Here is a 57,671-nt window from a genome sequence, read left to right on the forward strand (position 1 = left end):
TTGAACTTGTGGATCCGGATCTTCGGACCCTTGGTCTGCTCGACGACCTTGCCGGTGACCGAGACCTTCGCCAGAGCGTCGGCGTCCGTGGTGACGTCGCCACCGTCCACAAAAAGGACTGCGGGGAAGGTGTGCTCGGTACCCGGCTCGCCTTCGAGCTTCTCGACCTCGACGACGTCGCCGACGGCCACCTTGTACTGCTTGCCGCCAGTCTTGACGATCGCGTACGCCGACACGGAAGTCTCCTGCTTACTCGACAACGGGTGGGGGCTTGCGTGACCGGCCCACCGGATCTCTCTCGGTGGTCCATGTTCCGCGCAAGGTGCCCGCCGCTAAGTGGCGGGCCGTTCTACAGGTTACGGGGGGCTCCCCGGTGCGATCACACCGGGGTGCCCCTCGGTGTTCACTAGCTCTTTTCCGACGCCTTGACCGGGGGACCGGCCGGCCGTGAGGCCGTCCGTCGCGGACGACGGCGGGTGGTGGAGCGACCGGCCGGGGCCGGGACGTCCACCTCGGGTTCGGTCTCCTCCTGAGCCGCCGGAACCTCGGGCTCGGAAACCTCTTCCGTCACAACGGTCTCAGGAGTCACCGGAACCTCGGAGGCTTCGGGCTCCGGGCTCGATTCCCGGACTGCAGCGACCTCTTCTTCGCGCGCGGCCGGAGCCTCGTCGTCCGGAGTCGTCACCGGTTCACCGGCGAGCTCGGTCGCGGGCGCCTCGGCCACCGGCTCGGAAACCGGCTCAGCGGCCGCCTCGGCCGCCTGCTCGACGGTCGCCTCGGTAATGGGCTCCGAAGCTTCCTTCGCCGGCTCAGCAGCCTGCGGGGCGTGGCCGTTGAGCGCGGCGCCTTCGACGTTCTCGGTGACTTCGTGCGGGTGCTCGCCCTTGGCGGCTTTGGCGGCGTTGGCGACGGCGTGGACCGCCGAAACCACCGACTCGCGCTGGCCGGAAGCCGGCGGAGCCTCGGTCTTGGCCGCCACGGGCTCGTTCTGGCCCTGGTCTTCGCCCTTGTTCCGGCCGCGAGACCGGCGGGAGCCCTGCTCCTTGCCGCCCCCACCACTGCCACCACTGCCACTGCCGCCACCGTGGCTGTGACCGTTGCCACCGCCACCGCCACCGCCACCGGTGCGCTGCGGTTCGGTCGAGACGACCACGCCGCGGCCCTTGCAGTGCTCACACGGCGTCGAGAACGCCTCGAGCAGCCCGGTGCCGATCTTCTTGCGGGTCATCTGCACCAGGCCGAGGGAGGTGACCTCGGCGACCTGGTGCCGGGTGCGGTCGCGCCCGAGGCATTCGGTCAGGCGGCGCAGCACCAGCTCACGGTTGGATTCGAGCACCATGTCGATGAAGTCGATGACGATGATGCCGCCGATGTCCCGGAGCCGGAGCTGGCGGACGATCTCCTCCGCCGACTCCAGGTTGTTCCTGGTCACCGTCTCCTCGAGGTTTCCACCCGATCCGGTGAACTTGCCGGTGTTGACGTCGATGACCGTCATCGCTTCGGTGCGGTCGATGACCAGGTAGCCACCCGAGGGCAGCCAGACCTTGCGGTCCAGCGCCTTGGTGATCTGCTCGTCGATCCGGTGGTCGGAGAAGGCCGAACCGGTGCCCGTGTACCGCTTGACCCGGTCGGCCAGGTCCGGCGCCACGTGCTGCACGTAGTCGTAGATGGTGTCCCAGGCCTTGTCGCCCTGGATCTCCAGCTTCGCGAAGTCCTCGGTGAACAGGTCGCGCACGACCTTGACCAGCAGGTCCGGCTCTTCGTAGAGCATGACCGGGGCGCTGTTCTTCTTGCCGCCGTTGCCGGCTTCGGCCTTCTCCTTGATGACGTCCCACTGCGCCTTGAGGCGGCGGACGTCGCGGTCCAGCTCTTCCTCGACGATGCCCTCGGACGCGGTGCGGATGATCACACCGGCGTCCTCGGGGACGATGCGCTTGAGGATGTCCTTCAGGCGGCGGCGCTCGTTCTCCGGGAGCTTCCGCGAGATGCCGGTGGCACCGCCCGCGGGCACGTAGACCAGGAAGCGGCCGGGCAGCGAGATCTGCGTGGTCAGCCGGGCGCCCTTGTGCCCGACCGGGTCCTTGGTGACCTGGACCAGCACGGAGTCACCGGTGGAGAGCGCCTGCTCGATTTTGCGGGCCTTGCCCTCGAGCCCGGCGGCGTCCCAGTCGACCTCACCGGCGTAGAGCACGGCGTTGCGGCCGCGGCCGATGTCGATGAAGGCGGCCTCCATCGACGGCAGCACGTTCTGCACGCGGCCCAGGTAGACGTTGCCGACGATCGAGCCGGTGCCCGACGACGTCACGAAGTGCTCGCACAGGACGCCGTCCTCGAGCACGCCGATCTGCGTGGACTCGCCCTTCTCGGCGACGACCATGGTGCGCTCGACCGACTCGCGGCGGGCGAGGAACTCGGCCTCGGACAGGATCGGCGCGCGGCGGCGGCCCGCCTCGCGGCCGTCCCGGCGGCGCTGGCGCTTGGCCTCGAGCCGGGTCGAGCCGCGCACGCTGCGGACCTCGTCCCGCGCGGGACGCTCGGTCTCGGCGGCCTTGGCCTGGCGCACGTGGACGACCGTGTTGGGCGGGTCGTCGCTGGTGGACTCGGCGTTGTCGTCGTCCCCGCCCTTGCGGCGGCGGCGGCGACGGCGGCGCTTGCTGCCGTTGTCGGAATCGGCGTCGTTGTCCGAATCGGACTCCGCCGAATCAGCCTCGGCCGACGCCTCTTCGGCGGTCTCGGACTCGGCCTCGTCGGCGTCCTTCTCGTTCTTGTCGCTCCGGTCCTTCCCCCGCGGCTGACGGCCGCGAGGAGGCTCGGGCTGCTCGTCTTCGTTCTCGGACTCGGCCGAGTTCTCGTCGCCGCCCTTGCCGCGGCCACGGCCACGGCGCCCGCGACGGCGGCGGCGACGGCCGTTGGCGTCGTCACCGTCGTCGTCACCGTCCTGGTGATCGGCCTGCTCGGCCGGTGTCTCGTCCTCGTCGGCGACGGTCTCTTCGGTCGGGGTGAAGGCCGGTTCCGGCTTGCGGACGGGCTTCGCCGCGACCGGCTCCGGCGGCAGGAACACCGGCGACGGCGCCGCGAACACCGGAACGTGCACGGCGGCCTTCGACGGCCTGGTCGACCGCTGCGGCTGCTCCGGGGTCACCGGGGCGGCCAGCGCGGGCGGGACACGCTTCGAAGGTGCCTCCTCCTGCGGGACGGGCTCCGGCTTGACCTCGGGCTTCGCTTCGGCCTTGACCTCGGGCTCGGAAGCCTTCGGCGTCTTGACAGGAGCTGTCTCGACAGGAGCCTCGGCGACCGCGGCCGCTTCGGTGGTCTCGGGCTCGTCTCCGCCGGTGAGGGCCTCGGCGAGCTTGATGGCCACATCGCGGGTGACGCTGGACTGCGCGCTGCGGACGGTCTCGCCGAGCTCACCGAGCTTGGCCATCAGTTCACGGCTGTTGGATCCCAGGAGCTTCGCCAGGGCGTGCACCCGGATCCGGGGAGGCAGTTCGGCCAGCTGGCCTGCGATGGGTGTGGCGGTATTCCCGCCGGTGACGGCGGGTGTGTCCGCGTTCGACATATATCTCCTCCGCCCCCGGGCGCGTCGGCTGGCTCACACCGGCTCGACGCGGCCGCGCAGGGGCCCCTTTCTGTTCGTTCCGCCGTGGTGGTCACCAGCAGCGGGAATCCTTGCCCGGCACCGCGACGGCGCCGGGATTGTCCGGGCGCCGCGTACGGCTGAAGGTCTGCTCGGCGGAGCGCTGGCCACGTTCGCGACATCGGGCCGCCCGCCACGTCGTCGAGCCGCATGCAGCGGCGACGCGTGTGGAGGATGTGCAGCACACCACCGGGCCACGGGACCGCGAGCACCACCTCTCACGTGTGCCCGTCGGCCAGCGGCCAACGCGAGTATCCCACACCCCGGCCCCACTCCGGTGTACTCGGTGCCACAGACCTGACTCCCGGGCGCGCCGCGACCACCGGCCGAGCGAACTTCGCGGGAGAGCTTGTCGACCCGGCCGAGGGTGGCTAGCGTGCCGCTCGGGGGTACCGAAGTCCAGCCCAGGCCGCGGTGCCCTCGTTGTCCCCCTGTTCTCCGGTGGGAGGTCCGGTGTCCCTGCTGGGACGGTCCCTGCGAGCAGCCGTGTGCGCCTTCGTGGTGCTCTGCGGCTCGGTCGCCGCTGTCTCGACGGCGGACGCGGAGCCATCGTGCCATCCCCAAGGACGGGCGCTGCGCTACGTCGTCGCCTTCGACAGGGGCACCACCGAAGCCGAGGCCAGGACCGCCATCGCCGACGGCTGCGGCAGCACGACGATCTACTACCCGCAGATCGCGGTGGCCGTCGCGACCTCGGCCGACCGGGACTTCGCCGAACTGGTCCGGCCCGCCGCCGCGTTCAGCGCGCAGGCGGAACGGCTGGCGGTGCAGCGGGCCAACGGCACCCCGTCGGCCAAGGCCGCACCCGCTCGCGCCGGACTCGAACCGACGGATCCGGCGAAAGTGGACACGGCCGACCGCACCGGCGAGCAGTGGGACATGCGCGAGATCGGGGCCGACAAGGCCAGGGTGATCGAACGGGGCAGCAGCGACGTCGTCGTCGGCGTCCTCGACTCCGGTGTCGACGCCGCCCACCCCGACCTGACGACCGCGCTCGACCCCGGCAAGTCGGCGGGCTGCCTGACCGGCGTGCCCGACCGGAACTGGACCGCGACGACGTCGGTGCACGGCACCCACGTGGCCGGGATCATCGCCGCGGCCGACGACGGCAAGGGCGTCACCGGGGTGGCGCCCGGGGTGCGGATCGCCTCGGTGAAGGTGATCGACGACCGCGGGTACGCCGACCCCGAGGCCGCCGTCTGCGGACTGATGTGGGCCGTTTCACAGCGCATGGCCGTGACGAACAGCAGCTACTTCGTCGATCCGTGGTCGCTCTCGTGCGCCCACGACGACAAGCGGGGCGTGGTGAACGAGGTCATGGCCCGCGCCGTCGAGTACGCGACCTCGGCGGGCACGCTCAACGTCGCCGCGGCGACCAACGAGGCCGTCGAGCTCGCGCCGTCGGCGCGCTCGGGTGCCCGGACCCAGGCCGAAGGCTGCCAGGCGCTGCCCGCCGGCCTGCGGGACGTCGTCGCGGTGTCGTCCGTGAGCGCGGAGCGGGTCAAGGCCGGCTACAGCTCGTACGGACTCGGAGTGATCGCCGTGACCGCGCCCGGCGGCGAGGCCGGGCGATGCGTGCTCTCGACCGTTCCCGGCGGATACGCGCCGCTGTGCGGGACGTCGATGGCGGCGCCGCACGTCGCCGGTGTCGCGGCCCTGCTCGCTTCGGAACACCCCGGCTACGGCGCCCGCCAGCTGAAACGGACGCTGGACGCGCAGGCGGCTCCGATCGCGTGCCCCGCCGACTACGACCTCACCGGCGACGGCTCGCAGGACGCGTACTGCACCGGGTACGCGGGCTTCAACGGCTTCTACGGACACGGCATGGTCGACGCGCTGGCCGCCGTGGCGCCCCGGCAGCCGGGCGCGAACGCGGCCCGGTGAGCTTCGGCGTCCCGCGTTCAGTCCTCTGAATGCGGGACGAGGTCAGCGCAGCAGGAGCTTGCCGAACCGCCGCGACGCCCCGTAGATGCCGATGACCGCCAGCGCCAGCAGGTACGCCACGTTCCCGACCATGCTCCACGACAGCACGCCGACCGAGAGGCCGCGCATCAGCTCGATGCCGTGGTACAGCGGGAAGATCCGCACGATCCACTGGATCGCCTCGGGGTAGACCGACAGCGGGTAGAAGGTCGTAGAGAACAGGAACAGCGGCATCAGCACGAGGTTGATGTAGTCGAACTGGGACACCGACCGCAGGAAGGTCACCAGCACGATGCCGACGGCGGAGAACGCCATCGCGATCAGCAGCGCCGCCGGGATCATCAGCACGGCCCACCAGGACCCGGGCAGCCCCATCGCGGTCATCACGCCGAGGAAGGTCACCGAGTAGATCCCGCCGCGCAGCACCGACCAGCCGACCTCGCCGAGCGCGATGTCCAGCGGCCCGATCGGGGTGGCGAGCATGGCGTCGTACAGCTTCGCGTACTTCAGCTTGAAGAACAGGTTGTACGTCGAGTCCAGGATCGCGCCGTTCATCGCCGACGCCGCGAGCAGACCGGGCGCGACGAAGGCGACGTACGTCATCGTCTGGCCGCCGGGGCCGACGACCTCGCCGACGAGTTTGCCGAAGCCCAGCTGGAAGGCCATCAGGTAGAACAGCGGCTCGAAGGCGCCGGACACGAACAGCATCCAGACGTGCGAGTACGTCAGGAACGTGCGTTCCAGCACCGCCTTCGAACGGCCGCTGTACATCGACGGCGGCAGGACGCGCAGCAGCACCCCGCGCCGCGGATCCCCCGTGATCACAGCCATTTCAGACCACCAGCCGTCGGTAGAAGTACTTGTGCGCCAGCGCCCAGCCCGCACCGGCCAGCACCACCAGGAAGGCGAGGTGCCCCAGCGTGGCGAGCGGTCCGACGGTGCCGAGGCTGACCGCCCTGGCGGCCTCGTTTCCGTGCCACAGCGGGGAAATCCAGGCGATCCACCGCAGTGGCACCGGCAGTTCGGCGATCGGGAAGAACGTTCCGGAGAACAACGTCATCGGGATCAGGACGAACCTGAACACCAGGCCGAACCGGGCTCCCTCGTCGTACGTCGTCGCGGCCAGCGCCATCATCGGGGTGCCGCAGGCGATGCCGGTGAGCGTCCCGATCAGGATGACCGCGAGCACGCCGAAACTCGTCCACGAGCCGAACAGGGCGGCGATCACGGCGTAGATCGACCCCGCCAGGGTGAGCCGGATCCCCACCCAGATGATCTGGCTGCCGAGCACCTGTCCCGGGGTGATCGGGGACGCGGTGACGGCCACGTAGCTCTGCTGCCATTTGAACCCGGACAGCACCGGGTAACTCGACTCCCCCACCGCCAGCTGCGCGCCGCCGGCGACGAGCAGCGCGGGCGCGACGTACTCGAGGTACGAGAACCCGCCCGTCGCGGCGCCCGCCTGCACCTGCGAGCCGAAGCCGAGCCCCATCGCGGCCAGGAACAGCACCGGCTGCAGGCCCGTCGAGTACAACGTCGACAGCCAGTACCGGCGGTACCACATCCAGTACCCCTCGACCCGCAGCCAGGCGCCGAGCCAGGTCGACACCACGCGGCCCGTGGAGGCCTTCGTCTCCGCTGTGGTCATCAGTCCACCAGCGTCCGGCCGGTGAGGCGGAGGAAGACGTCCTCCAGCGAACTCCGGCGGACCAGGCTCGACAGCGGCCGCAGCCCGCGCGCGTGCGCCTGTTCGAGGGTGGCCTCGCCGGTCATCGTGTAGAGCAGGACACGGTCCGGCAGCACCTCGACGCGTTCGGCGAGGCCCTCGATCTGCTTCGCGGCCGACTCCTGCTCGCCGTTCGGGAAGCGCAGTTCCACGACCTCGCGGGTGGAGTACCGGCTGATCAGGTCGGCGGGCGAGCCTTCGGCGGCGATGCGGCCGTTGTCCATCACGACCAGTCTGTCGCAGAGCTGCTCGGCCTCGTCCATGTAGTGCGTGGTGATGATCAGCGTGGTGCCGCCCGCCTTGAGCCGGAACAGCCTGTCCCACAACAGGTGGCGGGCCTGCGGATCCAGCCCCGTCGTCGGCTCGTCGAGCAGGAGCAGCTCCGGGTCGTTGACCAGGGAGCGCGCGATGGTCAGCCGCCGCTTCATCCCACCGGAGAGCGAATCGACCTCCGCGTCCGCCCGGTCGGTGAGCTGGGCGAACTCCATCAGCTCGTCGGCCTTGCTCCGCACGTGCGAGCGCGAGAGCCCGAAGTAGCGGCCGTAGATCTGCAGGTTCTGCCGGACGGTGAGCTCGGTGTCCAGGTTGTCCTGCTGCGGCACCACCCCGAGCCGGGCGCGGATCTTCGGCCCCTCGACGTCCGGATCCATGCCGAGGACCCGCAGGTCGCCGTCGCTGCGGGGGGACACGCTCGCGATCATCCGCATGGTGGAGGACTTGCCCGCACCGTTGGGCCCGAGGAAGCCGAACGCCTCCCCCGGGCGGACCTCGACGTCGATCCCGCGTACGGCCTCGAAGTCGCCGAAACGCTTGACCAACGCCTTCGCCTGCACCATCGCCGGTCCGTGCTCTGCATCACCCACGGTTGGCACCCTAGGACCTGCTACCGACAAAATTCGACCGGTTTAACCGCGCCCTTGTTGGACGGTCGCGGCTCGTCGATACTCACCGACCATGAGTCTCAAGCCCAGAATCGCCCTGTTGTCCGTTTTTGTCAGCGCCGGGCTCCTGGTGGCGCCCGCCGCGCAGGCAGCCGAGACCGCCGGGACCACTGTGGACGGTCGGACCGTCGACCCGCGTCCCTCCACCGCCAAGCTCGCCTTCGAGCTGCACAAACTCGCCCTGCTCAGCCACGGGAAGATCCGCGTGGACAAGATCGGCCGCAGCAACGAGGGCCGTCCGGTGTGGGCGGCCAGGGTCGGCCACGGCAAGACCCGGATCCAGTACGTCACCCAGCAGCACGGCGACGAGCCGCTCGGCACGCCCGCCGCGCTCGAGTTCCTGCGCCAGGTCGGCGTCGGGCACAGCCCGTGGGCGCAGAAGCTGCTCTCGAAGGTGACCGTCGACATCGTCGTGCGCGCCAACCCCGACGGGAACGAGCGCGACTGGCGCTACAACTACGACCCGGACGCCACTCCCGAATACGGCGAGAAGGGCAAGGGCTACGACATCAACCGGTACCACGACCCGGCTGTCGCGCCCAAGGACAACCCGGCCACCGAAGCGGGCCTGATCCAGCGGCGGAACGCGTCGTTCGAGCCGGACATCATGGTCGACTACCACATGCAGGGCCGGTACAAGGATGCCAACGGTAGGGAGATCACCGCGTCGACGCTGTGGCCGACGAACGCGGGCGTGAAACAGTCCGATGTGGACTTCGCGAAGCAGATCGCGGTCGTGGTGCAGCGGTCGATCGACGGCAACGGCGGCTATGTGTCGCAGTACCCCGGCGGTGACTACCAGGGCATCGCGCGCAACGGGTACGGGCTGCTCGGCAACGGCAGCGTGCTGATCGAGCTGAGCCTCATCCCGGAGCGGGAGCAGGCGCAGATCCAGGACGCGCTGGCGTCGATGCTCGCGATCGCGAAGACCGCGGCCGACGGTTCGGTGCGGAAGGTGGACCCGGCCAAGGCCGACGCGATCCCGCCGCGGGGTCCGGCGCTGCCGGGCACGGTCGAAGAGGCGCACGAAGCCGCTTGAGGGACGCTATGAAAGTCCCCTTCATTGCAAATTTTGCAATGAAGGGGACTTTCATAGCACTACCGGACGGTGATCGAGAGGATCTTCGCCACCCCGTTGACGGTGACCGAAAGGTTCGCCACTCCCGGCCGCAGCGCGGTCAGCACCCCGGTCGCCGGGTCGAAGGACGCGACGTCCCACGGCATCGCGGGCAGGAAGCCGTCGGCGACGTGTGTGCCCCAGCCGCCCTTCCAGTCCGCGCTGACCGGGTACGAAACCGGCACCTGACGCGCTCCCTGCGTCACCGCGGCCCGGATGTCCGCCTTCTCCCCGCGCGCCAGCGACGAGGGCCCGGACAGCGTCAGCGCGTCGACGTTCGGCCGCGTCTCGAACCGCACCGGCTGTGCCTTGTCCCCCGGCTCGAACCGGACCATCGTCCAGCCGACGAAACCGCCGTCACCGGGGGCCGCGGCGGGTGACTTCCCGGAGTTGCCGTTCACCAGGTACGGCACGCCGTCCGCGCGCGACAGGTTGAAGACGCCCGCGTGCGAAGCGATCGCGGCCGCCTGCTTGCCCGACTCGCGTTCGAAGGCGGTCAGCCAGCCGGTCAGCATGGCGGCCTCCTTGCGGTCGGCCAGTTGCGAGTTCCCGGTGGGACTCGGGTCCTTGACCGGATGATGCATCGCGACGGCCACGCCGCGGATCCGCCGGTCGGCCTTCGCGCCGTCGAGCGCCTCGCGCAGCATCCGGATCTGGTCGAACCCGCCCGCGCGCAGCGAACCGCGCGAGGAGTCCATCAGCACCAGCCGGATCCCGGCGACGTCGACGACGCGATGGGTCTCGCCGAACGCCGCCTGGAACTCGGCGAGCCCGTGCCCACCGTCGGCCTCGTGGTTGCCGGGCACGTAGTACCAGGGTGTCTTGCCGACGAGTTCCTGATCGATGATCGAACGGGCCAGCACGAAGTCGGCCGCCGTGCCGCGGTCGACGAAGTCGCCGTTGATCAGCACGAGATCCGGTTTCGCCGCCACCGCCTCGCGCAGCGCGCGCCGGGCCTGGGCGACCAGCGGCCCGTTCGGCTCGTCGGCGGTGAACTGCGCGTCGCTGACCACGGCGATCCGCAGCCCGCCGGTCGCGGTGCCGTCGGTGATCAACGCCGGGTCACGCGGCGCCGGGTCGGTGGGGACGGCGGCCGCGGGCGCGACCTCGAAGGTGAGGTCGTCGAAGACCAGCCGTCCCTCGTACTGCTGATCCGGGACGTTCTCGACGGCGTAGAACTTCGTCAGCCGCTGCCCGTCGGGGAGACCGGCCGGGATCGCCGCGCGGACGTAGCGCCAGCCCGTCCAGTCGACGCTCAGCGTCAAGTCCACAATGGACGGAACGTTGGCGGCGTCGCGGAGTTCGGCCCGCAGCCAGGCCCCCTTCGCGTCACCGTTGACCCACAGGCCGACACGCTGGGTGCCGGGCGGCAGCGTGATCGGCGCCGCCGAGTTGACGTAGGCCGCACGCGTGGCGTTGGTGCCGTTCAGCCGGTAGTCCAGCGCGAGACCGCGTCCGCCGTCACGGCCCGCCGCCTCGGAAAGCGCGGCGCCGACGACAGCCGGGAAAACGCTGGCGCTCCAGCCCGCCGGGCCGTCCAGCGACGCCACCACACGGGATTCCGTGCCGACGGACGCCGCCAGATGCGTCACCTTCCCACCCGCCGTGGCGGTGATCGCCGAAGCGCCCGAGGCCTTCAACGCGGTCACCGCGAATCCGTCGCCGGACGGCTCGATCCGCACCACGGCGGGGTCGTAGTCGAGTTTGACGTCGTCGGGCTCGATCCACGTGCCGTAGCCGTCGGCGTCGTAGCCGAGGACCTTGAACGTGCTCTTCGCGCCTTCGCCGGACAACGCGACCTGCTCGGTGCTGGTGCCCAGCCGGACGGGTGAACCGAGGACGTTCAACGTGGCCTTGCCCAGGACGCCGCCGCGCTTCGCGTAGACCTCGACGTCCGCGGGCGCGTCGGGCCGGAACCGGTCGGCGTGCGCGGTGAAGACACCGTTGGTCACGGTGCCGCGGAAGGGATTCGTGCTGACCCACTGGGCGGAGACCGTGACGGCGGCCCCGGTCTCGTCGTGCGCGCCGGCGGTGAGTTTCCGCGTCAGCCCGGAAAGCACGCGAGTCGCGTCGGCGGTGTCCTGTGCGGGACGGGGCGAGAAGCCGGTCAGGCGACCGCTGCCGGGCACGGTGGTGACGCCGATCCCGTTGGGCACCAAGCGTTCCCCGCCGTCCGACGGCGAGTTGCGCACGAGCGGCGCCTTCTCGCCTTCCTCGCGGGCGAGCATGGTCGACGAGCCGCCGCCGTCGAGGTTGATGGCGTCGTCCGCGCCGAGCGACTTCAGGTGGCGCGCGAGTTCCAGTTCCGTCATGCCGCGGCTGTCGGCCTGCCGCCCGTCGACCGTGGCGAGCCACATCTTCGTGCCGTCGGCGGAGAACCCGACCGCCGTCCGCGGGTGCATGGCGACGTTGTCGACCGGCTGGATCGCGCCGTCGCGCAGCAGGACGACGTTCCCGCCGATCGAGACGGACAGCTTGCCCGCGTCGCTCTTCGGCGCGTAGGCGACACCGACCCGGTCACCGGTCTTCAAGCCGGACAACGCGTCCACGCCGCCGTCACGGGCGAGCAGGACCGTCACGCCCGCGGCGATCGGGCCGTCCGCGGGCTGCGGCCGCACCTGCGTGACAACACCGTCCCGGAGCTCGATCTCGACGACGCGCCGGGCGCCCGCGACCGAAGTCCGCCGCGACGACGCGCCCCACAGCGGCGTGTAGACGCCGATCGCGTCACCGCCCAGCACCGGGCTGTTGAAGTTCGACGCGGGCACGATCTTGCCGTCGGGCAAGGTGATCGACGCGTCGAGGAACACCTCCGCGAGGCGTGCCTTGCCTTCCTCGGTGATCGACGCGGTCAGGTTGTGGCCGCGCGCGGGCGCCGTCTGGAGTTTCCCGGCGTCGACGCCGACGCCGATCGGCGCGCCGGTGGCGTTGATGTCGAAGAAGTCGCCGTTGACCCCGGCGACCGCGCCGGACCTGGCGACCTGCTGCGAAAGCGGCGTCCGCGCGGAAACCGTGCCAGGGCTGAGGTACGCCGGTTTGAGGGTCTTGCTGGTGAGGTCGACGGCGAGGGTGTCGCCGCGGATCCAGCCCGCCGGGTCGTACCGGTCGAACTCGGTGAGGCTCAGGCCCGGTGCCACGCGCGAAGTCGCGCTGGTGGTGACGAGACCGTCGTCGGGCGCGGCCACGGCGTACGCGGACGGGCCCTCCTTCGCCGAGGAGGCCGCGGGGGCGGCTTCGACGGGCGCCGGACCGAGCGGAGCGGTCAGCGGATCGGCGTGCACCGGCGCGGCGATCAGCGAAACCGGCAGCAGGGCAGCGAGCAGCAACAGGCGTGATTTTCTCACGAATTACCCCACGATCGAGTGACAGGCGGCTCCGCCCAGCACAGCGGACGCGAGCCGCCAGGAGAAGACCCCGAGGTGAACGTGAACCGAACGGCGTAGGGCGCCGAAGCTCAGGGAGTGAAAGGCCCGGCGAGGAAGGTCTCGGCGGCCGCGACGTCACCGGTGATCTCGAGGCCCGACTCGGCGAGACCGACCCGTTGCCACAGCAGCAGATCGAGCCCTTCCGCGGGACCTTCGACGACAGCGCCCGCCGCTTCGGCGGGGTCGGCCTGTCGCGAGCCGGGAACGTCGTCTTCGCCCGGCGGTGTGATCAACCAGGCGTGTCCGGTGTCGGACGTCTTCAGCAGCAACGGAACGGTGACCACCGGCGGGGTGTGCCAGCGCTTCACCTTCGGCAGCATGCCGACGAGGACCTCGTCCGCGCCGTCGGCGGCGACGGACGGGTCGAGGGTGTACGGGGTTCCGGCCGCGCGGTGCGCGTCGAGCAGGTGCACCGCGGTCTCGTGGACCTGGCGGCGGAACCAGAAGGCCTTGATCTTGGCGGCGGCGGTGAAGTTCCAGGCGCGGTCTTCCGGGGAGGCCGCGCTCAGGGCCTCGATCAGGCCGTCGGCGCATTCGCGGTACCAGGCGGTGAGGTCCGCATCCGGTTCGACTTCGAAGATCTGCGGGGCAGGCTCACCGGTCCGGGCGATCTCCGTCGCCCAGCGATGGACGTTGCCGAGGTGGACGACCAGGTCACGCAGGCTCCAGTCGCCGCAGCACGGCACCGGCGAGGCGTGGTCACCGGTGCTCGCGACCTCCGCGAAACCGGCGGTGAGTTCCCGCAGCCGTGCCAGGTACTCGTCCGGTGTCATCGCCACTCCCCCAGATCCGTGGGTGACGCGGTCTTCCCGCGTCACCCACGAGTGTGTCAGACCTCGGGGAACCAGAGCTTGAGCTCGCGCTCGGCCGACTCCGGGGAGTCCGAGCCGTGCACCAGGTTGTACTGGGTCTCCAGCGCGAAGTCGCCGCGCAGGGTGCCCGGGGTGGCCTTCTCGACCGGGTCGGTGCCGCCGGCGAGCTGGCGGAAGGCGGCGATGGCGCGGGGGCCCTCGACGGCGAGCGCGACCAGCGGGCCCGAGGTGATGAACTCGAGGAGGTCGCCGAAGAACGGGCGCTCCTTGTGCTCGGCGTAGTGCTCCTCGGCGACCGAGCGCTCGACGGTGCGCAGTTCGAGGGCGACGAGCTTCAGGCCTTTGCGCTCGATGCGCGAGATGACCTCGCCGACGAGGCCGCGCGCGACGCCATCGGGCTTGACGAGGACCAGCGTGCGTTCAGTCACGGCGGTATTTCTCCTTGGGTGGGTTTCGTGCTATTCGCCCGGAGCCTACTGGGTGCTTCGCCGCTCACTTCACGTCGGACCAGGGAAGGGCTTCGATGCGCTCGAGATGCTCCTCGCCCCACTCGCCGAGCGCGGCCATCGCGGTGTTGAGGGACTCCCCGAACGCGGTCAGCGAATACTCGACCTTCGGCGGAACCTGGTGATACACCTCGCGATGCAGCAGTCCGGTGGACTCCATCTCGCGCAGTTGCAGGATCAGCACCCGTTCGCTGATTCCGGGCACCGCGCGCCGCAGTTCCCCGAAGCGCAGCGGCCCGTCCTGGAGCGCGAACAGGACGAGCCCTTTCCATTTGCCGCCCATGACGGCGATCGCGGCGTCGAGGCCGCAGGTGAACGTGCGGTTCTTGGTCATCGTCACACATACCTTTTTGTCAGTACCCGGCAAAATTGTAGGTACTTGAAGGAATGTACGTGAAGCCCCAGCATGAAGTCATCCCGAAGATTTCCCTTGACTGGAGCGAAAAATGGCGAAGACCCCGGTGACCGTCGTCGGACTCGGTTCGATGGGCTCGGCCCTGGCGGGCGCGTTCCTCGCCGCCGGGCACCCGACCACCGTGTGGAACAGGACGGCCACGAAGGCCGATCCCCTTGTCGCGCAGGGAGCCCTCAAGGCCGCGACGGCCGAAGAAGCGGTGCAGGCGAGCCCGCTGATCATCGCCTGCCTGACCACCTATGAGGACACTGTCGCGGCCTTGGAAACCGCCACCCTGACCGGACGCGCCTTGGTCACGCTGAACAGCGGCTCACCGGCGGGAGCGCGGCGGATGGCGGGCTGGGCGGCGGGCAAGGGCGCGCGGTTCCTCGACGGCGCGGTCAAGAACGTGCCGTCGGCCGTCGGCGCGCCGGACACGCTGCTGTACTACGGCGGCGACAAGTCCGTCTTCGACGAACACGGGGACACACTGCGGGTGCTGGGTGGCGACACCGTCCACCTCGGCGAGGAGACCGACCTCGCGGCGCTGTACGAAACGGCCGTCGGCGGCACCCTGTTGCCCGCGCTGGTCGGGTTCTTCCAGGGTGCCGCCTTGCTGCGGTCACGCGGCCTCGAAGCCGAGACGCTCCTGCCGTACGCCACCAAATGGTTCGAGATGATCATCTCGGTGCTTCCGATGTACACCAAGGAAATCGACAGCGGCGACTACTCCGCTCCCGCCGCCTCGGTGGACATCTTCCACGCCGGTGCCGCCGCCGACCTCGAACTGGCCGAGGAGGGCGTCGACGTCGGCTGGCAGCTTCCGCTGCACGACCTCGTGCGGCGGGCCGCCGAGGCCGGGCACGGCGACCGCAGCATCGCGGTCCTGACGGAGTTGCTCAGCGTTGGGGCTGCAGGGTCTTCCTCCACAGCGAAGCGCCCGTAGCGTCGCGCAGATCGACGGTGAGCGTGCCGCTGCGGCCGTCGATGTTCACCTCTCCGAAGTGCTGGAACCCATCCGCGGGCGAGGTGTTCGCCGCGGGCGGGGCGTGCACGAACACCGCTTCCGGCCCGAAGGTCGGGTCGAGCGTGTTCGGGCCGAACGCGCCGGCGTTGAGCGGACCGGAGACGAACTCCCAGAACGGGTCGAAATCGGTGAAGGAAGCGCGATCCGGCGAGTAGTGGTGCGCCGCGGTGTAGTGCACGTCGGCGGTCAGCCAGACGACGTTGCGCACGCGGCGCCGCGCGATTTCCCGCAGCACCCAGGCGAGCTCGGTCTCGCGGCCGCCGGGCGCGCCGGGCAGGCCGTTCGCGACGCCCTCGATGTCCTTGCCGTCCGGGACGGTGAGGCCGATCGGGAGGTCGGCCTGGACGATCTTCCAGGTGGCGGTGCTGCGGTCGAGCGCGTCGACGAGCCAGCGCGCCTGGCGGTCGCCGAGGATCCGGCCCGGCTTGGTCTGGTCCGCGGTGTTGGCGTCCTTGTAGGTCCGCATGTCCAGCACGAACACCTCGGCGCGCGAACCGTGCCGGAAGTTGCGGTAGACGCGGCCGTCGACGGCCTGGCGGCGGTCGATCGGATGCCATTCGTGGAACGCCTGGAACGCGCGGCCGGCAAGGACGTCGACGCGCTTCTCCGTGTACTCGGGACGGTCGTTGAGGATCTCCCCCGGGTACCAGTTGTTCACGACTTCGTGGTCGTCCCACTGGACGTACGCGGGCACGTTCGCGGTGAAGCGCTTGAGGTTGTCGTCGAGGAGGTTGTAGGCGAACTGGCCGCGGTACTCGTCGAGCGTCTCGGCGACCTTCGACTTCTCCGGGGTGACGATGTTGCGCCAGACCCGCCCGCCGGGCAGCGCGACGGTCTCGGTGAGCGGCGCGTCGGCGTATACCGTGTCGCCGCAGTGCAGGAACAGATCCGGACGACGGTCGGCCATCGCGCGGTAGATCGTCATGCCGCCGCGTTCGGGGTTGATGCCCCAGTTCTGCCCTGCGACGTCACCGGACCACACCAGGCGGACGTCGGAGCGGCCGAGCGGCGCGGTGGCGAACCGGCCGGTGACGGCCTCGCTGCAGGTACGGCCGTCGAGGGATTCGGCGGTCACGCGGTAGTGGACCTCGGTCCCCGGCAGCAGACCGGCGACGCGGACCTTGCCGGTCCCGCCGGTCTCCGGGCTCATCACCGGACCGCGCACGCGGCGCGCGTGGCGGAACGAGGGGTCCCTGGAGACCTCCACGATCAGTCGCGAAGGCCGGTCGGCGCGCGACCAGACGATGCCGGAGCCGGTGGTGACGTCACCGGACTGGACACCGTGGGTGAGCACCGGGCGGCCGCCGCGGATCAGCGGGACGGCGTTCGCGGTCGCGGTTCCGGGGAGGAGCAGTCCGCCCGCGACGGCCCCGGCGCCGGTGAGACCGGCTTTGAGCAGCGTGCGGCGATTGTGGTGGGAAGCGGTCATGGCGCGGTTCTATCCCGCGGCCACGGCCGGTGGGCCAACGGCGGTTTGCGCGGCGGTGAACGAGTGGGCGGTATTTCTGCCTCCACCGATCGGCCGCTGCTTCCCCGGTGTCCCCGCAGGTAGCTTCGATCACGGGGATGATCGATCCGGAGGGGGAACGATGCGAAGAATCCAACGTGGCTTCGTGCTGCTCACAGCGGCTTTGGCGACGTCGAGTCTGATGACGGGGGTCTCGTCGGCGGACGAGCTGGGCCGGTCGCGGGCGGTGATCAGCTACACCGAGTTCGGGATCCCGCACATCGCGGCCAAGGACTTCGACGGGCTCGGCTACGGCTACGGTTTCGCCGCGGCCAAGGACAACGTCTGCGAACTCGCCAACACCTATCTGACGGTGTCCGCGCGGCGCTCCGCGTACCTCGGGGCGGGCGGCCAGGGCAATCCGGCGATGAGCGAGGCGAAGACGAACCTCGACAGCGACCTGCATTTCCAGCGGATCAACGACTCGGGCGTCGTCGAACGCCTCGTCGCCCAGCCCGCGCCGCACGGCCCGCGGACGGAGGTTCGGGAACTGGTTTCCGGCTACGTCGAGGGCTACAACGCGTATCTGAAGCAGACCGGCGCCGACCGCATCACCGATCCGGTCTGCCGCGGCGCGGACTGGGTCCGGCCCATCACCGAACTCGACTTCTACCGGCACTTCTACGCCGTCGCCTCGGTGGCGGGGCAGGGCCTGCTCGCCTCCGATCTCGCCAGGACCCAGCCGCCGTCCGCGAAGGACGCTCCGGCCGCGAGCCCGGACTCGGCGCCGCGGATCGCCGACGGGTTCCGCAAAGCCATGAAGACGGGCGAGCTCGGCAGCAACGGCATCGCGATCGGGGGCGACGGGACACGCTCCGGCGGCGGCCTGCTGCTCGGGAACCCGCACTACCCGTGGCAGGGCGGGCGCCGGTTCTGGCAGTCGCAACTGACCATTCCCGGCCGGTTCGACGTCGCGGGCGGAAGCCTGCTGGGCATCCCGCTGCCGCAGATCGGGCACACCGCCGACGTCGCGTGGACGCATACGGTGTCGACCGCGATCACCTTCGGCCTCTTCGAGGTGCCGCTGACTCCGGGCGACCCGACCACCTATCTGGTCGACGGCAAACCGGAGAAGATGACCGCGCGTGAGGTGAAGGTCGAGGTCCGCGAACCGAATGGCGAGCGACGGCTGGTCGGCCGCACGTTCTACGGAACGCGCTACGGCCAGGTGATCGGGTCCGCCTTCGGGGTACCCACGCCGTGGACGGCGAAGTCCGCGCACGCGCTGCGGGACGGGAACGCGGGCAACCTGCGCGGCCTCAACACCTGGTTCGAACTGAGCAAATCACACAGCACCAAGGAAGTCGCCGAGGCGCTCGCCCGGACCCAGGGCGTCCCGTGGGTCAACACGATCGCCGCCGACCGGGCCGGTAACGCGCTCTACACGGACATCCAGGTCGTCCCGCACGTCACCGACGAACGGGCCACGACCTGCGGGACCCCGCTCGGCCGAGCGTTGTTCCCCGGCACCGGATTGTCCATTTTGGATGGCTCGAAGTCCTCGTGCAACTGGGGAAGCGACCCCGGCTCCCTCGAACCGGGCCTGTTCGCGCCGTCCCGGCTGCCGGTGCAGCAACGCCGCGACTACGAGCTGAACGCCAACGACAGCGCCTGGCTCGCCAACGCGCGCGCCCCGATCGCCCCGCTCCCCCGGATCGTCGGCACGACCGGGACGCAGCGGTCGGACCGGACGCGGGAAGCGCTGATCTCCGCCGAAGAAGGCTTGGCAGGCAAGGACTTCACGCCGTCGTCCATGAAGGACCTGCTGTACCGGGACCGAAGCCGGACCGCCGAACTCGCGGCCGCCGACACGGCGACGATGTGCGCGGCCTTCCCCGGCGGACAGGCACCGTCCGCGTCAGGCCCGGTGCCCGTCGGGAACGCGTGCGTCACCCTTGCGGCGTGGGACCACACTTTCCGGCTCGACAGCCGCGGCGCGCTGTTCTTCCAGCGGTTCGCGGAGCGGCTCGGCAGGCTGCGCAACATCTGGCAAGTCCCCTTCGATCCGAACCAGCCGGTCACGACGCCCAATACTCTCGCGGTCGGAAATCCTTCCGTGCAGAGCGCTTTCGGTGACACACTCGCGGAATTCCGCGACGGCGGCCTCCCCGTCGACGGCAGGCTCGGCGACAACCAGGCCGTGACGCGGGCCGGGCAGCGGATCCCGATCCACGGCGGACCGGGCGGCCTCGGCGTGCTGAACGTGATCACGTCGCTGTGGGACCCGGCGAGAGGCAACCACGAGGTCGTGCACGGATCCAGTTTCGTGCAGGTGGTCGGCTTCAGCGGCAAGGCGTGCCCGGACGTCTCGACGATCCAGACCTACTCACAGTCGACCGACGTCACTTCGCCGCATTTCGCCGACCAGACACGGTTGTACTCCAGCGGCGGCTGGGTGCGCGGGCGGTTCTGCGGGGCGGATATCGCGAGGTCACCGGAGCTTCGGGTCGTGCGACTGCGGTAGGCGTTGGGCGGGCCCCGCTTTGGGGTTAGTCAGCTGAGTGACGTCGTGCCGGTTCCCGCCGGTCAGATCGACCGCCAGCGGGACACCGGTGCCGTCGCGATCACCTTAAGCGGTTCCGGGGTCGGGTGAGGCTGGTCCGATGGTCCGTGAAGGCCTCCTTCCCTACTTTGAGGGTAGGGAAGGAGGCCTTCACGTCCTTTCACTTTGGGCTTATCGGGAATGCGAACTGCCTTCATTACACCTTTAGGTAGAGCCGCTTTCCGCTCGAATGTGTGTTCGATTCTTTGGTATCATGGCGGGGTGTCCAGCCAACGAATCCTCGAACCGCCACAGGAGCTGTGGCGTGCCGGTGCGCGCGAACTCGCGCACGGCGTGGTCGAGCGGTTGTCGGTGGCACGCCAAGCCCTGGCGGAGATCGGGCACTACCTGGTGGAGATCGAATCCCGCGGCCCGATGGAACTGTACGGACACGGCTCCACCGCGGGCTGGTACGCCGAAACCGCCCGCATCACGCCGAAGGAAGCACGCAAGACGACGGAGACTCAGGAATCGACCTCGACCAGGGGACGCGGCGGCTCGAACAAACCCGCGCGGTCACCCGGAGAACGCTACTGAGCCTGCTGCTGACTCGGGAGCGTTCCGGCCGCCATCCGCCTCGCCACATCCCGGCGCAGCCACAGCAGCCACAGCCAGAACCCGAGGAAGATCACCCCGAGGATCGCCACGGCGGGCAGCGCCACGAAGAACGCGATCAGCGCGACCTGCAGGACCAGTACCGCGGGCACCGCCCAGGGCTTCTTCAGGAAACCGCACAGCACGATCAGCGCGATCGCGATCGCGATCGTCGACCAGCCGGTGACCGAACCGACGCCGCCGCCGAGTTTCGCCACCACCGGCAGCGCGAGCGCGACGGTGATGCCCTCCATGATCAGGGAACCGGCCATCACGCCCCGGAAGGACTTCATCGGGTCCTTGGCCGGCGGTTTCGGGGTCTCGTCGGTCACGCCGGCTCCTTACCGAACAGGGTCCTGGCTTCGCCCGCGGTGACGACCGAGCCGGTGACCAGCACGCCGCCGCCCGCCAGGGGTTCCTCGGGGTCGTCGCTCTGCTCGACGAGGCCGATGGCCGTCTCGATCGCGGAGTCCAGGCTCGCTTCGGCCACGACGCGGTCTTCACCGAAGATCGAGATGGCGATGTCGTTGAGTTCGTCGAGCGGCATCGCGCGCGGGGACGAGTTCTTGGTGACGACGATCTCGGAGACGACCGGTTCCAGGGCGTCCAGGATGCCGCGAGCGTCCTTCTCCGCCATGACGCCGACGACGGCGACGAGACGGCGGAAGGCGAACTCTTCGGCGACGGTGGTGGCGAGCGCCTTCGCGCCGTGCGGGTTGTGGGCGGCGTCGAGCAGCACTGTCGGGGCGGCGCGGACGCGTTCCAGCCTGCCGGGGGTCTCGACCTCGGCGAAAGCCTCACGGACCGCTTCGACGACCAGTTGCCTGTCCTTGCCCGCGCCGAAGAAGGCTTCGACGGCGGCCAGCGCGAGCGCGGCGTTGGCCGCCTGGTGCGCGCCGTGCAGCGGCAGGAAGATCTCGTCGTAGACGCCGCCGAGGCCCTGCAGCTTCAGCATCTGCCCGCCGACGGCGATCTCGCGCTCCAGCACGCCGAACTCACTGCCCGCGCGGGCGACGCTCGCGTCGACCTCGACGGCGCGTTCCAGCAGGATCTTCTGGACTTCGGGGTCCTGATCGGCGATGACCGCGACACTGCCGGGCTTGATGATCCCGGCCTTCTCTACCGCGGCCTTGGCCGGATCGCCGCCGAAGTACTCGACGTGGTCGACGCCGATCGGCGTGATGACGGCGACGTCGCCGTCCACGACGTTCGTGGCGTCCCAGGAGCCACCGAGGCCGGTTTCGACGACCGCGGCCTCGACGGGCGCGTCGGCGAAGGCCGCGAACGCCATCCCGGTGAGCACCTCGAACTTGCTCATCGGCACCGCGTCGGGCCCGCCCGCGTTGTCGACCATGGTCACGTAGGGCGCGACGTCGCGGTACAGGTCGACGTACGCGGCGGCGGAGATGGGGATCCCGTCCAGCGCGATCCGCTCGGTGACCAGCTGCAGGTGGGGGCTCGTGTACCGGCCGACGCGCAGGCCCATCCGGGTCAGCAGCGCGTCGATCATCCGCGTGGTCGAGCCCTTGCCGTTGGTCCCGGCGACGTGCACCACCGGATAGCCGCGGTGCGGTTCGCCCATGAGGTTGACCAGGGCCGCGATCCGGGCCAGTGACGGCTCGATCTTGGTCTCGGGCCAGCGCAGGTTCAGCTCGGCCTCGACCGCGAGCAGTTCGCGGCGTGCCTGCTGCCCGTTGGGGTCGGCCGGGGCGAGGTCGTCGCCCTGATCGTCCAGTTCGTGCAGTTCCAGGTCCTCCGGGGCGGCCAGGTCCGGCACGGGTCCGAGCGCGAGGTTGTCCCCCAGCTGCCCGATACCACCGATCCCACCGCCCGCGCCGCCGCCCGCCTGGTACGCGGCGTCGGGGGCGTCCAGATCCGGGTCGGTGTCGTCGGACGGATCGTGGGCGCGTGCCCCCAATTCGTCGACGCCGGCGAAACTGTCCAGATCTGCCAGGTCCGGGGATTCTGCGAACTCTTCAGAATCCCGGCCGTCACCTCGCGGCACGAACTCTCCTCTTAGCGTTACTCCCTGTCGGAGCGAGTCTACGTGCGGCTTTTGCTGGCACTCTCGACGCATGGGGTTCAACCACAACGACCACTACCACCCGCTGCTGCTCGACCAGCTGCCGCCAGGTCCGGGGGTGGCGCTGGAGGTGGGCTGCGGCAGCGGGCGGTTCGCCAGGCGGCTCGCGGCGACCGGGATGCACGTCGAGGCGATCGACCGGTCCGGGCCGATGGTCGACCTCGCCCGCGCCGCCGGTTCACCGGGTCCCGGCACGATCTCCTACCGGCAGGCCGACGTCTCCACCGAGAAGCTGCCGGGAGAGGCGTACGACTTCATCTCCTGCCTCGCGTCACTCCACCATGTCCCGTTCGAAACGGTCACGAAGCTGCGGGACGCGCTGGTCCCCGGCGGGGTGCTGGCCGTGCTCGGCCTCGGCAAGCCCAGTACGCCTTCCGACTACGCCCGCGCTCTCGTCGCCTCGCCGGTCAATGCGCTGGCCAGGGTGGTCGTTTACGCGGGCGAGCGGCTCAACGGCGGGATCGATCCGCTGCCGGCCGCGCCGATCAAGGAGACGTTTCCGCCGATGAACCGGATCCGGCGCGACGCGGCCCGGCTGCTGCCGGGGAGCAAGGTGCGGAATCTGCTCTTCTTCCGCTACCTCCTGGTCTATCGCAGGCCGGAAGACGATCACCCGATGTGACACCCCAAGCGGGTGAAGCTCGCGCCCGACCACCCGATCGGCGGCGCCGACCGGGGCGGATCCGGTTCATTTTTGAGGGGCCAACCAGTCCGGAGATCGGGGTCCTCATGCGCTTCAGACGCGTCCTGTTCGCGGCCGTCTCGACCGTCGTCCTGCTGATCGCCTCCACCACGGCGGCCACCGCCGCCGAGCGGTCCTACCGGAATTACGTCGCGCTGGGTGATTCCTACACGTCCGGACCGCTCATCCCGCTCCCCCGCCTCGACCCGCTGTTCTGCGGGAAGTCGACGCAGAACTACCCGTCGATCCTCGCCGCGGCGCTACGGGTCCGCTCCTCCACCGACATCAGCTGCGGCGGTGCGGACACCACCAACATGACCCAGTCGCAGAGCGTGTTCCTCGGCAGCAATCCGCCGCAGTTCAGCGCCCTGCGCGCGAACACCGACCTGGTCACCGTCGGCATCGGCGGCAACGACTACGGCGTCTTCGGCGCGCTGGTCGGCACCTGCCCGTCACTGCGCGCGAGCGATCCCACCGGGAACCCCTGCCAGGACAAGTTCACCGTCGGCGGTGTCGACACCATGAAGGCCAAGATCGCCGACACAGGCAAGAACGTCGAGAAGGTGCTGGCCGGGATCCACGCCCGCTCGCCGCGCGCCGACGTGCTCGTCATCGGCTACCCGCGGATCGCGCCGGAATCCGGCTACTGCCCGAAGATCCTGCCCTTCGCCGAGGGTGACTACGCGTGGCTCAACAGCGTCGAGAAGGCGCTGAACTCGGCGATCGAGAAGGCGGTCACCAAGGACGGCAAAGCGTCCTTTGTGGACACATTCGGCCCGTCAGCCGGGCACGACGCCTGCGCGCCGAACGGGGCCGCGTGGATCAACGGGCAGCACACGAAACTGCTCGCCGCGGCGGCGTACCACCCCTATCGCACCGGGATGGCGGGCGTGGCCGGAGTGATCCTCCGCCACCTCCGCTGAGCCCTCCCTGGATGCTATGAAGGGGACTTTCATTGCAAAATTCGCAATGAAAGTCCCCTTCATAGCATTGGTCAGGAGGCGGGAAGCGTCGCCAACCGGGCGTTGATGCGCTCGATGTCGGCCACCGCGGTCTCCTTGCGGGCCCGGATCTTGCCGATCACCGGCTCCGGTGCCTTGTCGATGAAGGCCTGGTTGCCGAGTTTGGCCTCGGCCTGCGCCAGTTCCTTCTCCGCCACACCGAGGTCCTTCTGCAGGCGCTTGCGCTCCGCGGCGACGTCGATCGTGCCGGACAGGTCCAGTTCGACGGTGACGACACCGGCCGACAGCCCGACTTCCAGCGACGCGCTCGGCGCGAAGCCGTCCTCGGGCGCGGTGAGCCGGACGAGCGAGCGGATCGGCTCGTCGTGCCCGGTGATCTCGGCGAAGCCGTCGCCGGACAGCCGCGCGGCCACCTTCTGGCTGGGCTTGAGGCCCTGGTCCGCGCGGAACCGGCGGACCTCGGTGACCAGCTTCTGCACGTCGGCGATCCGCTTGTCCGCCACGGCGTCGGCGTACGAGGCGTCGGCCGCCGGCCACGGGGCGATCACCAGCGACTCGCGGCCGGTCAGCGCCGTCCACAGCTTCTCGGTGATGAACGGGATGAACGGGTGCAGCAGCTTCAGCACCGTGTCGAACACGTGCCCGAGCACCGCGCGCGTCGCCGTCACGCGGGCCTCGTCGCCCTGGAAGACCTGGACCTTCGACAGCTCCAGGTACCAGTCGCACAGCTCGGTCCAGGTGAACTGGTAGAGCGTGTCGGTGGCCTTGGCGAACTGGTAGTCCGCCAGGTAGCCGGTGACCTCGTCGACGACGTTGCCGAGCCTGCCGAGGATCCAGCGGTCGGCCTCGGTGAGTTCGGCGGCGGGCGGCAGCGGGGCGTTCGCGTCCGCGCCGTTCATCATGGCGAACTTGGTGGCGTTCCAGAGCTTCGTGGTGAAGTTCCGGGAGCCCGCGACCCACTCCTCGCCGATCGGCACGTCGGTGCCCGGGTTGGCCCCACGGGTGAGGGTGAAGCGCAGCGCGTCGGTGCCGTAGCGGTCCATCCACTCGATGGGGTCGACGCCGTTGCCCGCCGTCTTCGACATCTTCTTGCCGTACTGGTCACGGACCATGCCGTGCAGCGCGATGGTCTTGAACGGCGCCTCGCCGGTGGCGTAGAGGCCGAACATCATCATCCGCACGACCCAGAAGAACAGGATGTCGTAGCCGGTGACCAGCACCGACGTCGGATAGAACTTGTTGAGGTCCGGGGTCTTCTCCGGCCAGCCGAGGGTGGAGAACGGCCACAGGCCCGAGGAGAACCAGGTGTCGAGGACGTCCGGGTCCTGGGTCCAGCCCTCGCCCGAGGGCGGCTCCTCGTCCGGTCCGACGCAGACGACCTCGTCGTTCGGGCCGTACCAGACCGGGATGCGGTGGCCCCACCACAGCTGGCGCGAGATGCACCAGTCGTGCAGGTTGTCGACCCAGTCGAAGTAGCGCTTCTCCAGCTCCGGCGGGTGGACGTTCACGCGGCCGTCGCGCACCGCGTCGCCGGCGGCCTTCGCGAGCGGGCCGACCTTGACGAACCACTGCAGCGAAAGCCGCGGCTCGATCGGTTCCTTCGACCGCTCGGAGTGCCCGACGCTGTGCAGGTAGGGGCGCTTCTCCGCGACGATGCGGCCCTGCTCGCGCAGCTTCTCTCGCACCGCGACACGGGCCTCGAAGCGGTCCATGCCGTCGAACTCGGTGCCGGTGCCGTCGATCCGGCCCTGCTCGTCCATGATCGTGATCATCGGCAGGTCGTGCCGCTGGCCGATCTCGAAGTCGTTCGGGTCGTGCGCGGGGGTCACCTTCACCGCGCCGGTGCCGAACTCCGGGTCGACGTGCTTGTCCGCGACGATCGGGATCCGGCGCCCGGTCAGCGGCAGCTCGACCTCGGTGCCGATGAGATGCGTGTAGCGCTCGTCTTCCGGGTGGACCGCGACGGCGGTGTCGCCGAGCATCGTCTCCATCCGGGTGGTGGCCACGACGATCGCGTCGTCCCCGTCGCCGTAGCGCATGGAGACGAGTTCACCCTCGACCTCCTCGTGCTTCACCTCGGCGTCGGACAGCACCGACCGCAGCTCCGGCGACCAGTTGACCAGCCGCTCGGCGCGGTAGATCAGGCCGTCGTCGAAGAGCTTCTTGAAGATCGTGTTGACGGCCTTGGACAGGCCGTCGTCCATGGTGAACCGCTCGCGGGTCCAGTCGACGCCCTCGCCGAGGCGCTTCATCTGGGCGAGGATCTTGCCGCCGTGCTCGTTCTTCCACTGCCAGACGCGGTCGACGAAGGCCTCGCGGCCGAGCTCGCGGCGGCTGGTGCCCTCGGCGCGGAGCTGCTTCTCGACCAGCGCGTGGACCGCGATGCTCGCGTGGTCCATGCCCGGCAGGTACAGCGTCTCGTCGCCGAGCATGCGGTGGTAACGGGTGCTGGCGTCGATCAGGGTGTGCTCGAAGGCGTGCCCGATGTGCAGCGAACCGGTCACGTTCGGCGGCGGGATGACTACCGTGAACGGCGGCTTGTCCGACGTGGGGTCGGCCGTGAAGTACCCGGCGTCTACCCAGCGCTGGTAGAGCGAGGCTTCTTCGTCGGCCGGGTTCCAGGCACCCGGTAGGTCGGTCTGCTGCGGCTGGGCGTTCTCGGTCACATTGTCAAGTCTACGAACCCCCTCCACCGAGTTCGTCACCGGCCGTAACGCTCGCCGTTCTGCGCCGATGAGGATTTGTCACGACGCACTGGGGAGAGGCATTTTCGTGGAAGATCGGCGCCTGGAGACACATCCGGACCTGATGGATCCGGAATGGCGCAAACGGGCCGAACGCGAGGCCCGGCTCGGCGCGAAGAAGGACCGCAAACGGGTACCGAAACCGAGGTCCCGCCGACGTTTCCGGATGTCCCGCCGGGGTCGCGTCCTGACGCTGTTCCTCGTCGTGACCGTCGTCGTGCTCGGGGCCGGGGCGGTCGTCATGCAGCAACTGCGGGGACGCGACGCCGACGTGGGTTCCGGACAACCTCCGAGAGCGGCTCCGGTGGCGATCGGCGTCGACCTCGCCCGGCCTTACGAGCGCACCCCTGCCGTGAACTGGCGAGAGGGGCTCGCCGGGATCACCGTGCCGGCGGGGCAGCCGGTCGGCGACTTCACCGCGCAAGAGGTCGACGCTGGATTTCGGACGGTGACGCAGGCCATCGCGGCCGCACGGCTCGGCTCCCGCGCGCTGCAGGATCACGACGGTGCGGAACTGCTCGCCCTGCTGGCCCCGAACGAGCGCGCCCGGATCGAACCGAAGCTCACGAGCGCGGCCACCGTGGACAAGAGCCAGTACCTGATCCTCATCGGGCCGAACCGGCTGCTTCCGGTGCCTCCGCGCATGACGGGCTCCCTCACGACGAAGAGCGCCGAAAACGGCGAGCTGATCATCCACGCGAGTTACGTGACCGCGTACGCCTTCGACGCACGACCGGGCGAGGCCAGGTCGCCCGAGGACATCGTCCCGTTCGTCCGGGACGAACAGGACTACGTGATCCGCAGGGCGCCACCGTTCGCGAAGGCCGACGCCGGGCTCAGCTTCGGGGACGGCTTGGGCTACAACGCGCACATGGCCTGTGACGCGGCCAAGACCGGCATCCTCGCGCCCCAGTACGCTGACAAGGACAGACCTGTCGCCGGCACCCCTCCCGTCGACGAGACCAGTACCTATGACCCGACGAAACCCCTCCCGTCGAGGGACACCTGCGGGTAGCCCTGCCGAAATCCCGGGGAAGAGGACGAGATGGACGAAGAGGACCGCCGGATCGAGACCCATCCGGACCTGGTCGACCCGAACTGGCAGAAGCACGCCGAACTGGACGCCTGGCTGGGTGCGAAGAAGGAACTCAAGAAGAAGCGCCGCAAGCAGCGCAAGGCGGCGGCCTCCGGTGGCGGTTACCGCGAGCCGGGTTCGAACCGGTGGCCGGGCATCGCCGCGATCATCGGCCTGGTCGTGCTGGTGGTGGCCGCGGTGACGGTGAACGCCGTGCAGGAGCGCGGCGTCAACGAGACGCCGTGGTTCCCGCTGGACGAGTCGCAGGTCACCCGGATCGTCACCGACGCCTGACCCCTCGGTCGCGCGCCGGGGCGGCAAGGCGCACGATGGTGGCATGACCCGCGAAGCACCCGCGAACGACGTTGACGAGACACAGCTCGAAGTCGGGAAACCGAAGAGCTGGGCGGCCGGGATCCCCGGGGTCGCCGTCTCCCTGGTGCGTGGCATGGAGCAGATGGGCGCCGCGCGCACGGTCAAGACGCTGCGCCTGCTGAACCAGCGCGACGGCTTCGACTGTCCCGGCTGCGCCTGGCCCGAGCCGCGCGAGGTCGACGGCGAGCACCGCAAGCTCGCGGAGTTCTGCGAGAACGGTGCGAAGGCCGTCGCCGAAGAGGCGACCAAACGCCGGGTCGGACGCGAGTTCTTCGCCGAGCACTCCATCCAGGAGCTGTCGGGGAAGACCGACTACTGGCTCGGCCAGCAGGGCCGGATCACCGAGCCGTTCGTGCTGCGCGAAGGCGCTTCGCACTACGAACCGATCTCCTGGGCCGACGCCTTCACCCTGGTCGCGGACGAGCTCCGTGCGCTCGGGGACCCCAACGAGGCGATCTTCTACACCTCCGGGCGCACCAGCAACGAGGCCGCGTTCCTCTACCAGCTGCTCGTGCGGTCCTACGGCACCAACAATCTCCCGGACTGCTCCAACATGTGCCACGAGTCGTCCGGCGCCGCGCTCGCGGCCACGACCGGGATCGGCAAGGGCTCGGTCACGCTCGCCGACATCCACAAGGCGGACCTGATCGTGGTGGTCGGCCAGAACCCGGGCACCAACCACCCGCGCATGCTGTCCGCGCTGGAAGAGGCCAAGGGCAACGGCGCGAAGATCATGGCGGTCAACCCGCTGCCCGAAGCCGGTCTGATGCGGTTCAAGAACCCGCAGAACGTCCGGGGCGTGGTCGGCAAGGGAACCCCGCTGGCCGACGAGTTCGCGCAGATCCGGCTCGGCGGCGACCTCGCGCTGTTCCAGGCGATCGGGCATCTCCTGCTGCAGTGGGAGCAGGAGACCCCCGGCACGATCGTCGATCGCGCGTTCGTCGAGTCGTCCACCGAGGGGTTCGAGGACTACGCGAAGCATCTGCGGGAGATCGACTGGGCCGAGGTCGACACCGCGACCGGGCTGCCGCGTGAGCAGATCGAGCGGCTGGCGCGGATGATCGCGACGTCGGAGCGGACCATCTACTGCTGGGCGATGGGCCTGACCCAGCACAAGCACGCGGTGCAAACGATCTCCGAGGTCGCGAACCTGGCGCTGATGCGCGGCATGATCGGCGAACCCGGCGCGGGCCTGTGCCCGGTGCGCGGGCACTCCAACGTCCAGGGCGACCGGACGATGGGCATCTGGGAGAAGATGCCGGAGTCCTTCATGGACGGTCTCGACGCCGAATTCGGCATCAAGGTGCCGCGCGACCACGGCTACGACACTGTCGCCGCGATCCGCGCGATGCGGGACGGGAAGGGCAAGGTCTTCTTCGCCGTCGGCGGCAACTTCGCTTCCGCCACCCCGGACACCGAGCTGACCGAGAAGGCGCTCAAGTCCTGCTCCCTGACCGCGCACGTGTCGACGAAGCTCAACCGCTCGCACGTCGTCCCCGGCAAGACCGCGCTGATCCTGCCCACCCTCGGCCGCACCGAACGCGACACCCAGGCCGCCGGCGAGCAGTTCGTCACCGTCGAGGACTCGATGTCGCAGGTGCACACCTCGCGCGGCAGGCTGGCCCCGGCCAGCGAGCACCTGCTTTCCGAAGTCGCGATCGTCTGCCATCTCGCGGAAGCGCTGTTCGGCACCGGGCATCCCGTGCCGTGGCGGGACTTCCACACCGACTACGACCTCGTCCGCGACCGGATCGCGCGCGTCGTGCCCGGCTGCCACGACTACAACGCCCGGGTCCGCGAGCCCGACGGGTTCGTGCTCCCGAACGCGCCGCGCGATTCCCGGCAGTTCAACGGGACCGCCAACGGCAAGGCGAACTTCACCGTCTCCGGACTCGAGTACCCGCAGGTGCCCGAAGGCAGGCTGCTGCTGCAGACGATGCGCAGCCACGACCAGTACAACACCACGATCTACGGCCTTTCCGACCGTTACCGCGGCATCGAGGACGCCCGGCGCGTGGTGCTGGTGAACCCCGACGACCTGGTCTCGCTCGGGCTGGCCGACGGCGCGATGGTCGACCTGGTCTCGGAATGGCGGGACGGTGACCGCCGGGCGCCGCGGTTCCGGGTGGTCTCCTATCCGACGGCCCGGGGCTGCGCGGCGGCGTACTTCCCCGAGGCGAACGCGTTGGTGCCGCTGGATTCCGTGGCGGACAAGTCGAACACCCCGGTGTCGAAGGCGGTCGTGGTGAGGTTGGAGCCGCTAGATTCCCCCTCATGAACCCTGGGGACATCGCCGGTGAAATGGCGCGCTTACTGCACGACAGCACGAAAACGACCTTCACGAGCGCCGTGCTGCGGATCCACAACACCGGCGGCGGGTTCTCGCTGCAGGCGGAGACGGACACCGGCCGGTACCTGAGTCCCGACATGACGGCTCTGTCGGAGCTGTTCCGGCCGCTGCCCCCGTCGATCTACGAGGTCCGGCTGAGCCACACCGGGGAGTACACCTTCCTCGCGACGCCCGACGTCGGCACCATGTCACCGGCGTGGCTCGTGTTCGACGACGGCTTCCGCTATCCGGAGCATCCGCTGCCGGGCCTGCCGCTGCCCGTGCGATCCCGGCCGACCGGGGCGCCGACCGATCCGGCCGTGCTCGCCCGGATCACCGCTCTCGCCACGGAATTCGCCGGGCTGTACGAAAAGATCAAGGGCCACGCGCCGGACTGGGAGCCCGGCCGCACCGAGGCCGAACTCGCCGAGGCCGAAGAGCGGATCGGCGCGCGGCTTCCCGAAGACCTTCGCGCGCTGTTCCGGGTGACGGGCTGGGACAACGAATCAGGGCTGCTGGGCCGGTACGCCCACGATCCGCTCCCCCTGCTCGTCGAGCGCTACCTCGACGGCGTTCCCGGTTCCTACGGCTGGGAAGACCCGGTCACCGAAGAGGGCGTGGTCTTCGAGACTCAGCCCGCCGGCCGGGTGAAACGCTTGTCCCGCAACGATTGGTGGATCACCTTCGGCAGCGATCACGCCGGTGACTTCCTCGCCGTCGACCTCGACCCGGCGGAAGACGGGGAGAGCGGCCAGATCCTCGAGTACGGGCGGAACGTCTGGGGCCCCATCCGGTACGTCGCGGCCTCGATCACCGGGATGATGGAAGAAGTCGTCCGCGCGCTGAAGGCGGGCGAGTACGACAACGACGAACCAGATTCGCCGTATCTCATCGCCGAAGCCGCCTTCCACGACGAGTCCGCCCGCGGCCACGACCAGGTGCTGACCGAGACGACGGACCTCGGCGGGGTCGCCGATCCGGAACTCGTCCAGGAGCTGTACCTCAACGACCCGGGCTCGGTGGACCTCGCGATCCTGAACCCGTTGTCGTCGTTGCGTCATCTGCGGGTCAACCGCGCCGATTCCGTCGTCGCGGACCTCTCCGGGTTCCCGGCGCTCGAAGCGGCGAGCATCGAGACCGCGAAGGTGGATCTCACCGGGATCGCCGGGCACCCCGCCCTGTGGGGTCTTTCGCTCGCCGGGGTGAAGCATCCGATCGACTTCGGCCCGCTGCTGGGGCTGCCGGGGCTGATCAGGCTGGGGCTGGCCGGTCTCGACGTGCCCGAGCTGGAACGCGTCGGCGAACTGGCGTCGCTGCGGGTGCTCACCCTGGACGACGGACAGGTCCGGCGGCTGCTGGACGCCGGTGTCACGCTGCCTTCGCTGGCCGCGATCGAGATCACCGGCGGGGCCTCGCTCGCGGAGATCGTGCGATTGCGCCGAAGGCTGCGTCCGGACGGCCCCGCGCCGGAGGTCATCGAGGCTTCGGGCACGCTGGCCGCACCATAGGCTGCCCGCTTGGCGGTGCCGGACGAGGCCGATCCGCGCCCACCGTGGAGGGGAAACCCGTTCACGTGCTCGCGGAAAGGCCTTGCCATGTCACGAAGATCGATCCTGCGCGGCTTCGCCGCCCTGGTCTCGCTCGTGCTCGTCGCCGTACTCCCCGGAGCGGCCACCGCCGCTCCGGCCGCACCGCCGCCACTCCCGTTCGTCTCCCAGCTCGATCTGTCCTGCTACCGGACCGAGGGCTACAAACCACCGCCGATCACGGTCACCACGAGGCATCTCAACCCGGTGCTCGCGGGCCTGCCGACGGAAACGACCCGGCTGGGAGAACGACAGCAACTCTGTGTGCCGGTCGCGAAGAACGGGGTCGTCCCGCCGCGCGGGATCCTCGACTACGTCCGCTGGGTGGACCTGTCCTGCTACCGGATCGAAGGCGGCGCGGCGAACTTCCCGCTGACGCTGAGCCACCTGAACCCGGTCGTGCAGAAATTGGGGATCCAGGACGCCCACGTGACGATGCTGTCGCCGGAGCAGTTGTGCGTCCCGGTCGCGAAGAACGGGGTGCTGCCGCCGCCGGAGATCCTGTCGTTCGTCCGGCACATCGATCTCAAGTGCTACGCCCTGCGCGTCCTCGGCATCCCCGGCCAGGCCTTCCCGCTGACGCTGGGGCACCTCAACCCGGTGCTGGCCGACCGGCCGAAGGTGGACGTCAAGGTCGGCAACACGCGGCAGTTGTGCGTCCCGGTCGCCAAACGCGGTGACGAGATCCCTCCGGTGGTGCTCAACACCGTCCAGTGGCTCGATCTGGCGAAGAGCGATGTCACGACCAGCCCGAGTGTCGTCGGCCCGCTCACGCTGAAGCTGACTCATCTGAACCCGGTCCTGGCGAGTCTTCCCTCGGAGCAGGTCACCATCACCGAGCCGGCCCAGCTGGGTCTTCCGGTCGCCAAGAACGGCAAGATCCCGCCACGGGAATAGCCGTCAGTTGATGCAGCCGGTGTCGTCGGAGGTGATGGGCTGGTCGGTCCGGACCCCGGCCGCCCCACCGCCCGCGGACACGCCGGGTCCCTTGTAGACCTGTCCGAGCACGACCTGCACATGGCCCGCCGCGACGGAATCGGCCTTCTGGGTTTCCAGTCCGCCGAGCAGTTTCGCGATCTCCGTGGCGGGCCCGGACGCGTCGCTGAACCGGACGACGGAGGTCCGCCGTCCGGTCTCGGCCGTCGCCTCGCCCTTGCCGAATCCCTTTTCCGCCAAGAGATCCGCGACGCGGGCGGCAAGGCCGTCCTTGCCGCTCGCGTTGACGACGTCGACCTTGGGGCCGGCGGGTGCCTGCGGTGTCGTGGGCTGGGCGCCGATCAACGAGGCGGCGAAGGCGCGCACCTGTTCGGGATCGACCTGCACGGCGGTCGCGGTCGGCTGCCTCGGGTTGTAGCGATAGTCGGGGTTGACCACCGGGATCGTGTCGAAGGCGATGCCGCCGCCGGAGACGCCCCGCATCTGCCGGACGAAGTCGAGCAGATCCCACGAGCCGTCGAGCACGACCGAACGTTTCACCGCGTCGATCAGTTCGGAAAGGCGAGCCGGGTTGGCGAGCGTCCCGGCGGAGAGCACCTGCTTCGCCAGCCCGGCGAGGAACACCTGCTGACGGCGGACGCGGTCGAGGTCGCTGCGGGGCAGGTCCTCGCGCTGGCGGACGAAGGCCAGCGCGTCGGCGCCCTGGATCGTCTGCTTGCCCGCCTTGAAGTTCGCCCCGGACTTGACGTCCTTGGTGTCGCGCTTCAAGCACACCTCGACCCCGCCGACGGCCTTGCTGATGTCGTAGAAGCTCTGCAGGTTGACCTCGGCGAAGTGATCGATCTTGACGCCGGTGAGGTCCTCGACCGCCTTCAGGGTCGCCTTCCGCGCGGCCGTGATCGCCACCTTGTCGATCTCGGCCTTGTCGGTCTTGCCCGCCTCGCGCTGTGCACTCGCCGAAGCGAACTTGGCGTGCCCGAAGATCCCGTTGATCTTGGTCTTGTCCTTCGTCCCCGGCTCCGAGACCCAGGAGTCGCGCGGGATCGAGAAGGCCTTCACCGCTTTTTGGCCGTTGGGGATGCGGAGCACGATGAGGGTGTCGGTCAGGTCGTCGCCGTTGGCGCCCACGCGCAGCTCACGCAGCATCTCCTGGGACAGCGGGTTGCCGTGCTCGTCGGTCCGCGAATCGCGCCCGACCAGCAGGATGTCCAGTGACCCGTCGGCGGGCTGCTCCCCCGGGTCCGTCGCCCCCTCGATCACGTCTTCACGGGTCACACCGTCCAGCGACTTCATGGTCGAGTACCCGTACGCGGTCCCGCTGAACACCGCCACCGCGAGAACGGCGACCAGGACCTTCCCCAGCTTGTGCACGTTCCTTGGACGCGCGAGGAGCCCATATTGCTGCAGAGGTGATCCACTTCACATCCGCAGATGCGACGCGCCGTTCAGGTCGAGGATCGCGCCGGACGCCCAGGCGGCTTCGGCGGAAGCGAGGTAGAGCACCGCCGCCGCGACCTCCTCCGGCGTGCCGACCCGGCCGAACGGGCTCTGCTCGCGGAGGGCCTCGCCGCTCGCGCCTTCGAGCTTGACCGCGACCCGGTCCGTGGCGGTGAAGCCGGGTGCGACCGAGGTCACCGCGATCCCGTGCGGAGCGAGCGCGACGGCGAGCGACTGCCCGAGCGAGTGCAGCGCGGCCTTGCTCGCGCCGTACGCCGGGAACTCGGGCTCGCCCTTGAAGGCGCCCCGCGAGCCGATGTTGACCACCCGGCCGGGTGCGCCGCGCTCGATCATGTGCCGCGCCACGCAGTAGGTCACGTTCGCCGTGCCGAGCACGTTGACGTCGACCATCCGCCGCCAGACCCGCTGCCAGTCCGCATAGGACACTTCGGCGACCGGATGGGCCGCCGAGGGCGACGGCGCGTACGCGGCGTTGTTGACCAGGACGTCGACCCCGCCGACCAGGTCCTCGGCTTCGTCCGCGATCCGTTGCGCCACTTCGGGATCGGAGAGGTCACCCCGGACCAGCCCGTGGCCGGAACCCGGGAGCCCGCCGAACGTCCGCTCGGCGTCCTCCTGGTTCGAAGCGTAGTGAACGGCGACACGGTCGCCCTTTTCCGCGAAGGCGCGGGCGATCGCACGGCCGATGCCGCGCGATGCCCCGGTTACCAGAACTCCCACGTGCCGACCTTACTCAGCCGCCGAAGAGCTGGACCACCTTCCGGAACAGTTCGTAGACGCCGTAGGCGAACGGGAGCGCGACCCACAGCCACGCGAAGACCATCAACCCGGTGCGTCGGCGCTCGGGAGCCTGTTCGGTCATCGGGCCTCACTCCTCGCGGGCTCGCCGGACGGCGCCGGCTCGTGGAACTTCGGGTCGACCGGCCGCACCAGCTCGTTGGCGACGAAACCGACGGCCAGCAGGCCGATCATGATGAACAGCGACGTCGTGTAGAGGTCGGGGCCGACCTTGCCCGCCGACTTCTGGCTGTCGGAGATGGCGTTGACGATCAGCGGCCCGAGCACACCCGCCATCGACCACGCGGTCAGCAGCCTGCCGTGGATCGCCCCCACCTGGTAGGTGCCGAAGAGGTCCTTCAGGTACGCCGGGATCGTCGCGAAGCCGCCGCCGTAGAAGGACAGGATCAGCATGGCGCACAGGACGAACACGAGTTTCGAGGCGTTGGTGGTCAAGGCGATCACCAGGTACAGCAGGGCGCCCGCGCCGAGGTAGAGGCGGTAGATGTTCTTGCGCCCCACCAGGTCCGAAGTGGACGACCAGACGAAACGGCCGAGCATGTTGGTGAGCGACAGCAGCGCCACGAACCCGGCCGCGGCGGCCGTGCCGACCGGCGTCGAGGTCTCGCGGAAGAAGTCCGCGATCATCGGCGACGCCTTCTCGAGGATCCCGATGCCCGCGGTCACGTTGAAGCACAGGACCACCCAGAGGAGCCAGAACTGCGGCGTCTTGATGGCGTTGCGCGCCGACACGTTCGCGGTGGTGATCATCGCGTTGCCGTGGTCGGTCTTCGGCTCCCAGCCCTTCGGCTTCCAGCCGTCGGCCGGGACCCGGATCAGCAGGATGCCGAGGGTCATGAAGACCGCGTAGACCAGGCCGTGCACGAGGAACGCCGTCGCGACCGTCCCGATCGTCCACGGCGACGCGCCGAGCATCTGCGAAGACCACGGGGAGGCGATCAGCGCGCCTCCACCGAAGCCCATGATCGCGATCCCGGTGGCCATCCCCGGCCGGTCCGGGAACCATTTGATCAGCGTCGACACCGGCGAGATGTAGCCGATGCCGAGCCCGATGCCGCCGATCCCGCCCCAGCCGAGGACGACGAGCCAGTACTGCGACGTCGCCACGCCGAGCGCGGAGATCAGGAAGCCCGAACTGAAACAGACCATCGAGACGAACATCGCCCAGCGGGGTCCGTTGCGCTCGACCAGCGTCCCGCCGAACGCCGCCGACAGCCCGAGCATCACGATGCCGAGCTGGAACGGGAGCGCGCTCTGCGTGCCGGTCAGCCCGAGCGTCTTCTCCAGCGGGAGTTTGAAGACACTCCACGCGTACGCCTGCCCGATCGACAGGTGGACGGCCAGCGCGGCGGGAGGCACCAGCCAGCGGCTCCAGCCCGGCGGGGCGACAATGCGTGAACGGTCCAGGAAGCCGACAGCCATCCGGCGCCTCCGTACTCTGGGGATGTGCACTGGGAATGTATTACTTAATGCCCAGCGTTGCAGTACCCGAGTGTCGAACAACCGGTCAGAAGGGTGGACAAGTGGGCAGGGTGACGGTGCGCCGTCCGGTGCGGAAGATCTCCGCGACCAGGGACGTGCGGCGCCCTGACGCGCTCGCGGCCGAAGAACCGCTGGAGATCAGGGTCGGCGGCAAGGCGCTCGCGGTCACCATGCGGACCCCCGGCAACGACGTCGAGCTCGCGCACGGCTTCCTGCTGTCCGAGGGCGTGCTCACCTCTCGCGAGGACATCGCGGTGGCCCGGTACTGCGACGGCGTCGACGACCAGGGCCGCAACACCTACAACGTGCTGGACATCGCGCTGGCCGAGGGCGTCGCTCCGCCGGAGACGGGCGTCGAGCGGAACTTCTACACCACGTCCTCGTGCGGCGTCTGCGGCAAGGCGGCGCTCGACGCGGTCAAACTGCGGAGCCGTTTCTCACCGGGGAAGTCCGGATTCGCGGTGAGCAAGGACGTGCTGGCCGAGCTCCCGGACACACTGCGGACGCACCAGAAGGTCTTCTCCAGCACCGGCGGGCTGCACGCGGCCGCCCTGTTCGACGCCGAAGGGAACCTCGCCGTCGTCCGGGAGGACATCGGCAGGCACAACGCCGTCGACAAGGTCCTCGGGTGGGCCCTGCAGGAGGGCCGGATCCCCGCGGCGGACACCGGTCTGCTGGTGTCCGGCCGCGCGTCGTTCGAGCTGGTCCAGAAGGCCGCCATGGCCGGGATCGGCCTGCTGGCGGCGGTTTCCGCGCCGTCGTCGCTGGCCGCGGAACTGGCCGAGGAGAACGGCATGACCCTCATCGGTTTCCTGCGCGGCGACAGCATGAACCTCTACACCGGGGAGCAGCGCGTGCTCGGGCTCGGCTGATTCAGGCACCCACCCAGTTGCCGTGGAAGCCGTTGGGCACCCGGTCCGGCAGGTGCACGGCGCCGACGGTTTCCAGCGTCCCCGCGTCCAGGATGGTCAGGTCGCTCTTCTGCGTCGCGGGATCGTAGACGAACCCCATCAGCACGCCCTCGTCCTCGCCCGCGTCCACAGAGGACGGGACGAACACGAACTCGCCCACCTGGCTGCCGGGGCCGAATTCCTTCGACTCGACCGTGCGCTTCCACAGGTCGTGCTTGAGCAGTGATCCCGCCGAAGCCGATCCATCCTTTGTGGACACCGAGTAGCCGTACCGGTGCGGCCGCCCGAGCAGCCGCTCGTCGACGCGCGGGAACTCCTGGCCCTGGTCGTCGAGGCGTTCCTCGACGACCTTGCCGACGGTCAGGTCGACGGTCCAGCGGTCCAGGGTCGGCGGCCCCTCGGCGGGGCCGAGGAGTTCGCTGTCGAACATCTTCGGATGCCGGACGACGTCCAGCACGATGTCCTCGCCGTCGTCGTAGGCGTTCATCGGGTGGAACACGTAGCACGGCTCGATCTCGAACCAGCGGACGTCGCCGTTGCCGCCCTCCCTCGGCATGACGCCGATCCGCGCCGGGTAGCCGGGGTTCCAGCGGTACGGCAGGCCCGCGTTGCCCGAGATCCGCGAACGCAGCCTCGCACTGAGCGGATCCGGCACCTTCACCTTGCCCACCAGCGCGGACACCACCAGCTGGGCGGGCGTGCGCAGGAACGGCGGGACGGACGCGGCGACGGCCTGCTCGGCGTCGAACGTGACCGGGAGGTCGTAGAAGACGACGTACTTCTCGGTCAGGGAGAAGTCGTGCATCATCGGCGACCCGGTGACCTCGATGTCCACCTTGCGCCGCGCGTGGCCATGGGCGTCGATCACCGAGTACTGGACCTTGTTGCCCAAGCCGAAGAAGTACGACACGGCGTGCAGTTCGCCGGTCTCCGGATCGCGTTTCGGGTGGGCGGTGTAGCCGCCGGGCAGGGTGCCGTCGAAGTCGCAGGCGCCGACCGTGTCGAGCTCATCGGTCATCTCGAAGCTCGTGGCGCCGCCCTCGATCAGCGCGAGGGTCTTGCCCGCGTGGCCGATCACGTTGGTGTTCGCCCCCATCGAGGCGATCCCGAGGGCCGGGCCGCCCTCCCAGCGCTCGCCGAGTTCTCGCGACAGCCTCGGGTTGCGCACCCAGCGGTTGCGGTACCACTCGGCCTGGCCGTCCCGCAGCCGGACGCCGTGCACCATGCCGTCGCCCATGAACCAGTGATAGGTGGCCGGGTCCACTTCGGACAGCGGGTTCGGCCCGTTCCGCAGGTAGCGCCCGTCCAGGTACTCCGGGATGTGCCCGGTGACGCGCAGTTCGGTGATCGTGTGCTCACGGCTGACCGGGGCGAAGTTGCCCTGGAGGAACTTGTTACCCATCGCAGGCCCCCTGGATCGGTGACTATAACGCGGTTATGGATACATTTATAACAGGGTTATGGAATACTGGCAAGCATGTCCCCGAAGCCCGCCACCGCCGAGGTCAAGGCCAAGCTGATCGACGCGGCGATCAGGCTGCTCTCCGACGGCGGCCCGGAAGCCCTCCAGGCCCGCAAGCTGGCCGCCGAGATCGGCGCGTCGACCATGGCCGTCTACACCCACTTCGGCGGGATGGGCGCACTGGTGGACGAGGTCGCACGCGAGGGATTCCGGCGGCTGTCGGCGAATCTGGGCGAGATCGAGGACACCGGCGATCCGGCGGCCGACATGCTCACCCTCGCTCTGACGTACCGGCGGACCGTGGTCGACAACCCGCAGCTCTACGCGGTGACCTTCGGCCAGAGCCAGCCCAGCGGGCAGAAGGCGGCGCTGGGCGACATGACCAACGAGGAGACCCGCCAGAACCTCAGCGAAGAAGGCATCGAGGCCTTCGGCTTTCTCGTCCGCGGCGCGAAGCGGGTGATCGACGCGGGCCGGTTCCGCCCGGCCTCCGAATTCGACGTCGCCGCCCAGCTCTGGAGCGCCGTGCACGGCTACATCACCCTGGAGGTCGCCGGCCACTTCGGCGACGGGGAGAACGGCGTGGACCAGATCCTGGTTCCCCTGGCGACGGCTCTCGGAGTGGGTCTCGGCGACACCTTGGAGGCCGCGACGCGGTCCGCGCGCATCTCGATCGAGTCATGGCGCGCGAAAGAGGGAAACATCGGCACCTGATCCGGCGATACCCCGGTCACAGGTCGGCGACACGTGCAACCTTCGGGCTTCGGCGCACGTCTGACCTGATAGATGATCATTGCCCGGTAAGAGACCGACCGGGAATGGGGACGGGAACGGGGACAGGTGAACGACGACCAGGGGCAGACGACGCTGCCGGGGGTGCATGGCGCCCGCCGTTGGCTGAGCCGTCGTTCCGTGCTGATCGCCGGCGCTTCCGGTCTCGGGGTCGCGGGGCTCGCCGCCGGAACGGCCACCGGAGCCCTGCCGTTCAGCGAAGCGCTCCAGCGGGCACTCGGCGTCGCGTCGCCGACCCCGGCCACCCAGCTGGGCAGCCCCCGCGTCGAACGCGTCTACTCCGAAGCCCGCGGCCGCGAGGTCGACCTCGTCCTGATGCTGCCGACCAAGGCACCGCCCAAGGGCCTGCCGATGTCGCTGATGCTGCACGGCCTCCACGGCACCGCGCGGCACGCGGCCCCCACCGGGCTCCTCAAGCAACTCGGCAGCGACGTCGCCCGCAAGGCGGTGCCCCCGTTCGGGTTCGTCGCGGTCGACGGCGGCGACCACTACTGGCACGAGAACCAGCCCGGCGACAACCCGATGGCGATGCTGCTCGAAGAAGTCCCCCGCTGGCTGGCCGCCCGCGGCCTCGGCGGCCGGGACGGGCTGCCGTTCGCGGCCACCGGGCTTTCGATGGGCGGCTTCGGCGCGCTGCTCTACACCCGGCGCCGCCTGGAACGCCGCCGCCCGCCGTCCGCGGTCGCGGCACTCGCGCCCGCGCTGATCACGTCGTGGCCGGAGATGAGCAAACGCCGCGCGTTCCGCGACGCCGCCGACTGGGGCTCGCTGGACCCGTTGCGCCACATCGACGTCACCAAGAGCGTGCCGACCGGGGTCTGGTGCGGAACCGAAGACCCGTTCATCGGCGGGGTGCGGAAGTTCATCTCCGAAGCGCGTCCCCTGGTCGCGCACACCGCGCGCGGCAAGCACGGCGACGCCTTCAACCGCACGGTCGTGCCGAGCCTGATCGCGTTCCTCGGCAAGCACGTCCCGAAGAACGTCTGACCGGGTTCACACGCGGAAGAAGATCCTGGTGACGGTCGCGCCCGGTCTCCGGTACTGCCGGACCAGGTCGGCGACCTGATTCACCAGCACCAGACCGCGTCCGCCGATCTGCCCCGGTGAGGCGGGACGGCGGCCCGCCAGCGGATCGCTCAGCGTGCCTTCGTCGATGACTTCGCAGAGCACATGGTCCTCGTCACGCCAGACACGGACGACGCCGTGGCCGGACCCGTGCAGCACGCTGTTGGCGGACAGTTCCGCCACGGCGAGCACGAGATCCTCCACCCGGTCCGGGACGAGCCCGCTCTCCTCCGCGCGCTCCTGCGCGAAATGGCGCACCGCGCCGAGCCTGGCGAGGTCGAAGCGGAACGCGTCGGCCGACAGGGGCTCGGGCAGCGGCAGGTTGTACTTCTCGACGACCGTGTCGGGGGCGTAGCCCGCGCTCGGACGATCGCCTTCGGCGCCGGAGAGGGTCGGATGGGTCCGCTCGGCGTCGGCGAGGACGTCGTCTTCGAGCCGGGTGCGGTCGTACGGGCACAGGATGCTGAGGTCCCGGTCGCCGAAGGCGAAGTTGATCAGCGCCTCGTGCTGCGCGCACGCCGGGTACTCGATGGCCGACCGCCCCGCCCAGATCGGCTCGCCGATGATCCGGACCGGCCCCTGCCGGTTGTCCGCGAACGCGAGGAGCACGCCGGGGAGGATGCGGCCCGGATTACGGCCCGCTTCGGTCATGTCGATCAGCTCGACTTCGGCGGCCGAATCGCCCAAGGCCTCTTCGATCAGGGTCAGATTCCGGCCCGGAACGGCCACCGCGACGGGTTCGTCGAGTTTCAGGCCCTCCAGGATGTACGGAATCGTACCGTTCAGGTACTCGGAGTCACCGGAGTAGAGCAGCCCCACATGTGAGAAGGGCCCTGCGGTGACTGTCACTGACTCGTCTTACCCCGTTGAAGTGATTCTGAAACCCTGCTAACGGAGGAAAATCCGAAATCGGCCTTCGGGCTGATCAGCCGAGCCAGCGTCCCGCCATCGAGATCAACCAGAATCCGGCGAGCGTCGCACCGGTGAACAATCCGGTCCAGACGACGAGCGCCTGGTCCGCCTCCGCACTCCGCGCCGCCTTGATCCGGATCAGCGCGTACGCCGAACCGGCGAACAGCGGCAGCGGGATCAGCGGCAGCGGCGACAGCCGGACGACACCGGCCACCAGGCAGGTCGCCACCAATACGCCCAGCGCGATCGTCAGCGCGCGCGGGATCCACGGGTGCCCGCGATAGGCCCCGAGGATGATGCGTTCGGTGAGTTCGACGAGTCCCCTGACCTCGCGTGGACTCGCGGCTGCCAGTTCGGGAGCCTCGTTCTCGTCCTTCGTGGGAGTCAGCGGCACTGTCGCATCCTATCTCGGTCAGGTCACCGGCCGGACGGGACCGGAGAAACCGATGCCCCGGCCGGAAGGATCCGGCCGGGGCATCGGTGACGAAAGATCTCCGCTCAGGCGGACTTCTCACCGCGTTCGCTGCTGCGACGGCGTGACGGCTGGCGCGCCACGATCGTCGGGTTCACGTTCTCGCGGACCGTCTGCTCGGTGATGACGACCTTCGCGACGTCGTCGCGACTGGGGATGTCGTACATGACCGGCTGCAGGACCTCTTCCATGATCGCGCGCAGGCCACGGGCGCCGGTGCCGCGGAGCACGGCCTGGTCGGCGATGGCCTCGAGCGCGGTCTGGGTGAACTCCAGCTCGACGTTGTCCATCTCGAAGAGCTTCTTGTACTGCTTCACCAGCGCGTTGCGCGGCGTGGTCAAGATGCTGACCAGCGACTCCTTGTCCAGGTGGGTCACCGTCGCCACGACCGGGAGCCGGCCGATGAACTCCGGGATCAACCCGAACTTGATCAGGTCCTCCGGCATGGTGTCGGAGAAGATGTCGCTCTCGTCGATCTCGGCCTTGGTGCGGATCTCCGCGCCGAAACCGAGGCCGCGCTTGCCGACCCGCTCGTTGATGATCTTCTCCAGCCCGGCGAACGCGCCGGCCACGATGAACAGCACGTTCGTCGTGTCGATCTGGATGAACTCCTGGTGCGGGTGCTTGCGCCCGCCCTGCGGCGGCACCGAAGCGGTGGTGCCCTCGAGGATCTTCAGCAGCGCCTGCTGCACACCCTCGCCGGACACGTCGCGGGTGATCGACGGGTTCTCCGACTTCCGGGCGATCTTGTCGACCTCGTCGATGTAGATGATGCCCGTCTCGGCCCGCTTGACGTCGTAATCCGCCGCCTGGATCAGCTTGAGCAGGATGTTCTCGACGTCCTCGCCCACGTAGCCGGCTTCGGTGAGCGCCGTGGCGTCCGCGATCGCGAACGGGACGTTCAGCATCTTCGCCAGCGTCTGGGCCAGGTAGGTCTTGCCGCAGCCCGTCGGGCCCAGCATCAGGATGTTGGACTTCGCCAGTTCGACGGTCTCGTCCTTGGAATCCTTCGGTCCGGCCTTGTCGTCGGACTGCACACGCTTGTAGTGGTTGTACACCGCCACGGCCAGCGAACGCTTCGCGTCGTCCTGGCCGATGATGTACTGCTCGAGGAATTCGTGGATCTCGGCGGGTTTGGGCAGCTCGTCGAGCTTGACCTCACCGGCCTCGGCCAGTTCTTCCTCGATGATCTCGTTGCAGAGATCGATGCACTCATCGCAGATGTAGACCCCGGGGCCGGCAATGAGCTTCTTCACCTGCTTTTGGCTCTTGCCGCAGAAAGAGCATTTCAGCAGGTCGCCGCCGTCACCGATCCGTGCCATGGCCGTTGACCTCGTCCCCTCCGGCGCAGTGTCTGCGCCTGCACTGTCGTGCCTGACTGTCGTACCCCGGTCACGGATGACCTCTCGGAGCCTCACACATTGCCACTGACGGTACCCGTCCGATGCCGCCGGCGGGAGAACCAACGTCACATCTGAGCACGCCAGAAGCTGACCTTAGACCAGGGATCCGGTGCGTGTCGTCTCCCGACACGCACCGGATCCCGGCACGATCAGCTGCTCGAAGCCTTGCGGTACTCGAGGACCTCGTCGACGATCCCGTACGCCTTGGCCTCGTCGGCCGTCAGGATCTTGTCGCGCTCGATGTCCTTCTTGACGTCGTCGGCGTCCTTGTTCGTGTGCTTCGCCAGGATGACCTCCATCTGACGACGCACCCGCTGGATCTCGTTGGCCTGGATCTCAAGGTCCGACACCTGGCCGTAGGTGCCCTCGGTGGCGGGCTGGTGGATCAGCACGCGCGAGTTCGGCAGCGTGAACCGCTTGCCGGGGGTACCGGCCGCCAGCAGCACCGCGGCGGCCGAAGCGGCCTGGCCGATGCACATGGTGACGATGTCGGGGCGGACGTACTGCATCGTGTCGTAGATCGCCATCAGCGCGGTGAACGAACCACCGGGCGAGTTGATCAGGATCATGATGTCGCGGTCCGGGTCCTCGTGCTCGAGGTGCAGCAGCTGGACCATCACGTCGTTGGCCGACGCGTCGTCGATCTGCACGCCGAGCATGATCTGACGCTCTTCGTAGAGCTTGTTGTACGGGTTCGACTCCTTGATGCCGTAGCTCGTGCGCTCGACATAGGAGGGCAGGACGTACCGCGACTGCGGCAGCTGGAGCCGCGACTGCATCCCCGGCGCCTGCGACCCGATCGGAAGCTGGAAGTTGCTCATTGGAATTCTCCTGTGTGCCGGAGCGGATCAGCTGTTGGGAAGCGGGTTCTCGCGAGTGAGGACCTGGTCCACGAAGCCGTAGTCCTTCGCCTCCTGCGCGGTGAACCAGCGGTCGCGGTCGCCGTCCTTGACGATCTGCTCGACCGTCTGGCCGGTCTGCTCGGCCGTGATCTTGGCCAGCTCCTGCTTCCACTTGCCGAACACCTCGGCCTGGATGGCGATGTCGGAGGCCGTGCCGCCGACACCCGCCGAGGGCTGGTGCATGAGGATGCGCGCGTGCTGCAGCGCGTACCGCTTGCCGGGCGTGCCGGAGGAGAGCAGGAACTGCCCCATCGACGCGGCCAGGCCCATCGCGTAGGTCGCGACGTCCGGGCGGATCAGCTGCATGGTGTCGTAGATCGCGAATCCCGCGGTGACCGAGCCACCGGGCGAGTTGATGTAGAAGCGGATGTCCGACTCGGAGTCGTCTGCGTCGAGCAGCAACAACTGGGCGGTGATCCGGTTCGCGACCTCGTCGTTGACCTCGGAGCCGAGGACGACGATGCGCTCCTGGAGCAACCGCTCGAAGACCGAGTCGGTGAGGTTGAGCCCTGCGGTACCGGTCCGCGCCTCGGGCGTGTGCTGCGTCACGTCTGCCTGCCTTTTCGCCGACGGCGGCCAGCCGTGCCTCGGCCGCCGCTGTATGTCCAGATGCTGTGTCCAGATGCTGTGTCCAGGTGCTGAGGATCTTGCAACCGACCCTAACGAACTTGGGCGGTGCAGAATGCCTGACACCGCCCAAGTTCGCTTACAGCTTTACGGTCCGTTTCGCCGGGACCGTGTATTCCCTACTCGGCCGCAGTCTTCGCGGTCTCCTCGGTGACCTGCGTCTCCTCGGCTGCGGGGCCGAAGAGCTCTTCGAGGTCGACAGCGGTGCCGGAGGCGTCGGTCACGGTGGTCTTGCGGACCACCGAGGCCAGCGCCTTGCCGCGGCGGACGTCGGCGTAGATCGCGGTCAGCTGACCGGACTGCTGCGCCCGCTGGACGTACTCGTCCGGGCTGACGCCGAAGCGCTGCGCCTGGTAGATGATCCGCTCGGTGAGCTCGCCGTCGTTGACCGACGTCTGCTCGGCGTCGGCGATGCTGTCCAGCAGCAGCTGCGTGCGGACCGCCTTCTCCGACTCCTCGCGGACCTCGGTGTCGAACTCCTCGACGGTCTTGCCCTCGGCCTCGAGCGCCTTGGCGAACTGCGCCTCGTCGTGGTCGAACGGGTGGATCGCGTCGTGCTTGCGGTTCTCGATCTCGGCCTCGAGGACCTTCTCCGGGATCGCGACCTCGGTGCGCTCGAGGAGTTCCTCGAGGACCTTGTCACGGGCCTGGACGCCCTGCTGCATCTTCTTGACGCGGCCGAGACGCTCGCGAAGGTCGCCCTTCAGCTCGTCGATCGTGTCGAACTCGCTCGCCATCTGGGCGAACTCGTCGTCCGCCTCGGGCAGCTCGCGCTGCTTGATGGTCTGCACGGTGACGGTGACGTCCGCGTCCTTGCCCGCGTGCTCGCCGGCGACCAGCTTCGTGGTGAAGGTCTTGGTCTCGCCCGCGTTCGCGCCGATGATCGCCTCGTCGATGCCGTCGACGAGCTGGCCGGAGCCGATCTCGTAGGACAGGCCGGTGGTCGAGGCCTCCTCGACCTCCTGACCGTCGACGGTGGCCGCGAGGTCGATCGAGACGAAGTCGCCGTTCTCGGCCGCGCGCTCGACGCCGGTCAGCGTGCCGAAGCGGGCGCGCAGCTCGTCGAGCTGCTCGTCGATCTCGGCGTCGGTCAGTTCGACGTCGTCGACGCTGACCGCGAAGCCTTCGAGGTCGGGCAGCGAGATCTCCGGGCGGATGTCGACTTCGGCGGTGAACTCCAGGACCTCACGGTCCTCGAGCTTGGTCACCTCGAACTCGGGCTGGCCCAGCGTGCGGACCTCGCCCGCGCGCACGGCCTCCATGTACTTGGCCGGAATGACCTCGTTGACGACCTCGTCGAGCACCGGGGCTCGCCCGATCCGGCTTTCCAGCACGCGAGCCGGCGCCTTGCCCGGGCGGAACCCGGGGATGCGCACCTGCTGGGCGATCTTGCGGTAGGCGCGGTCGAAGTTCGGCTTGAGCTCGTCGAACGGCACCTCGACATTGATCTTGACTCGCGTCGGGCTGAGCTGCTCGACGGTGCTCTTCAACGTATTCTCCTCGAGCGGTAAACGATGTGATTGAGCATCCGCATGCGGTCGACAGCGGATGTGCCCTGGCCAGCTTGCAGACCGGGCCGTCCGAGTCTAGGCCCCGCGGCTCACCGGTCCGGTCCCGGGGCCATCCCGGCCCCGTCGTGACCGCCCTCCCGGCCCGTTCACAGGTTTCGGGAGCCGTCCGGCGAACCGGGCGCGGACCACCCGATCGGAGCAGTTTTCGGTTCTTCTCTGTTACGAACCGGCCCATTCCTGGACACGGATGCGGGCCACGCTTCACCATCGGGCGCCGTGTCGAGGTGTTTCGGCAGGTAGTTGAAGTTTACAAACCAGGACCAGTTGTCTACGGTGTGACAGCTTCGTCCCGGTAGCCATCGACCGAGGGGACCGATCGATGACCGTCGCCGCCACCCGGTCCGGGGACACGGGGGAACTGGCCGAGAGAGCACTGAGACGCGGAGTGCCCAATCCGCGGATCCCGCTGCCGGTGGTCTCGGTGCCGACGGTGCTGTTGTTCACCGGCGGGATCATGGTCTGGGTGGGCGCCACCTGGCTGGTGGTCAACGAGGCCGCGCCGCTGTGGGTGACCATTCCCCTGCACGCGCTCGTCACCTTCACGATGTTCACCGTGCTGCACGAGTCGACGCATCACGCGGCCGGGCAGCTCACCTGGGTCAACGAACTGCTCGGCAGGCTCGCGATGCCGTTCGTGGCGGGCTACGGGTCCTTTCCCCTGGTGCGCTACATCCATCTGGAACACCACCGCAACACCAACGAGGACGCCTACACCGATCCGGACGCCTGGACCGCGCACGGCCCCTGGTGGCAGTTGCCGCTGCGGTGGCTGACGATCGACTTCTGGTACGCCCGGTTCTACGTGGCGAGGCAGCGCACCCGGCCGCCGTCGGAGCGGATCGAGGCCGTGGCCGTCGTCACCTTGTGCCTCGCCGCGTTCGCGTGGCTGGCCGTGACCGGCCACGGCTGGGAACTGCTGATGGTCTACCTGATCCCGCAGCGCTTCGGGCTCGCCGTCCTGGCCTGGTGGTTCGACTGGCTCCCCCATCACGACCTCGGCGAGCAGCGGAAGAACCGGTTCGGCGCCACCCGCGTCCGCGTCGGGCTCGAATGGCTGATGACGCCGATCATGCTGTGCCAGAACTACCACCTGGTGCACCATCTCCACCCGGCGATCCCGTTCTACCGGTACCTGCGCGCGTGGAAGGACAACCGCGACGCGTACCTCGCCAGGGACGTCCCGATCGCGACGGCGTGGGGCCGCGAACTGACGTCGACGGAGTACCGCGAATGGCGTCAGCTCACCGGTTCGTTCGACGAGGAACCGCCCGCTCCCCAGCCCCGGCAGCCGAGCCGGTTCCACTCGCTGCGGGTCGCCGAGGTCCGGCCGCTGTGCGAGGGCGCCGTCACCGTGACGTTCGACGTGCCGGAGCGACTGCGGGAGACCTTCCGGTTCACCCCCGGCCAGCACCTCGTCGTCCGCGCGGAGGTCGACGGCGAAGAGGTGCGGCGCGCCTACTCGATCTGCTCGACGCCGGACTCCGGAGAGCTGCGGATCGCGATCAAGCACCAGATCGGCGGCGCGTTCTCGACATTCGCCACCACCGAACTGGAGGCGGGCGACGAACTGGAAGTCCTGCCCCCTGATGGCGAGTTCACGCTGACCCCGGAGCAGGGCCGCTCCGGCCGGTACGTCGCGCTCGCCGCGGGCAGCGGGATCACGCCGATCCTGTCGATCCTGACCGCGACCCTGCTGAACGAGCCGAACAGCAAGGCGACCCTGCTGTACGTCAACACCTCCGGCGCCACCACGATGTTCGCCGCCGAACTCGGCGTCCTCGCCGCCCGGCTGGGCGGACGGCTGCACGTCGTGCACTACCGCACCGACGAACGAGACCCGGATCTGCGCACGCAACGGATCGGGAAGCCGTTCGACACCGTCGGCGAGGCACTGGCGATCTCGCACGAGCGCTACCAGCGCGGCCGCCTCGACGGCACGCGCCTCCGCGCGCTGCTGCAGGCACGACTCCACCCGGCGAAGGTGGACGACTGGTTCCTGTGCGGCCCGCGCGAACTGGTCGACATGGCCCGCCGGACGCTGGCGGACAAGGACGTCCCCGAAGAGAACGTCCACTTCGAGCTTTTCCAGGGCGCGCTGCCGGTCCGCCCGTCGCAGCGCCCGGGCCCGGTGCTCACCGTGACGGCGGGCGGGAAGACCGCCGAAATCCCCGCGACGGTGGGCGAAACCGTGCTCAGCGCCGCGTTGCGGCACGGCGTCGACGCGCCGTACGCGTGCGTCGGCGGGGCTTGCGGGGAACGTGCCGGGCGACCGTGGTGCGCGGCAGCGCGCGAATGGACGTGCACTACGCGCTCGGGAACGAGGAGGTCGCGGCCGGGCGGATCCTGACCTGCCGGGCGGTGGCGACCTCACCCGAACTCGCGGTGGACTACGACTCCTGAGCTCTCGCTTTCGGGTCAAGAGAGCGCTATGAAAGGCCCGTTACTTGCAAATTTTGCAAGTAACGGGCCTTTCATAGCGTCGGCGGGGGGTGCGTCAGGCGTTTGGGACCCCCGCGCACAGCGGGCTCACAGGCGGGACACAACGCGCGCATACGACCGCGGCGCACGCTCGGGGGCATGGCATCCGGCTCGGTCCCGACCACCGGCCCGCGCCGGTGGCCCCGGCCCGGGCGGCTTTCCCTGCGCACCAAGCTGACCGGCTCGATGGTGCTGCTGCTCACCTTCGTCTGCCTGGTGATCGGCGTCGCGAGCGAGATCGCGCTGCGGTCGTTCCTCGTCGGCCAGATCGACGGCCAGCTTTCGGCCGCGTCGGCCCGCGCCCACGACTACGCGAACCGGCCGCCGGACGACTCGCCCGGCCCCGGTCCCGATCCGCTCAACGCGCCGGGCCAGGCGTCGGGGACGCTGAGCGTGCGCTTCTCCGGTGATCGGGTGCTCTACGCGGGAGTCCTTACGGTGCAAGGACTTCCTCAGGGGTTGTCGGTCGCGCAGGAGTCCGGCCTGCTCTCCATCCCGGCGGACCGCCCGCCGATGACGATGGCGCTCGGCGGGCTGGGCGACTACCGGGTGCAGGCCGTCTCGATCCCCGGTGGCGTGGTCGTCACCGGTCTCCCCCTCGGGCCGATGCAGGACACGTTGACCACGGTCGGCTGGATCCTGTTCGGGGTCGCGGCGGCGGGCGTCGCCGGTGCCGGGTTCCTCGGCGCGTTCGCGGTCCGGCGCACGCTGCGGCCGCTCGACCGCGTCGCGGCGACGGCGGGCCGGGTGTCGGCGATGCGGCTCGACCGCGGTCAGGTCGCGCTTTCCGTGCGGGTGCCCGAGATCGACACCGATCCGCGCACCGAGGTCGGCCAGGTCGGTTCGGCGCTGAACCTCATGCTCGGGCATATCGCGCAGGCGCTGGAAGCCCGGCACGCCAGCGAAACCCGGGTCCGCCGGTTCGTCGCGGACGCGAGCCACGAACTCCGCACCCCGCTCGCGGCGATCCGCGGGTACGCCGAACTCGCCGGCCGCGGCAGCGCGCTGGTACCGCCGGAGGTCGCGCACTCGATGTCCCGGATCCAGTCCGAGTCCGCCCGCATGACGACGCTCGTCGAGCACCTCCTTCTGCTGGCGAGACTCGACGACGGACGACCGCTCGACGTGGGCGTCGCCGACCTCACCCGGCTGACCGCGGACGCGGTCGGCGACGCGCATGTCGCCGGACCGGGCCACCGCTGGGAACTGCGGCTGCCGGACGGGCCGGTGCCCGTCCGCGGCGACGTCCAGCGCCTGCACCAGGTGCTGGCGAACCTGCTGTCCAACGCGCGGACGCACACCCCGCCGGGCACCACGGTGATCACCGCGCTGAGCCGCTCCCACACCGGGGCCGCGGTGCTGACCGTCACCGACGACGGACCCGGCATCGCGCCGGAACTCCTGCCGAGCGTGTTCGAACGCTTCGCCCGCGGCGACTCCTCGCGTTCACGGACCGCGGGCAGCACCGGGCTCGGGATGGCCATCGCGTCGGCGATCGTGGTGGCCCACCACGGCACGATCGAGGTGCACAGCCGCCCAGGGCACACCGAATTCGCCGTGTACCTGCCGGTGATCGATTCCTCACAGCGGGTGCACAGCTTCGGCACAACCACCCCCCAGGTCGGCATTCGACCCTGAGGCCATGACCCTCCTCGCCTCCCGCGACGAAGCCGATCAAGACGCTCCACCCGCCCGGGGCAGGCCCGACGGCCCACGCTGGGTCCGCCCCTCCCTCGCCGCGCTTCTCCTCGCGACCGCCGTCCTTTATCTCTGGAACCTCGGCGAATCCGGTTGGGCCAACGCCTTCTATTCGGCGGCCGCGCAAGCCGGATCGCTGAGCTGGAAGGCGTTGTTCTTCGGATCGAGCGACGCCGCGAACGCGATCACGGTCGACAAGACGCCGGCCGCGTTGTGGGTGATGAGCCTTTCCGCGCGCCTGTTCGGCGTCAACGCCTGGAGCGTCCTCGTTCCGCAAGCGCTGATGGGCGTCGGCTCGGTGGCGCTGCTGTTCGCCACGGTGCGACGCACTTCCGGCCCGGCCGCGGGTCTGCTGGCGGGCACCGTCCTCGCGCTCACCCCGGCCGCCGCGCTGATGTTCCGGTTCAACAACCCCGACGCCCTGCTCGTCCTGCTCCTGGTCGCGGGCGCCTACTGCGTCGTCCGCGCGCTGGAGACGGCGAGCCCGCGCTGGCTGGCGCTGGCCGGGGTCGCCGTCGGTTTCGGCTTCCTCGCCAAGATGCTGCAGGCGTTCCTGGTGCTGCCCGCGTTCGGGCTCGCCTACCTGATCGCCGCGCCGGCCTCGGTGGGCAAACGGTTGCTTCACCTGCTCGGAGCGTTGGGCGCGACCCTCGTCTCCGCCGGCTGGTACCTCGCCGTCGTCGCGTGGTGGCCCGCCGCCGACAGGCCGTACATCGGCGGCTCGCAGGACAACAGCCTGTGGGAACTCGCCTTCGGCTACAACGGTTTCGGCCGGATCACCGGTGACGAGGTCGGCAGTGTCGGCGGAGGCGGCAACGGCGGCTGGGGCGGTACCGGCTGGGACCGGTTGTTCGGCACCGAGATGGCGGGCGGGATCGCCTGGCTGCTCCCGGCCGCCGCCCTCGCGCTGGCCGCCGGGCTGTGGTTCACCCGCCACGCCGGGCGCACCGACCGCGGCCGCGCGGCACTGATCCTGTGGGGCGGCTGGTTCCTGATCACCGCCGTGGTGTTCAGCTACATGAGCGGGATCATCCACGCGTACTACACGATCGCGCTCGCCCCGGCGATCGCCGCGCTCGTCGGGATCGCGGGCGTCCAGTTGTGGCGGGCACGGGGGAATCCGGCCGCCGCGGGCACGTCGAGCGCCGGGATCGGCTTGACCGCGCTCACGGCGTATCTCCTGCTGTCACGGCAATCCGACTGGCTTCCCGGACTGGCGATCGCGATCCTCGTTGCCGGTCTCCTGTGCGCGTTCCTGGTCTTCTTCGCCGCACGCCTACCCGACGCGGCAAGGCGCCTGGTCGCCGTCGGCGCGCTCGTCACCGTTCTCGCGGGCACCGGCGCGTACACGGTCGCGACAGCCGCGACCCCGCATTCCGGCGCGCTTCCTTCCGCCGGGCCCGACACCGGCCGGGGCATGAGGATGGGCGGCCCCGGCGGCCTGCTCGGAACGAGCCTGCCCGGCGAGAACCTCGCGGCCCTTCTGCGGCAGGACACCGCGAACTACCCGTGGACGGCCGCGACGGTGGGCTCCAACAACGCGGCGGGTTACCAGCTCGGCGGCGGGGCACCGGTGATGGCCGTCGGCGGGTTCAACGGCACGGATCCTTCCCCCACCTTGGAACAGTTCCAGGAGTACGTCCGAAGTGGACAGATCCACTACTTCCTCGGTGAGGGCATGATGATGCGCGGGGAGACCGGCAGCGACGCCGCCGAGCGGATCGCCGAATGGGTTCAGGCGACCTACACACCGACCACTGTGGACGGCGTCACCGTCTACGACCTGAGCCGGTGAACCCGGTGGCGGAACACAGCGACGGCACAGGCGGGACACAAGCCGGCCTCAGCGCGATGACCGAGATTGACGCTATGACAGCCGCGATCATCTCCGGCGCCGACACCGGCCGCCGCCCCGCCATCGCCCCGACCGGCTCCCCCGTCCTCGACGTCGTCATCCCGGTCCACAACGAGGAAATCGATCTCGAGCCGTGCATCCGGCGCCTGCACGCGCATCTCGCGGAGCAGTTCCCGTACCCGTTCCGGATCACCGTCGCGGACAACGCCAGCACGGACGGCACCCTGCGGGTGGCGATGCGACTCAGCCGCGAGTTCGACGACGTCGAAGTCCGGCACCTGGAAGAAAAAGGCCGCGGCCGCGCGCTGCACGCCGTCTGGTCCACTTCGGACGCTCCGGTGCTCGCTTACATGGACGTCGACCTCTCGACCGATCTGGCCGCGCTCGGTCCTCTCGTCGCACCGCTGCTGTCCGGGCACTCCGATCTCGCGATCGGCAGCAGGCTCGCCCGCGGCGCACGGGTGGTGCGCGGGCCGAAGCGAGAGTTCATTTCCCGCTGCTACAACCTGATCCTGCGCGGCACGCTGGCCGCGAAGTTCAGCGACGCGCAATGCGGCTTCAAAGCGATCCGCGCCGACGTCGCCGAACGGCTGCTCCCCCACATCCAGGACACCGGCTGGTTCTTCGACACCGAACTGCTCGTGCTGGCGCAGAAGGCCGGGCTGCGGATCCACGAGGTCCCGGTCGACTGGATCGACGACCCGGACTCGTCGGTGAACCTCGTCGCCACCGCGACCGCCGACCTCAAGGGCATCGCGCGGCTGACCAAGGCGACGCTGACCGGCGAGATCCCGATCAGCGGCCTGCGCGAGCAACTCGGCCGCGCGCCGATCCAGGTGCGGGCACCGGGGGTGGCGCCGAGCCTCGTGCGGCAGCTGGTGCGGTTCGCCGCCGTCGGGGTCGCGAGCACCATCGCGTATCTCGTGCTTTTCCTGCTGCTGCGGACGTTCACCGGCGCGCAGGCGGCGAACCTGGTGGCGCTGCTGGTGACCGCGATCGGCAACACCGCGCTCAACCGGCGCCTGACCTTCGGCATCCGCGGCCGGGGAGGCGCCGGGCTGCACCAGTTCCAGGGCCTCGTCGTGTTCGGTCTCGGGCTCGGGCTCACCAGCGGCGCGCTGGCGCTGCTGCACACGATGACCGCGCCCGGGCTGCCGCTCGAGATCACCGCGCTCGTGCTCGCGAACCTCGCGGCCACCGTGCTGCGTTTCCTGTTGCTGCGCGGCTGGGTCTTTCGCCGCCGGCCCGCCACTCAGAGGGAGAACTGACCCCATGACCACCGCACTCGCTTCCCGGGTGGAACCCGGCCCTGTCGAGGAAAACGTCGTCGAACCGCCGGGCCGATGGGTCCGTCCCGCGGTCTTCGGGCTGCTCGCCGCGACCGCCCTGCTGTACTTCTGGAACCTGACTGCGTCCGGCTACGGCAACTCGTTCTACGCGGCGGCGGTGCAGTCCGGCACGCAGGACTGGAAGGCGTGGCTGTTCGGCTCGCTCGACGCCGGGAACGTGCTGACCGTCGACAAACCCCCGGCCGCGCTCTGGGTCACGACGGCGTTCGCGCGGCTCTTCGGTTTCTCGAGTTTCACCGTGCTGGCCCCGCAAGCGCTGATGGGTGTCGCCTCCGTCGGGCTGCTTTACCTGACGGTGAAGCGGACCTCCGGACCCGTCGCCGGGCTGTTCGCGGGGGCGGCGCTCGCCGTCACCCCGGTCGCCGCGCTCATGTTCAAGTTCAACAACCCGGACGCGCTGCTGACGCTGCTGCTGATCGCGGGCGCGTACTGCACGGTCCGCGCGATCGAAAAGGCGAGCCCGCGCTGGCTGGCGTTCGCCGGTGTCGCCATCGGCTTCGGTTTCCTGACCAAGATGATGCAGGCGTTCCTGGTGCTGCCCGCGTTCGGGCTCGCCTACCTGATCGCCGCGCCGACCTCGCTGGGCAAACGGTTGCTTCACCTGCTCGGAGCGGTGTTCTCGGTCGTCGTTTCGGCAGGCTGGTTCATCGCGCTGGTCGATCTGTGGTCGACCGGCTCACGGCCGTACATCGGCGGCTCGACCGACGACAGCCTGCTCGAACTGGCGCTGGGCTACAACGGCCTCGGCCGGATCTTCGGCGGGAGCGGCGGCGGTGGCGGTGGCATGATGGTCGGCGGCGCGGGAGGCGGGAACGTCGGCTTCGGCGGCGAAAGCGGCCTGACCCGGATGTTCGGCGCCAGCTTCGGCGGCGAGGTGTCGTGGCTGCTGCCCGCCGCGCTGATCGGCCTGGTGGCGGGACTGTGGTTCACCAGGCGGGCCGCCGGTACCGACCGGACGAGGGCCGCGCTGATCGTCTGGGGCGGCTGGATGCTCGTCACCTCGCTGGTGTTCAGCTACATGAGCGGCATCGTGCACCCGTACTACGCCGTCGCGCTGGCGCCGTCGATCGCCGCCGTGGTGGCGATCTCCGGGACTTCGCTGTGGCGCGGCCGGGCGCATCTCGCGCCGCGGGTGGTCCTGTCGCTGATGATCGCGGCGAGCGCGGTCTGGGCGTACATCCTGCTCGACCGCGACGCCGACTGGCTGCCCGCGCTGCGCTGGATCATCGCCGGGCTCGGCCTGGTGACCGCGACCGTCGTCCTGGTGGGTGTCCCGCCGAGGCGCAAACTCGTCGCCGTCGTCGCGACGGTCGCCGTGCTGACGGTTGGCCTCGGGACCACCGCGTACGGCATCGAAACCGCCTCGCAGGCGCACTCCGGTTCGATCCCGACGTCCGGCCCCGCCTCGAGTGGCGAGCCACGCGGGATGGGCATGGGCATGGAGGAGGGCTCGTCGGCGGAGCTCGGGACGGTGCTCGCCGCGACGACCACGAAGTGGGCGGCGGCGACGTCGAGCTCGCAGTCGGCGGCGAACCTGGAACTCGCGAGCGGGAAGTCGGTGATCGGCATCGGCGGCTGGAGCGGCTCGGATCCGGCGCCGACGCTGGCGGAGTTCCAGCGGTACGTGGCCGACGGCGACATCACGTACTACGTCGAAGGCGGCCGGGGCGGCGGTCCCGGCGGCGGATCGGACGAGATCGCCGAATGGGTCGCGGCGAACTTCACCGCCACCACGGTCGGCGAGCAGACGGTGTACAACCTGCTGTCCTGACCGGTCCAACCCGACCCACGGACTTCCGACAGCCAACCCTCAGGCCGCGCACAGGAACCAGGCGGATGCTGAAAGAAGGGATCACCCAGGGGTGAGGAGAAGACCATGAGGGAACTTCCACACTGGCACACGGCGAGCGCGCAGGGCCCGCGCGAGCACAACGCGGACGCCGTCGGGGCCTACGCGGCCGCGGGCGGAGCGGGGATCGTGTTCGCGCTGGCCGATGGAGTCGGAGATCACCCGAACGCGGGACACGCGGCACGGACGGCGGCTTCGGCGGCGGCCCGGTCGCCGGTCGCCCAAGGGCCGGTCGCGGCCGTTCTCGCTGCTCAGCGCGCTGTACTGGAACACTGCGGGGCCGGTGACTGCGTCCTCGTCGTGGCCGTCCAGAGCGACGAGGGGTATGGCGTCGCGTGGGTCGGGGACGCGCGGGCGTACTCTTGGGACGGATACACCGTGCGGCAGGTGACGAAGGACCATACGCTCGCGCAGTACTTCCGCGACCACGATCAACCCGTGACACCGCGGATGGAACACGTCGTCACCACCAGCGTCCGCACGGCCGGTGCTCACGAGATCGGCACGGCCACCGTCACGACCGGAGGGCTTCTGCTCACCAGTGACGGCGTGCACAAGACGCTCAGCGGGCCGACCATGCTCGACATCCTCGGGATGCCGGACAGGGCGGCCACGGAGCTGGTGCGGACGGCGATCTCGCTCGGTGGCTCCGACAACGCCACCGCGATCGTGGTGGATCCGCCCCGTGCGGATCTCACCACGGAGAAATTTCGCGTCGCGGCCTGAACCGGGCGGTCAGGCCGCGACGCGATCCCGTTTGAGCTGCCGGTACTCGCGCAGCACCAGCACGACGATCACGACGTCGAGGGCGGCGAAGAACGGCAGCGCGAGCGAGTGCGTGTGGATCGCGCGGAAGATCTCGTAGACCACGAACGCCGAGAGCACCACCGCGGCCACGGGGTAGGCGCGCATCACCTTGCGAGCCAGCGCCCAGACCAGGCCGAGCTTGATGAGCCCGTGCGCGACGAGGTACACGACGGCGAACGTCCGGCCCTCGGCGAAGTGGCCGGCGGCGAGTTCGAGGTGCCGGGCCAGTGTCCCTTCCGGGTCGCCGAGCAGGTCGCGGGTGACCACGGCGTGCGCGAAACCGGTGACGACCGACGCCGGGACGAGCATCAGGACCAGACCGCCCACCAGCTGCAACGCACCATCGAGCCCCTTCAAGGCGATGGCGATCCGGAACAGCTTCTCGGTGCTCATGGGCGCTCCCTCCGCGATCACCTCACCCTGCCGCACCGCACCCCCGCCCGCAGCCACCGTCACCGGAAGGGGTCAGGACGCGTAGGTGATCCTGCCGTTCATCACGGTGGCGGTGATCGGAGTGTCACGCAGTCCGGCCGGGGACAGCCGCGACGGATCCACCGCGGTGACGACCAGATCCGCGACGTCGCCGACGGCCACCCCCGTCCTGCCTCCCGACGCCGCGGCGAGCGCGGCCTCCAGCGGCATGGCCTGCTCGGGATGCCAGGGCGGGCGGTCGTCGTCGGTGCGGCTGACCGCCGACGCGATCGCGTCCCACGGGTCCAGCGGGGCGACCGGCGCGTCCGAGCCGAACTCCAGGGTCACCCCGGAGCGATGCAAGGCGCCGTAAGGGAAAGCCCGGTCGGTCCAGCCGTGCCAGTGCCGGTCGGCGACGTCGCGGTCGTCCGGCTGATGGGCGGGCT

46 protein-coding genes and 1 pseudogene (2 of these 47 running past the window's edge) are annotated in these 57,671 nt (G+C 69.6%); 21 read left to right on the forward strand and 26 right to left on the reverse strand.

Going from position 1 to position 57,671, the window contains the following annotated elements; translation table 11 throughout:
- Positions 1-236, reverse strand: partial view of a 50S ribosomal protein L21 gene (gene rplU, locus ACLJRM_RS40755; protein WP_005158538.1) — the 5' portion only. The gene continues 79 nt to the left of window position 1, outside the view; only the first 236 of its 315 coding nucleotides appear in the window; it begins with the start codon at positions 234-236; its stop codon lies beyond the left edge, outside the window.
- Positions 237-406: 170 nt separating this feature from the next.
- Positions 407-3,559, reverse strand: coding sequence for a translation initiation factor IF-2 N-terminal domain-containing protein (locus ACLJRM_RS40760; protein ID WP_410666096.1), 3,153 nt, complete (start codon positions 3,557-3,559; stop codon positions 407-409).
- A gap of 531 nt (positions 3,560-4,090) precedes the next feature.
- On the opposite strand from ACLJRM_RS40760, the gene ACLJRM_RS40765 reads away from it, so the two are divergent.
- Positions 4,091-5,521, forward strand: coding sequence for a S8 family peptidase (locus ACLJRM_RS40765; protein ID WP_410666097.1), 1,431 nt, complete (start codon positions 4,091-4,093; stop codon positions 5,519-5,521).
- Positions 5,522-5,563: 42 nt separating this feature from the next.
- Here the strand turns inward: ACLJRM_RS40765 and ACLJRM_RS40770 are convergent, their stop codons facing one another.
- From ACLJRM_RS40770 to ACLJRM_RS40780, 3 genes are read right to left on the reverse strand one after another with little or no spacing between them, the layout of a single operon-like run.
- On the reverse strand, positions 5,564-6,391 hold the full coding sequence (locus ACLJRM_RS40770) for an ABC transporter permease (protein ID WP_410666098.1): 828 nt from the start codon (positions 6,389-6,391) through the stop codon (positions 5,564-5,566).
- Between the two features lies 1 nt (position 6,392).
- Complete coding sequence (locus ACLJRM_RS40775) at positions 6,393-7,208, reverse strand: ABC transporter permease (RefSeq protein ID WP_101606002.1); 816 nt, start codon at positions 7,206-7,208, stop codon at positions 6,393-6,395.
- Positions 7,208-8,122, reverse strand: a complete 915-nt coding sequence (locus ACLJRM_RS40780) for an ABC transporter ATP-binding protein (RefSeq protein WP_101606001.1) — start codon at positions 8,120-8,122, stop codon at positions 7,208-7,210. Before ACLJRM_RS40780 ends, ACLJRM_RS40775 begins: the two co-directional genes overlap by 1 nt.
- A 118-nt stretch (positions 8,123-8,240) precedes the next feature.
- On the opposite strand from ACLJRM_RS40780, the gene ACLJRM_RS40785 reads away from it, so the two are divergent.
- The gene (locus ACLJRM_RS40785) at positions 8,241-9,266 is read left to right on the forward strand and encodes a M14 family zinc carboxypeptidase (RefSeq protein ID WP_410666099.1); all 1,026 of its coding nucleotides are present in this window, start codon (positions 8,241-8,243) and stop codon (positions 9,264-9,266) included.
- Between the two features lie 59 nt (positions 9,267-9,325).
- On the opposite strand, the gene ACLJRM_RS40790 is transcribed toward ACLJRM_RS40785, so the two are convergent.
- The 4 genes from ACLJRM_RS40790 to ACLJRM_RS40805 form a co-directional block, all read right to left on the reverse strand.
- Entirely contained in the window at positions 9,326-12,670 is a 3,345-nt protein-coding gene (locus ACLJRM_RS40790; protein WP_410666125.1) for a phosphodiester glycosidase family protein, read from the reverse strand.
- A gap of 128 nt (positions 12,671-12,798) precedes the next feature.
- Positions 12,799-13,542 (reverse strand): maleylpyruvate isomerase family mycothiol-dependent enzyme, encoded by a 744-nt coding sequence (locus tag ACLJRM_RS40795; RefSeq protein ID WP_101605998.1) that lies wholly within the window; start codon positions 13,540-13,542, stop codon positions 12,799-12,801.
- Positions 13,543-13,598: 56 nt separating this feature from the next.
- Positions 13,599-14,009 (reverse strand): nucleoside-diphosphate kinase, encoded by a 411-nt coding sequence (gene ndk, locus ACLJRM_RS40800; protein ID WP_020629465.1) that lies wholly within the window; start codon positions 14,007-14,009, stop codon positions 13,599-13,601.
- Between the two features lie 64 nt (positions 14,010-14,073).
- Positions 14,074-14,421, reverse strand: a complete 348-nt coding sequence (locus ACLJRM_RS40805; protein ID WP_410666100.1) for a winged helix-turn-helix transcriptional regulator — start codon at positions 14,419-14,421, stop codon at positions 14,074-14,076.
- A gap of 112 nt (positions 14,422-14,533) precedes the next feature.
- On the opposite strand from ACLJRM_RS40805, the gene ACLJRM_RS40810 reads away from it, so the two are divergent.
- Complete coding sequence (locus ACLJRM_RS40810; protein ID WP_410666101.1) at positions 14,534-15,427, forward strand: NAD(P)-dependent oxidoreductase; 894 nt, start codon at positions 14,534-14,536, stop codon at positions 15,425-15,427.
- Here the strand turns inward: ACLJRM_RS40810 and ACLJRM_RS40815 are convergent.
- Positions 15,381-16,937, reverse strand: coding sequence for an alkaline phosphatase D family protein (locus tag ACLJRM_RS40815; RefSeq protein WP_410666102.1), 1,557 nt, complete (start codon positions 16,935-16,937; stop codon positions 15,381-15,383). The genes ACLJRM_RS40810 and ACLJRM_RS40815 overlap by 47 nt on opposite strands.
- A gap of 160 nt (positions 16,938-17,097) precedes the next feature.
- Between ACLJRM_RS40815 and ACLJRM_RS40820 the strand changes: the two genes are divergently transcribed.
- Both ACLJRM_RS40820 and ACLJRM_RS40825 read left to right on the forward strand, forming a co-directional pair.
- The gene (locus ACLJRM_RS40820) at positions 17,098-19,479 is read left to right on the forward strand and encodes a penicillin acylase family protein (protein ID WP_410666103.1); all 2,382 of its coding nucleotides are present in this window, start codon (positions 17,098-17,100) and stop codon (positions 19,477-19,479) included.
- A gap of 300 nt (positions 19,480-19,779) precedes the next feature.
- Positions 19,780-20,094, forward strand: coding sequence for a hypothetical protein (locus ACLJRM_RS40825; RefSeq protein WP_410666104.1), 315 nt, complete (start codon positions 19,780-19,782; stop codon positions 20,092-20,094).
- On the opposite strand, the gene ACLJRM_RS40830 is transcribed toward ACLJRM_RS40825, so the two are convergent.
- Both ACLJRM_RS40830 and folC read right to left on the reverse strand, forming a co-directional pair.
- On the reverse strand, positions 20,088-20,483 hold the full coding sequence (locus tag ACLJRM_RS40830; RefSeq protein ID WP_101605994.1) for a DUF4233 domain-containing protein: 396 nt from the start codon (positions 20,481-20,483) through the stop codon (positions 20,088-20,090). The genes ACLJRM_RS40825 and ACLJRM_RS40830 overlap by 7 nt on opposite strands.
- Positions 20,480-22,156, reverse strand: a complete 1,677-nt coding sequence (gene folC / locus ACLJRM_RS40835) for a bifunctional tetrahydrofolate synthase/dihydrofolate synthase (RefSeq protein WP_410666105.1) — start codon at positions 22,154-22,156, stop codon at positions 20,480-20,482. The genes ACLJRM_RS40830 and folC overlap by 4 nt, the downstream gene beginning before the upstream one ends.
- A gap of 70 nt (positions 22,157-22,226) precedes the next feature.
- On the opposite strand from folC, the gene ACLJRM_RS40840 reads away from it, so the two are divergent.
- Positions 22,227-22,856 (forward strand): class I SAM-dependent methyltransferase, encoded by a 630-nt coding sequence (locus ACLJRM_RS40840; RefSeq protein ID WP_410604178.1) that lies wholly within the window; start codon positions 22,227-22,229, stop codon positions 22,854-22,856.
- Positions 22,857-22,963: 107 nt separating this feature from the next.
- Positions 22,964-23,839 carry an SGNH/GDSL hydrolase family protein gene (locus ACLJRM_RS40845; protein ID WP_410666106.1) on the forward strand — a complete coding sequence of 292 codons (876 nt, stop codon included), beginning with the start codon at positions 22,964-22,966 and terminating at the stop codon, positions 23,837-23,839.
- A gap of 71 nt (positions 23,840-23,910) precedes the next feature.
- Here the strand turns inward: ACLJRM_RS40845 and ACLJRM_RS40850 are convergent, their stop codons facing one another.
- Complete coding sequence (locus ACLJRM_RS40850; RefSeq protein ID WP_410666107.1) at positions 23,911-26,544, reverse strand: valine--tRNA ligase; 2,634 nt, start codon at positions 26,542-26,544, stop codon at positions 23,911-23,913.
- A 106-nt stretch (positions 26,545-26,650) separates the two neighbouring features.
- Between ACLJRM_RS40850 and ACLJRM_RS40855 the strand changes: the two genes are divergently transcribed.
- The 5 genes from ACLJRM_RS40855 (at position 26,651) to ACLJRM_RS40875 (ending at position 32,884) form a co-directional block, all read left to right on the forward strand.
- Positions 26,651-27,637, forward strand: coding sequence for a hypothetical protein (locus ACLJRM_RS40855; protein ID WP_410666108.1), 987 nt, complete (start codon positions 26,651-26,653; stop codon positions 27,635-27,637).
- Between the two features lie 30 nt (positions 27,638-27,667).
- Positions 27,668-27,991: a hypothetical protein gene (locus ACLJRM_RS40860; RefSeq protein ID WP_410666109.1), complete on the forward strand. Its 324-nt coding sequence runs from the start codon at positions 27,668-27,670 to the stop codon at positions 27,989-27,991.
- A 43-nt stretch (positions 27,992-28,034) separates the two neighbouring features.
- Positions 28,035-30,350, forward strand: a complete 2,316-nt coding sequence (locus tag ACLJRM_RS40865; protein WP_410666110.1) for an FdhF/YdeP family oxidoreductase — start codon at positions 28,035-28,037, stop codon at positions 30,348-30,350.
- Complete coding sequence (locus ACLJRM_RS40870; RefSeq protein ID WP_410666111.1) at positions 30,347-31,909, forward strand: SMI1/KNR4 family protein; 1,563 nt, start codon at positions 30,347-30,349, stop codon at positions 31,907-31,909. Before ACLJRM_RS40865 ends, ACLJRM_RS40870 begins: the two co-directional genes overlap by 4 nt.
- Before the next feature lie 87 nt (positions 31,910-31,996).
- A complete protein-coding gene (locus ACLJRM_RS40875; protein ID WP_101605986.1) occupies positions 31,997-32,884 on the forward strand; it encodes a hypothetical protein in 888 nt (295 codons plus the stop codon).
- Positions 32,885-32,887: 3 nt separating this feature from the next.
- Here ACLJRM_RS40875 and ACLJRM_RS40880 read toward each other — a convergent pair whose 3' ends face one another.
- The 4 genes from ACLJRM_RS40880 to ACLJRM_RS40895 are packed head-to-tail and all read right to left on the reverse strand — an operon-like array spanning position 32,888 to position 36,601.
- A complete protein-coding gene (locus tag ACLJRM_RS40880; RefSeq protein WP_410666112.1) occupies positions 32,888-34,294 on the reverse strand; it encodes an LCP family protein in 1,407 nt (468 codons plus the stop codon).
- 48 nt (positions 34,295-34,342) lie between these two features.
- The gene (locus ACLJRM_RS40885) at positions 34,343-35,101 is read right to left on the reverse strand and encodes an SDR family NAD(P)-dependent oxidoreductase (protein ID WP_101605984.1); all 759 of its coding nucleotides are present in this window, start codon (positions 35,099-35,101) and stop codon (positions 34,343-34,345) included.
- A 13-nt stretch (positions 35,102-35,114) separates the two neighbouring features.
- Positions 35,115-35,243, reverse strand: coding sequence for a hypothetical protein (locus tag ACLJRM_RS40890; protein WP_255355414.1), 129 nt, complete (start codon positions 35,241-35,243; stop codon positions 35,115-35,117).
- Complete coding sequence (locus tag ACLJRM_RS40895) at positions 35,240-36,601, reverse strand: OFA family MFS transporter (RefSeq protein ID WP_101605983.1); 1,362 nt, start codon at positions 36,599-36,601, stop codon at positions 35,240-35,242. The genes ACLJRM_RS40890 and ACLJRM_RS40895 overlap by 4 nt, the downstream gene beginning before the upstream one ends.
- 101 nt (positions 36,602-36,702) lie before the next feature.
- Here ACLJRM_RS40895 and fdhD point away from each other — a divergent pair, with 101 nt between their 5' ends.
- Positions 36,703-37,533: a formate dehydrogenase accessory sulfurtransferase FdhD gene (gene fdhD, locus ACLJRM_RS40900; protein ID WP_101605982.1), complete on the forward strand. Its 831-nt coding sequence runs from the start codon at positions 36,703-36,705 to the stop codon at positions 37,531-37,533.
- A 1-nt stretch (position 37,534) separates the two neighbouring features.
- Here fdhD and ACLJRM_RS40905 read toward each other — a convergent pair whose 3' ends face one another.
- Positions 37,535-38,974: a carotenoid oxygenase family protein gene (locus tag ACLJRM_RS40905; protein WP_101605981.1), complete on the reverse strand. Its 1,440-nt coding sequence runs from the start codon at positions 38,972-38,974 to the stop codon at positions 37,535-37,537.
- 75 nt (positions 38,975-39,049) lie between these two features.
- On the opposite strand from ACLJRM_RS40905, the gene ACLJRM_RS40910 reads away from it, so the two are divergent.
- Together ACLJRM_RS40910 and ACLJRM_RS40915 are read left to right on the forward strand one after the other, a co-directional pair.
- Positions 39,050-39,748 (forward strand): TetR/AcrR family transcriptional regulator, encoded by a 699-nt coding sequence (locus ACLJRM_RS40910; RefSeq protein ID WP_410666113.1) that lies wholly within the window; start codon positions 39,050-39,052, stop codon positions 39,746-39,748.
- Positions 39,749-39,874: 126 nt separating this feature from the next.
- Positions 39,875-40,813, forward strand: coding sequence for an alpha/beta hydrolase (locus tag ACLJRM_RS40915; RefSeq protein ID WP_101605979.1), 939 nt, complete (start codon positions 39,875-39,877; stop codon positions 40,811-40,813).
- 6 nt (positions 40,814-40,819) lie between these two features.
- Here ACLJRM_RS40915 and ACLJRM_RS40920 read toward each other — a convergent pair whose 3' ends face one another.
- The 6 genes from ACLJRM_RS40920 to tig form a co-directional block, all read right to left on the reverse strand.
- Positions 40,820-41,740, reverse strand: a complete 921-nt coding sequence (locus ACLJRM_RS40920) for a sensor histidine kinase (RefSeq protein WP_257791127.1) — start codon at positions 41,738-41,740, stop codon at positions 40,820-40,822.
- A gap of 76 nt (positions 41,741-41,816) precedes the next feature.
- Positions 41,817-42,197 (reverse strand): hypothetical protein, encoded by a 381-nt coding sequence (locus tag ACLJRM_RS40925; RefSeq protein ID WP_101605977.1) that lies wholly within the window; start codon positions 42,195-42,197, stop codon positions 41,817-41,819.
- Between the two features lie 104 nt (positions 42,198-42,301).
- Positions 42,302-43,597, reverse strand: coding sequence for an ATP-dependent Clp protease ATP-binding subunit ClpX (clpX, locus tag ACLJRM_RS40930; RefSeq protein WP_101605976.1), 1,296 nt, complete (start codon positions 43,595-43,597; stop codon positions 42,302-42,304).
- A 230-nt stretch (positions 43,598-43,827) separates the two neighbouring features.
- Complete coding sequence (locus ACLJRM_RS40935) at positions 43,828-44,499, reverse strand: ATP-dependent Clp protease proteolytic subunit (RefSeq protein ID WP_101605975.1); 672 nt, start codon at positions 44,497-44,499, stop codon at positions 43,828-43,830.
- 27 nt (positions 44,500-44,526) lie between these two features.
- Positions 44,527-45,129 (reverse strand): ClpP family protease, encoded by a 603-nt coding sequence (locus tag ACLJRM_RS40940; RefSeq protein WP_076166113.1) that lies wholly within the window; start codon positions 45,127-45,129, stop codon positions 44,527-44,529.
- A 197-nt stretch (positions 45,130-45,326) separates the two neighbouring features.
- Positions 45,327-46,697, reverse strand: a complete 1,371-nt coding sequence (gene tig, locus ACLJRM_RS40945; RefSeq protein ID WP_101605974.1) for a trigger factor — start codon at positions 46,695-46,697, stop codon at positions 45,327-45,329.
- A 466-nt stretch (positions 46,698-47,163) separates the two neighbouring features.
- Between tig and ACLJRM_RS40950 the strand changes: the two are divergent.
- From ACLJRM_RS40950 to ACLJRM_RS40975, 6 genes and pseudogenes are all read left to right on the forward strand, one after another.
- A pseudogene (locus tag ACLJRM_RS40950) lies at positions 47,164-49,178 on the forward strand (fatty acid desaturase).
- A gap of 177 nt (positions 49,179-49,355) precedes the next feature.
- The gene (locus tag ACLJRM_RS40955) at positions 49,356-50,894 is read left to right on the forward strand and encodes a sensor histidine kinase (RefSeq protein ID WP_410666114.1); all 1,539 of its coding nucleotides are present in this window, start codon (positions 49,356-49,358) and stop codon (positions 50,892-50,894) included.
- A gap of 4 nt (positions 50,895-50,898) precedes the next feature.
- The gene (locus tag ACLJRM_RS40960) at positions 50,899-52,749 is read left to right on the forward strand and encodes a glycosyltransferase family 39 protein (RefSeq protein ID WP_410666115.1); all 1,851 of its coding nucleotides are present in this window, start codon (positions 50,899-50,901) and stop codon (positions 52,747-52,749) included.
- 74 nt (positions 52,750-52,823) lie between these two features.
- The gene (locus tag ACLJRM_RS40965) at positions 52,824-54,077 is read left to right on the forward strand and encodes a glycosyltransferase (protein ID WP_410666116.1); all 1,254 of its coding nucleotides are present in this window, start codon (positions 52,824-52,826) and stop codon (positions 54,075-54,077) included.
- Positions 54,078-54,081: 4 nt separating this feature from the next.
- Positions 54,082-55,929 (forward strand): ArnT family glycosyltransferase, encoded by a 1,848-nt coding sequence (locus ACLJRM_RS40970; RefSeq protein WP_410666117.1) that lies wholly within the window; start codon positions 54,082-54,084, stop codon positions 55,927-55,929.
- 105 nt (positions 55,930-56,034) lie between these two features.
- On the forward strand, positions 56,035-56,733 hold the full coding sequence (locus tag ACLJRM_RS40975) for a PP2C family protein-serine/threonine phosphatase (RefSeq protein WP_101605970.1): 699 nt from the start codon (positions 56,035-56,037) through the stop codon (positions 56,731-56,733).
- 9 nt (positions 56,734-56,742) lie between these two features.
- Here ACLJRM_RS40975 and ACLJRM_RS40980 read toward each other — a convergent pair whose 3' ends face one another.
- Together ACLJRM_RS40980 and ACLJRM_RS40985 are read right to left on the reverse strand one after the other, a co-directional pair.
- Positions 56,743-57,207, reverse strand: coding sequence for a DUF2127 domain-containing protein (locus tag ACLJRM_RS40980; protein ID WP_101613004.1), 465 nt, complete (start codon positions 57,205-57,207; stop codon positions 56,743-56,745).
- Positions 57,208-57,279: 72 nt separating this feature from the next.
- Positions 57,280-57,671 carry the 3' end of an amidohydrolase gene (locus ACLJRM_RS40985; RefSeq protein ID WP_410666118.1) on the reverse strand. 1,066 nt of this gene lie beyond the right edge of the window, so the window shows 392 of its 1,458 coding nt (coding positions 1,067-1,458); the start codon falls outside the window, past its right edge — the gene reads right to left on this strand; its stop codon occupies positions 57,280-57,282.

The organism is Amycolatopsis sp. lyj-84 (genome assembly GCF_046549075.1).
GTDB lineage: Bacteria > Actinomycetota > Actinomycetes > Mycobacteriales > Pseudonocardiaceae > Amycolatopsis.

Excerpts from the sequence above, each read along its gene's own strand:
- ACLJRM_RS40860 (WP_410666109.1), top strand. The coding sequence starts at position 27,668 with ATGGACGAAGAGGACCGCCGGATCGAGACCCATCCGGACCTGGTCGAC.
- ACLJRM_RS40815 (WP_410666102.1), bottom strand. The coding sequence starts at position 16,937 with ATGACCGCTTCCCACCACAATCGCCGCACGCTGCTCAAAGCCGGTCTC.
- ACLJRM_RS40905 (WP_101605981.1), bottom strand. The coding sequence starts at position 38,974 with ATGGGTAACAAGTTCCTCCAGGGCAACTTCGCCCCGGTCAGCCGTGAG.
- ACLJRM_RS40975 (WP_101605970.1), top strand. The coding sequence starts at position 56,035 with ATGAGGGAACTTCCACACTGGCACACGGCGAGCGCGCAGGGCCCGCGC.
- ACLJRM_RS40935 (WP_101605975.1), bottom strand. The coding sequence starts at position 44,499 with ATGAGCAACTTCCAGCTTCCGATCGGGTCGCAGGCGCCGGGGATGCAG.
- ACLJRM_RS40910 (WP_410666113.1), top strand. The coding sequence starts at position 39,050 with ATGTCCCCGAAGCCCGCCACCGCCGAGGTCAAGGCCAAGCTGATCGAC.
- ACLJRM_RS40845 (WP_410666106.1), top strand. The coding sequence starts at position 22,964 with ATGCGCTTCAGACGCGTCCTGTTCGCGGCCGTCTCGACCGTCGTCCTG.
- ACLJRM_RS40785 (WP_410666099.1), top strand. The coding sequence starts at position 8,241 with ATGAGTCTCAAGCCCAGAATCGCCCTGTTGTCCGTTTTTGTCAGCGCC.
- ACLJRM_RS40810 (WP_410666101.1), top strand. The coding sequence starts at position 14,534 with ATGGCGAAGACCCCGGTGACCGTCGTCGGACTCGGTTCGATGGGCTCG.
- clpX (WP_101605976.1), bottom strand. The coding sequence starts at position 43,597 with ATGGCACGGATCGGTGACGGCGGCGACCTGCTGAAATGCTCTTTCTGC.
- ACLJRM_RS40840 (WP_410604178.1), top strand. The coding sequence starts at position 22,227 with ATGGGGTTCAACCACAACGACCACTACCACCCGCTGCTGCTCGACCAG.
- ACLJRM_RS40775 (WP_101606002.1), bottom strand. The coding sequence starts at position 7,208 with ATGACCACAGCGGAGACGAAGGCCTCCACGGGCCGCGTGGTGTCGACC.
- ACLJRM_RS40965 (WP_410666116.1), top strand. The coding sequence starts at position 52,824 with ATGACAGCCGCGATCATCTCCGGCGCCGACACCGGCCGCCGCCCCGCC.
- ACLJRM_RS40875 (WP_101605986.1), top strand. The coding sequence starts at position 31,997 with ATGTCACGAAGATCGATCCTGCGCGGCTTCGCCGCCCTGGTCTCGCTC.
- ACLJRM_RS40760 (WP_410666096.1), bottom strand. The coding sequence starts at position 3,559 with ATGTCGAACGCGGACACACCCGCCGTCACCGGCGGGAATACCGCCACA.
- ACLJRM_RS40770 (WP_410666098.1), bottom strand. The coding sequence starts at position 6,391 with ATGGCTGTGATCACGGGGGATCCGCGGCGCGGGGTGCTGCTGCGCGTC.
- ACLJRM_RS40795 (WP_101605998.1), bottom strand. The coding sequence starts at position 13,542 with ATGACACCGGACGAGTACCTGGCACGGCTGCGGGAACTCACCGCCGGT.
- ACLJRM_RS40820 (WP_410666103.1), top strand. The coding sequence starts at position 17,098 with ATGCGAAGAATCCAACGTGGCTTCGTGCTGCTCACAGCGGCTTTGGCG.
- ACLJRM_RS40780 (WP_101606001.1), bottom strand. The coding sequence starts at position 8,122 with ATGGTGCAGGCGAAGGCGTTGGTCAAGCGTTTCGGCGACTTCGAGGCC.
- ACLJRM_RS40970 (WP_410666117.1), top strand. The coding sequence starts at position 54,082 with ATGACCACCGCACTCGCTTCCCGGGTGGAACCCGGCCCTGTCGAGGAA.
- ACLJRM_RS40895 (WP_101605983.1), bottom strand. The coding sequence starts at position 36,601 with ATGGCTGTCGGCTTCCTGGACCGTTCACGCATTGTCGCCCCGCCGGGC.
- ACLJRM_RS40980 (WP_101613004.1), bottom strand. The coding sequence starts at position 57,207 with ATGAGCACCGAGAAGCTGTTCCGGATCGCCATCGCCTTGAAGGGGCTC.
- ACLJRM_RS40955 (WP_410666114.1), top strand. The coding sequence starts at position 49,356 with ATGGCATCCGGCTCGGTCCCGACCACCGGCCCGCGCCGGTGGCCCCGG.
- ACLJRM_RS40805 (WP_410666100.1), bottom strand. The coding sequence starts at position 14,421 with ATGACCAAGAACCGCACGTTCACCTGCGGCCTCGACGCCGCGATCGCC.
- ACLJRM_RS40960 (WP_410666115.1), top strand. The coding sequence starts at position 50,899 with ATGACCCTCCTCGCCTCCCGCGACGAAGCCGATCAAGACGCTCCACCC.
- ACLJRM_RS40865 (WP_410666110.1), top strand. The coding sequence starts at position 28,035 with ATGACCCGCGAAGCACCCGCGAACGACGTTGACGAGACACAGCTCGAA.
- ACLJRM_RS40870 (WP_410666111.1), top strand. The coding sequence starts at position 30,347 with ATGAACCCTGGGGACATCGCCGGTGAAATGGCGCGCTTACTGCACGAC.
- ACLJRM_RS40890 (WP_255355414.1), bottom strand. The coding sequence starts at position 35,243 with ATGACCGAACAGGCTCCCGAGCGCCGACGCACCGGGTTGATGGTCTTC.